This window comes from Reyranella sp. (assembly GCF_004297405.1).
Taxonomy (GTDB): domain Bacteria; phylum Pseudomonadota; class Alphaproteobacteria; order Reyranellales; family Reyranellaceae; genus Reyranella.
This window is the reverse complement of sequence record NZ_SCVC01000043.1, coordinates 1-57428: the sequence shown is the minus strand read 5'-3', so window position 1 is coordinate 57428 and position 57428 is coordinate 1. Positions and strand designations below refer to the sequence as shown.

Sequence of the window (57428 nt, the reverse complement as noted above, 5' to 3'; positions counted from 1 at the left end):
AAGCGTGCATTGAAGCTCACCTGGAATGCCACGGCGATCTGCACCGTGGGTGTCGCAGTTGCGCAGGAGAAGGGTTACTTCCAGCGTCATAATCTCGAAGTCGAGCTCATCAACTTCGGTGGTTCGACCGACCAGCTCCTCGAAGCCATCGCGACGGCCAAGGCCGATGCTGGTGTGGGCATGGCGCTGCGCTGGCTGAAGCCGTTGGAGGGCGGCTTCGACGTCAAGATTGCTGCCGGCATTCACGGTGGCTGCATGCGCCTGTTCGCAACGCCTGCCAGCGGCATCACCAAGATTGCAGATCTGAAAGGCAAGGCGATCGGCGTCACCGATCTCGCCGCGCCTGATCGCAACTTCTTCTCGATCATGCTGCATCAGGCCGGCGTCGATCCCAACAAGGAGGTCGAGTGGAAGGTGTTCCCCGGCGACATCCTTCCCGTGGCGCTGAAGAAGGGCGAAGTCCAGGCCTTCTGCCAGGGCGATCCATTGGGTTGGCTGGCGCGCGAGCGCGATGGGCTCACCGAGGTCGCCAACAATTTGAGCGGCGAGTTCGCCCATCGCACCTGCTGCGTGCTGGGCGTGCGCGGCACCCTGATCCGTCAGGAGAAGCCGGTCGCGGCCGCGTTGGTGCAGTCCCTGCTCGAGGCGCAGGAGTGGGTGGCGGTCAATCCCGACGCGGCCGCGGAAATCTTTGCGCCGCATGCCAAGGCGCCGGTCGACAAGCTCGCCGCCATGCTGAAGAGCCACACACATCACCACACTCCGCTTGCGGCGGATCTGCGCAGCCAGATCGCGGCCTATGGTGAGGAGTTGAAGCAGGTCGCCGTGTTCAAGCAGAGCACCGACATCCAGAAGTACGCCGCGCGGGTGACCGCCGACGTCCTGTCCTGAGGGCGCACCATGACGTCTATCGCTGAAGCAAGTCCGCGCCGACTCCGGGTGTCCGCGCTCGACGAACCTTTGCCGCGTCCCGCGTTGCTGCTTGCAGTCGCGGGCCTCGCCTGGCTGGGGGCGGGCGCGCTCGTCCTTTCCTGGCCTGACGTGCAGGAGCTGGAGCGCACTCGTCTGCTGGGTGCGTTGGCACTCGCCTTCGGTACCTTGCAGCTCGCGGTCTATGCTGGCGGCTGGCTGTTTGCATGGCTGGCGCGGCTCGGCCGTTTCGCCCCCTGGCTGATCGTGCTGGCGATATGGCTGACAGCCTGGGAGATCGTGACGGCCAAGCTCGATCTTCTGCCGCTGCCGTTCTTTCCGTCACCGCAGGCCTTCGTCGAGGTCTACACCGACGACTGGCGGCGGCTGGGCGAATCGCTGCTGGCATCGCTGCTGCTCCTGTTCCGCGGCTTCGCCATCGGTGCGGCGGTAGGTTTCGTAGCGGGCGTCGCCTTGGGGTGGTCGAAGCGCGCGGGTTACTGGATCCACCCGCTGATGCGCCTGGTCGGGCCGTTGCCTGCCACAGCCTGGCTTCCACTCGCCTTCTTCATCTTCCCGACGAGTGCGGCCGCCAGCACGTTCCTGATCGCCCTGGCGACAGCGTTCCCGCTCACCGTTCTCACCTGGTCTGGGGTGGCGGGTGTGCAGAGCGCCTACTACGACGTGGCGCGCACGCTCGGCGCCAACAGCCGCTTCCTGGTGCTGAGGGTCGCGATCCCGGCGGCATTGCCGCACGTCTTCGTCGGCCTGTTCATGGGGCTGGGCTCGTCCTTCGCCGTGCTGGTGGTGGCCGAGATGCTCGGCGTGAAATCGGGGCTCGGTTGGTATCTGCAATGGGCGCAGGGCTGGGCAGCTTACGCCAATATGTACGGCGCGCTGTTGGTGATGGCGCTGATGTGCTCGGCGCTGATCACGCTTCTCTTCCGTGTGCGCGATCGCCTGCTCGCTTGGCAAAAGGGACTCGTCCAATGGTAACGCTTGCTGAACGCTCAATCGTCGCGACTGCACCGCCGATCGTCGGTGCCCGGCTCGATGTCCGCGAAGTCGATCACGGCTTCGTCCTCAACGGCGAGGATCTGCCTGTGCTGGAGGATGTTTCCTTCGGCGTCGCGCCGGGCGAGTTCGTGGCGCTGCTCGGCCCCAGCGGATGCGGCAAGTCCACTCTGCTGCGGCTGGTGGCAGGCCTTGATCAGCCGCGTCACGGTCACCTCGTCGTCGATGGCGAGGAGGTGACGGAGCCCGATCCGTCGCGCGTCGTGGTCTTCCAGGATCCGACGCTCTATCCCTGGCGGACGGTGTGGCGCAACGCGTCGCTGGGGCTGGAGGCGCGCGGCCTCCTGAAGCAACAACGCAGCAGGGTCGACGAGGCACTGGCGTTGGTCGGGCTCGATCGCTTCGCTCATGTCTATCCGCACCAGCTCTCCGGCGGCATGGCGCAACGCGCGTCACTGGCGCGGGCGCTGGTCAACGATCCCAAGCTGCTGATCCTCGACGAACCATTGGGCAAGCTCGACAGCCTGACGCGGCTTGCCATGCAGAGCGAGCTGACACGGCTGTGGCAGACGCGCGGCTTCACGGTGCTGATGGTGACGCACGACGTGGAAGAGGCATTGCTTCTTTCCAACCGAGTCATCGTGTTCAGCGACCGGCCGGCGCGGCTGCGCGCCGATCTCGTGGTGGACCTGCCGTATCCGCGCCACCGCGATCATCCCGAGTTGCTGCGTTTGCGTCGCGAGATCTTGGGCCTGCTGGGCCTGGGCGGCGACTGGTGATTCCTCACTGACCTGTGGAGGCCGTGCCATGATTGCGAGACCGACCGTCGACCAGCTCGCCGTCCGCGTCTGCCATGCCGTGCGCGATGTGCGCGGCGAGCATCAGGCCTGGATCGCACTCGATCGCGTGCAGGACCATCTCGACGGGGAAAGCACGATGGCAATCGACGCCGCGGTTGCGTTCGCCGCGGCGAAGGGCTGGCTAGCGCTGGGCGGTGCGCCGGCGCACAGCGTGCTGCTGACGCCGGTGGCACCTTAGAAACCTAGGACATTTTCTAGGGCTGCCTCGGCGACAACGACCTGATTGATCTCTCTCGTGTGTTGTTGCGGTGTGGAATTTTCCCGCGCCTTATCGTGCGGAGAAGTTTCTGCTCATTCCCCCGCAACCAATGTCGCGGCCTGGGTTGATTCATCGGGTACCGCGTGCGACGCGGCGGGTCGATTGCGAGAGGGAACAATGGCCGGTGATGCTCTGAGTGCCGATGCGGATCTCGACATCGGCGCCGTCGTGGCGGGGCTGAGAGAGTCGCGCGACGTCCTGCACAATGTGCGTTATCGCGGACCCGTGCGGCCGCCGCCGTCGCGTGCGGCGATCGAGGAGATGCTGGGCCAGTTCGCACGCGCTCTGTTTCCCGCCCACTATGGCCAGCTCGAACGCCGCGATCCGGCAATGCCGCCGACGCCGGAGATGATCGATGACTATGTCGGCACGGTGCTGGAGCAAGCGCTGGCGGCGCTGCACGACCACCTGCGCCGCACCTTGCCTTTCACGGATGCCGAGCCGCGACCGCAGGCGGATATCGATCGCCGCGCGCGCTCGATCGTTCGCCACTTCGCCGAGGGCCTTCCCGTCATCCGTGGCCTGTTGGTCAGCGATCTGCGGGCGGCTTATGCCGGTGATCCCGCAGCGACCGGCTATCCGGAGATCCTGCTGGTCTATCCAGGCATGACCGCGGTGATGCACTACCGCTTGGCCCATGCGCTGAACAGGCTGGGTGCGCGTTTCCTGGCGCGGCAGATTTCCGAGATCGCCCATTCGCTGACAGGGATCGATATCCATCCCGGTGCGGAGATCGCCGGCAGCTTCTTCATCGACCATGGCACCGGCGTCGTGATCGGCGAGACGGCCGTGATCGGCGAGCGTGTGCGGCTTTATCAAGCCGTGACCTTGGGCGCGCGCAGCTTTCCCGCCGACGAGACGGGTTCTCTGATCAAGGGCCGGTTGCGCCACCCGATCGTCGAAGACGATGTCGTGATCTATGCCGGCGCTACCATCCTGGGCCGCATCACCATCGGCCGTGGTTCGACGATCGGTGGCAGTGTCTGGTTGACCCAGAGCGTGCCGCCGCAAAGCCAGATCACCCAGGCCCAGACCCGAGAAGAACGTTACGATCGGCAAGGCTGAGCGCCGGCCAGCCATCGTCTTGCCTGCTCCTCCCGACTTGCCTATAAGTTCAATTGCGAATCATTCGCATCTTGTGCCAGCTAGGCACGTGCAGAAGCGTGAGCAGGGTGGTCTACGACCGAAGCGTTCTGGCTCTCTACCTGGCCCATCGCGGCGAGCTGGTGAATTACGCCAGCGCCATCGTCGGCGATCGGGCACGGGCTGAGGATGTCGTGCAGGAGGCGTGGCTGCGCCTCGGCGCGGCGAGCGCTGCGCATCCTCTCGACGAGCCGGTCGGCTTTCTCTACCGCATCGTGCGCAATCTCGCGGTCGATGGCCGCCGCCGCCTGACGCGCGAACGCGCGGTCGTCGTTGGCAGCGAGCCCACGGCTCCCGAATTCGACACGCGGGCCGACGACTATCCTTCGCCGGAATCGGAAACGGCGTCGCGGCAGGAGCTGCGCCTCCTGAACGAAGCGCTGGCCGAGCTGCCGGAACGCACGCGCCGCGCCGTGGAGATGCACCGCTTCGGTGGTTTCAAGCTGCGCGAGATCGCAGCCGAGCTGGGCATTTCCATCACCGTCGCCCACGAGATCGTGGCCCAGGGCATCGCCCATTGCCGCCGTCGCGTGCGGCCCGCCGCCACCCCGTGAGCTGGCGAGCGAAATTTCTCCCAGCCCGAGCGTCTACTGGATATGAAGCCGCCGCCTGAGGAAGAAGATCGCGCCACGCTCGAGGCGGCCCGCTGGCTCGTCGCGTTGGAGGAGGAGCCCGAGGACGCCGGCCTGCGTGCGCGTATCGACGCCTGGCGCGCCGCCAGCCCGACCAACGAGTCGGCCTGGGTGAATACCTCGGACATCTACGGCGTGATGGCGACCGCGGCGCCGGTGCGACAGGCACCCGTGGTGCGCCCGTCTTTTGGCCGACGCCGAGCCTATGCCGGTGCAGTTGGTCTGGCATTGGCGGCCTGTCTTGCCTTCGCTTTTGGTCCCGACGTTCTGGTGCGCCTGCAAGCCGATCAGGTGACGTCGACCGCCGAGGTGCGCTCGCTCGGCCTCGACGATGGCAGCATGGTGCGGCTTGGCCCCGGCAGCGCGATCGAGGTCGCTTATGCCGGAGACAGTCGTCGCGTCCGCCTGCTCAAGGGCGAAGCCTTCTTCGAAGTGACGGCCGATCCGCGGCGTCCATTCAGTGTCGTGGCGCGCGATGTCGAAACGACGGTGCTCGGCACGTCGTTCAATGTGCGCTTCGTCGGCGCGAGTGCCGAAGTCGCGGTGAGGACCGGCCTGGTGCGCGTCGACAATGCCGCGTCGCGTCCGTCGGTCGCACTGCGGCTGGAGCCGGGCGACTGGGCGCAGGTCGGATGGAGCGGCAAGGTCGAGCGCGGTGCCATCCCGCCCGAGGAAGTGGCGCCATGGCTGCATGGTCAGATCGTGGCGCGCGATCGGCCGATGGCCGACGTGGTCGACGAACTGCGCCGCTACACGTCGGGCGCCATCGTCATCGCCGACAGCGCGTTGCGCGGCCGCCGCGTAACCGGCGTCTACAACCTGTCCGATCCTGTCGCGGCGCTGCGCGCCATCGTCGGTGTGCATGGCGGCTCGGTGAGGCAGGTCTCGCCCTGGCTGCTCGTGGCTTTCTGAAAAATCTTCGAGCGGCCCGAAAAAACCAAAAGCCCGGTCGTTGTTTGGGCGAAGGCACGATGTTGAGACGCATTCCGATGACGTCACGTCCTGTCCCGATGAGAGCAGGGGTGGAGTGTGACGATGTGGGGAGTTGGCGGGCCGGCACGTGCGCGCGGCGTTCTTTGTGGCGTGCTGACGATGACGGCGTTCGCTCTTCCGGATCGCGCGGCGGCGCAGGATGATGCGCCGTCGCCACAGATTGCGCAGCAACGTCAGATCGCCTTCACCATTCCGGCGCAGGCGCTGACCGATGCGCTGGCCTCGTTCGGCCGGCAGTCCGGCATGCAGGTCTCCGTCGACGGTGACGTGGCGCGCGGCGTCTCTTCGCCCGGTGTCAGCGGTACGATGACGGCAGAGCAGGCGTTGGCGCGTCTGCTGGCTGGCACCGGCATCACCTTTCGCAAGACGGGCAGTAACACGGCGCTGTTGCAACGCCTGTCGACCGCGCCAGGAGCGCTGCAGCTCGATCCCGTACAGGTCCAGGGTGCTCACGTCCCGCAGCAGGCGATGATCGACAATATCCCGCCCCCTTATGCAGGCGGCCAGGTGGCGACGGGCGGCCAGCTCGGCCTGCTCGGCAATCGCGACGTGATGGATACGCCGTTTAACCAGACGAACTTCACGGCGAAGAAGGTGCAGGACCAGCAGGCCAAGACCATCCGCGAAGTGATGGTCGACAATCCCTCGGTGCGCACCTGGGCGCCCGATGGCGGCGTCGGGCCGGATCAGATCACCATCCGCGGCTTCAATGTGCTCGCCATGTCGACGTCTTATGGCGGCCTGTACGGCATGCTGCCGGTCAATTCGCTGATGCCGGAGTTGGCGGAGCGTATCGAGGTGCTGAACGGGCCGAGTGCCATGCTGAACGGCATGCCGCCGGGCAACAGCATCGGCGGCACCGTCAATGTCGTGCCCAAGCGTGCGCCAGACCAGGATCTGACACAGATCACGGCCAACTACGCATCAGGCACGCAGTTCGGCGGCCATGCCGACATTGCGCGCCGCTTCGGCGACGACAAGCAGTTCGGCGTCCGCTTCAACGGTGTCTTCCGTGGTGGCGAGACGGCCGTCCAGAACAATACCGACCAGCGCGCACTCGCCGTTCTCGGTCTCGACTTTCGCGGCGAGCGCGTGCGGCTCTCGGCCGATCTCGGCTACCAGAACCAATACATCACCGGCCTTGTCCCCTACCTCGGCGTGGCACCCAACGTCCCGCTACCCTGGGCACCGAATGTCCGCACCAACCAGGGCCAGTCGTGGAGCAACACCCTGCGCAAGGACCTCTTTGGCGTCGTTCGCGGTGAGTTCGACATCACGGAGAAGATCACCGCCTATGCCACCTTCGGGGCGCATGACAATCGCACGACCTACCTTGCGCCGGCGAGCGTGGTCATCAACAACTTCAATGGCAGCGCGACGACCACGCCGACGGCCTTCAGCCAGTATTATACCTTCCTGAGCGCCGAGGCCGGTGTCCGTGCGCTCGCCGATACTGGTCCGATTGGCCACGAGATCGCGGTCACGGCGACAACGCTCGACCAGACGTTCGGCACCGGTGCGGTCCTAGGTACGCCGTTCGCCACGAACATCTACAATCCCAATAGCGTGGCGCCGGTCTACGTGCCGATGCCAGCCGCCAACAAGACGGGCGTTACGACGCTGTCGAGCCTGGCCTTCGCCGATACCTTGTCGGCGGCCAACAAGCGTATCCAGCTCACAGTCGGCGCCCGCCTGCAGCAGGTGAAGTCGGCCAACTTCAATGTCACCACCGGCGCACAAACCACGAGCTACGACCAGAGTGCTCTCAGCCCCTCGGTGGCGCTGATCTTCAAGCCTTGGGAAAACGTCACGGTCTACGGCAACTTCATTCAGGGCCTGCAGCCGGGCACCGTCGTCGGCTCGACGTTCGCCAATGCCGGCGATGTCTTTCCGCCCTACAAGTCGACGCAGTTCGAGGCCGGCGTGAAGGTCGATTGGGGCCGCTTCACCACGACGGCGAGCCTCTTCCAGATCACCCAACCTAGCACCATCACCGACGTGGCGACCAACACGCTCACGCTGAATGGCGAGCGGCGCAATCAAGGCCTCGAGATCAACGTGTTCGGCGAGCCGATCGAGGGTGTCCGGCTGCTGGGCGGCGTGATGTTCCTGAATGCGCTGCTGATGAAGACGCAGGGCGGTGCGACGGATGGCTGGACAGCGCCGTTTGCGCCCAACTTTACCCTCAACCTCAGCGGTGAATGGGATCTGCCGATGGTGCGTGGACTGACGTTGAGCGGCCGCGTCGTCTACACCGGTTCGCAGTATATCGACACTACCCTGCCGCGGCGCAGCCTGCCGGACTGGACACGCTTCGACCTCGGCGTCCGTTACACGTTCGACAATGTGCAGAGCCCGACCGGCAAGCCGATCGCATTGCGCTTCAACGTCGATAATGTTCTCGACGCCAACTACTGGTCCGGCGGCGACAACGTCAACACCATGAATCTGGGTGCGCCGCGGACGTTCCGTCTTTCCCTCACGACGGACTTCTGATCATGACGGCTCCGCGCGGCATTGCCGTCGTGTTGCGCCTGATCCTGGCGATCGGCGGCGGCTATGCCGTCGCGGCAGGTGTCGCCGCGCAACTTGCCGTGGTGTTGCCGGTGCTCACGCCGTTGCCGCGTAGTGAGGCAGTGGTGCTGGCGTCGATGCTGGCCTTCGTCATCTATCTCGCCGTCCTGATCTCGGCCTTCGCGGTCCGCCGGCTGTCCCATCTCGCGGGACTGCTGGTCGCGGCCGGCGCCTCCTCGTGGGGTGGTGCCTGGGGGATCGTTCGCCTGGGTGGCGGTGCCTGAGATGGAACCGACCTTCCGCGGTTCGATGAACTGGCTGCACACCTGGGCAGGGGTGGTGCTGGGCGGCCTGTTGTTCGCGATCTTCTGGATGGGCACGCTCTCGGTGTTCGATCGCGAGATCGATCGCTGGATGGCGCCGATGACCCGGCTCGCGCTGCCCGCGAAGCCGATCTCTTTCGACGCGCTACGGCCCACGATCGACGAAGCGGCGGCGGCGCGTTCGGCCTTCTGGGCGGCCCTGTTGCCGACCGAGCGCCAGCCGATGATCCGGGTCACCTGGCGCGATGCGACGGGACCGGTGGTCCGTTATCTCGATCCCGTCAGCGGCCATGCATTGCCCGATCCGGGTACTTGGGCCGGCACACGATTCATCTTCCCCTTCCACTTCAACCTGCATCTCCGCGCCTGGAACATTGGCCTCTGGATCGTCGGTTTCGCAGGCATGGCGATGATGGCGCTCTGCGTCGCCGGCGTGGTGATCCACCGCAAGATCTTCACCGACTTCTTTACGTTCCGCGCTGAGAAGAAGCCGCGGCGGCTGATCCTCGATCTGCACAATGTGACCGGCGTGCTGGGCTTTCCCTTCCACATGGCCATCACGCTGTCGGGCCTGATCATCTTCTACATGACCTATTTTCCGAGCAGCTTGCAGGTTGCTTACGGCGGCAACAATCAGGTCTTCGCCAAGGAAGCCTTCGACCTCTACAACCGGCCCAAGGTCAACAAGCCGGGAGAACTGGCCTCACTGGATGCGATGGTCGCCGAAACGACAAAGCTGTGGGATGGCGACTCGCCGCGCTCGCTGGTCGTGCGCAATCCGGGCGATGCTGCGGCGCTGGTGCAGGCCGTCCGCCCTGGCGAGGACAGGGTGGTCGCCCGGACGGACACGGCCTCCTTCGATGGCGCCACGGGCGCGCTGTTGCATCACCGGACCGCGGGCGCGCCGGTCCTGACCACGCAGCGCTTCATTGCTGGTTTGCACTGGATCCAGTTCCGTCACTGGACCCTGCGCTGGCTCTATTTCGGGTTGGGTCTCGTGGGGTGCGTGCTGATCGCCAGCGGCTATCTCTTCTGGCTGGAATCGCGGCGCAAGAAACATCAGCAACTCGGGCTGCAAGGCGTCCGCCTGGTCGAAGGCCTCACGATCGGCAGCGTGACGGGTATCATCGTCGCCACGCTTTCCTTCTTCGTCGCCAATCGCCTGTTGCCACCCGGCATCGTTTTCCTCGGCGTTGAACGCTTCGCTCTCGAGATCTGGATCTTCTATTTCGTCTGGCTGGCGACCTTCGCCCATGCCTGGTTGCTGCCAGCGCGCGCCTGGCTCGACCAGAGCCGCGCGATCGTCTGTCTCGCGGTCGCCGCCGTGCTGTTGAACTGGCTCACGACCGGCGATCATCTCGGCCGCAGTCTCGCCCAGCGCCACCTCTGGTCGGTCGCTGGCATGGATCTTCTCCTGCTGCTGGGCGCCGGCCTGGCCGCCGTGGCAGCGCGCCGGCTTGGGCCACGCACGGTAATTACACACGACACCAAGGCAATTTCCTCGAGAGGTGCTTCATGAAATACGTGACCGGTCTTGCGACAATCCTGACGGCGGCTTTCGCCTTGTTCGCAGGCAATGCCTCAGCGCATCACATCTGGCTGGAGCCCGAAGGCAAGGGCATACAAGTATGCTTCGGCGAGTTCGGTGAGAACCTGCGCGAAACCTCGCCAGGTCTGCTCGATCGCTTGCAACTGCAGGCAAAGACAGTCTCGGCTGCCGGCGAGCGCACGTTGACGCTCAACAAGACGGCCAAGGGTTTCGTCGGTGCAGGCGAGCCCAAGGCCGGTGACAGCATTGTTGCCGAAGATTCGCGCTATCCGATTTCGGTGCGCACGCGAGACGGCGTCACGACGCGCTCCTTGTGGTGGCCGGCCGCGCGTTTCGTTACGGATCGTGCACCGCAAAAGCCGCTGCTCGCGCTCGACGTGGTGCCGGCAGGCGGCAACAAGTTCCAGGTCTTCTTCAAAGGTCAGCCCCTCGCCAAGGCGAAAGTCGAGATCGTGGCGGCCTTCGGCTGGTCGAAGAGCGAATACACCGATGAAAGCGGCAACTTCGAAATCACCCTGCCATGGCGCGGCGCCTATGCATTCGAGATTCGTCACACCGACAAGACACCGGGCAAGCGCGGCGAGGAGGCCTATGATACGGCGAGCTACGTGACGACCCTGACGCTGGTGCAGGCAAGTGGCGCAGAGATGCCGCCGTTGCCGACGCCGGTAACAGGGAAGTCGAACTGAGGCTCGACCGGAAGGTTGGCCGATGACCGTGGCAACGGACCTCGAGCAGCTCTGCCGCGAGCGCGGCATCAAGCTCACCGGGCAAAGGCGCCTGGTGCTCGATGTGCTGGATGCCGCTGCCGATCATCCCTGCGCACACGAGATCCATCGCCGCGTCGTCGGCCAGGATCGCAAGATTGGCGTGGCAACGGTCTATCGCGTGCTGAACAAGCTGGCAGCGGCGGGCATCGTCACGCGATACACCTTCCGTGATGGCAAGGCGCGGTACGAGCGGATGGGGCGGGCGCCTCATCCGCATCTGATCGACGTGGCGACCGGCGAGATCATCGAAGTCGATGATGCGCGGCTCACGCTGCTGATCGAGGAAGAAGCGAGGCGGCGTGGCTACAAACTCCTCGACTATCGGCTGAAATTGTTCGGAGAGGAAAACGCCGAACCCGCGATGGGCGATAAGGATCGCTGAAGAGGCACTTCCTCAGGTGTGCAGGGCGAGGAGTATCGGGTGATCTGCACCGGGCGTAGGATGGCTGCCGGTTCTGGCTGATTTGTCCGGAGGTTCGGCATGTCGATCCACCGCGCTTTCTCTCGATCTCTGGCATCCATTGCAATTGTTGCTACTTGTCTGGGTGCGCCGGCCGCACAGGCGACCGAAGGGGCCGCGAGCTACTACTTCGCGGGCGGTTTCGGCACCTTCCTGACCGCCGTGCCGCCGGAGCCCGGCTTCACTGCCGCCAGTCAAACCCTGATGTTCGGCGGCCAGGCGCAGAGGGCAGTGCTGCGTGGCCGTGCTACCTTCGGCCTCACGGCCTTCGCGCTCTACGAGTATCTCGCGGGCTCTTACACATTCAGTCAGCCGATCCTCGGCGGCCGCCTGCAAGTCGGCGCGGCTGCGCCGGTGGTCGGTACGGCCACCATGACCACCTCGCTCGACACGCGCCTGTTCGGCGGCTTCTCCAGCTCGGCGTCCGATACCGGCTTCGGCGACATGCTGCTCAATCCGTTTGCCTTCTATTGGAGCTTCGGCGAATTCCATGTGAAGCTGGCGCAGTGGGTGGTGGCGCCGACTGGCCGCTACAACGGCGACTCGCTGATCAATGTCGGGCGCAATTACTGGGCCTTCGATACCCAGCTCGGCGTTACCTGGTTCCACAAGGCGACGCTCACCGAGATCACCGTGCTGTCGGGCGTCATGATCAACACCGTCAATCCGGCGACCGACTACAAGTCGGGCAACGAGTTCCATCTCGACTTCATGATCAACCAGTTCATCGTGCCGACCCTCGCCATCGGTCTGCAGGGCTATTGGTACAAGCAGATCGACGGCGACGGCGGCAGCGGTGCCGTGCTGGGCCCCTTCATGGGAGAGTCGTTCGGCCTGGGGCCGGCGATCCTGTGGACACCGGAAGCGCTGAAGGGGCGTGCCGCCATCGTCCTGAAGTGGCTGCACGACATCAGCAACACCAATAGACTGAACGGCGACTGGGGCCAGGTGGCGATCTCGTACCGGTTCTGACCAGGGAGGAACGTCATGCTCCATCGAGCCCTCGCGATCCTCGCACTGCTCGCCACTGCGGGGGCTGCCTTTGCGCAGCCGCAGAAGTCCGATGACCTTGCCAGTCGCGCTGCCGAGCGCCGCGCGGTCGAGGCGGTGATCTGGGGCATGCCGGTGGTCAACTATGACCTCATGTTCCAGGCCATGATTCGCCTGGGCAAAGGTGGCTTCAACGAGATCGTCTACTGGTCGGGACTTCTCGACTGGAAGAACCAGACGCTGACGCCCAATCCCGACGCGATCTACTTCATGCCCTTCATCAACACGAAGGAAGTCGGACCTGTGGTGATCGAGATCCCGCCTGCCGACACGGGCTTGATCAACGGCACCATCATGAACGTCTGGCAGGTGCCCCTGGAGGATGTCGGGCCGGCCGGTGCGGACAAAGGCAAGGGCGGCAAATATCTCGTCCTGCCGCCGGACTATAAGCAGAAGCCGCCCCCAGGTTACATCGTCCTGCCGTCGGATACCTACCGCGGCTATGCCCTGTTGCGCTCGATCCTCAAGAGCGGCAGCGAGGCCGACATCGCCAAGGCTGTCGACTATGGCAAGCGCATCAAGGTCTATCCGCTGTCGCAGGCCGCCAAGCCATCGTCCACCAAGTTCGCCGATGCCCTGGGTACGATGTTCGAGGCGGCGATCCCCTATAGCGCCCGCTTCTTCGAGGCGCTCGATCGCCAGGTGCAGGCGGAGCCGTGGCTCGTCCGCGACAAGGTGATGATCGACCAGCTCAAGTCGATCGGCATCGAGCGTGGCAAGCCCTTCGTCGTCAACGATGCGATGCGCACGATCCTGAGCAACGCTGCCGAAGAAGCTCATGCCTGGCTCGAGATGAAGTACGAGCAGGCCTTCGCTGCGCCCTTCTTCGAAGGCGGTCGCTGGGCACTGCCAGTCACTTCCGAGTACCTTGCGTCGGCGTCGAAAAACTACAACACGCCCGACAGCTATCCCGTCGACAGCCGCGGCCTCGTCTTCTCCCTTGCCTTCTTCACCGCCAAGAACCTCGGTACCGGCCAGTTCTACCTCATGACGATCAAGGACAAGGAGGGGCAGGATTTCGACGGTGCCCGGACCTACAGCCTGACCGTGCCGGCCAAAGCGCCTGTCACTCAATATTGGTCGGCGACGATCTACGACAGGGCGACGCATACGCTGATCCGCGATATGCCGCGCGCCGGCCGTTCGTCGCAGAGTCCGGACCTCAAAAGGAATGCCGACGGCTCGGTCGATCTGTTCTTCGGCCCTAGCGCGCCGGAGGGCAAGGAGTCCAACTGGATACCGACCAGGCCTGGCGGACGTTTCGAGGTCTTGTTCCGCTTCTATGGGCCTGAGAAGGCCCTGCTCGATGGGACCTGGAAGCTGCCCGATATCGAGGAAATGAAGTAAGGGGAAGGCATGCTCGATCTCTTCGCCTGGCTCGTACTCGCCATTCTCGTCGCGAGCGCGATTGCCACTGTCGCCATCGCGGGCTCTCTGCCCGGCCATATCGCCCGCAAGCGCGGCCACCCCTGGGTCGAGGCGGTCACAGTGGCGGGCTGGGTGACGTTGTTCCTTGGCTTCGTGCTCTGGCCGGTCGTGCTGATCTGGGCCTATGTCGACGTGCCGTCGCCTCGACGGAGCGAGGCGCGCCAATGATCGTCGCGATCTTCAACGTCTATCTGGTTCTTCTGTTCGCGCTGGTGAAGCTCCGCATCGTGCGCTTCACGCTTTTCTGGAAGATCTCGCCGGCCCTGGTTCTGGTGCTGTTGCTGTTCGGCCTGTTCATCCCGATGGGATGGGGCGCGCCGCAGGGCAAAGTGCTCGTGATCCGCCAATCCGTGCCGATCGTGGCCGACGTGGCGGGTGAGGTGATCGAAGTGCCGGTCGAGGCCAACCGGCCGGTCAAAGCGGGCGATGTGCTCTTCCGGATCGATCCTGTACCCTTTCGCGCCCAGGTCGATGCGCTGGCTGCCCAACTCCGCTTCGAGGAGTTGCGGCTCGAACAGATGACGCAGCTTGAACGCACCCAGGCCGGCCGTGCCTTCGATGTGCAGCAACGCGAAGCCAGCGTCGAACAACTCAAGGCTCAGATCGAGGGCGCACAGTGGAACCTCGACAAGACCGTGGTGCGGGCGCCGACGGACGGCTACGTGACCAATCTGGCCCTGCGCAAGGGCGCCCGTGTCGCCAACCTGCCGCTTTCACCTGTGATGGCTTTCATCGACACGTCCGACACCGTGGTTGGCGTCGAGGTGGCGCAGATCGATGGCCGTTTCATCGCGCCGGGCCAGGAGGTCGAACTCACCTTCAAATTCCTGCCGGGCCAGATTCACAAGGGCCGGGTCGTCGCGGTGCTGCAGGCGATCTCGACCGGCCAGGTCCAGGCTTCGGGGCTGGCGGTAACGCCGGCGCCGGTTCAGGCCCTGCCCTTTGCGGTACGAGTGAAGCTCGACGATCCGGCGTTGGCCGAAAGCCTTCCGGCCGGCAGCGTCGGCGATGCGGCGATCTTCACCGAGCACGTCAAGGCCGCTCACATCATCCGCAAGGTCCTGCTGCGCCAGATTGCGATCCTGAACTACGTGCTGCCTTAACCCAGATGCCAATCGCACTCGATGTGCTGCGTCGTCGATGCAGATTCCGGACAATATTTTGCGACTTCCCTTGAAAAGGCGCACACTGGGCTTTCATTGAGAAGACAAACGGCACGACGGGAGATCCTGGCGATCGAACGGAGGACCGATGCGTCGCACGAACGCGGGATTGGCTTTAGCTGGCAGCCTGCTCCTCATGGGAACAGGCGTCGCACGGGCCGATTGTGCGGCCGAGTTCGCCGACATCAACCGCGTCACTCTAACGGCCGGTTCCTACGAGATCGCCACGACAATATCGATTACGCCGCCGCGGACTATGGACCAGAGCGGGCAGGTGGCGCAGTCGATGCACGTTACGCAAATCCTGCCGCCCCGTTCTTTCCGCGTCCGCACGCGGTCCGCCGAGATCATCGTGACTGAAGACGACAGAGGTTGGGTCAACGCCGGAGGGCCCTGGCTCGAGATGTCCAAGGAGAAGCTGGCGGACTTGTTGGAGGAAGCGCCTTTCAACGGCTACTTCGTTACCAAGGACCAACGCGACCTCGAATGCCAAGGCGTGCAAAACGTCGACGGCAAATCCTACCTGACCTTCGTCTATGCCGCCGTGGTGAACGTCAGAACCAAGAGCCCGCAGACGACGCAGATCACAGCCTATTTCGATCCAGCCACCCGCTTGCCCGTTGGCGGGCAGACTCTCGTCGAGGTCCTGGGGGCGCGTATACAAGCCGAGATGATTTACAAGTTCGACTCTTCGATTAGGATCGAACTGCCCAGCCCCTGAAGGACGTTTACCGTCCGGTGAATCGCGCCGGCCGCTTCTCCATGAAGGCAGCAGCGCCTTCGCGTAGATCATCGGTGACGAAAGCGCGGCCTTGGGTCGAGGCTTCGCTGTCGAGTGTGGCGGCAAGTGGCGCTGCCCACGCGGCCTCGAGCTGACCCTTGATCAGGCCGAGGCTGATCGGCGGACCATTCGCCAGCTTCTCGGCAATAGCGATGGCTTCATCGAGCAAAGCCGCGTCGTCGACGGTCTTCCAGATCAGCCCCCATTTCTCGGCCGTCTCGGCTGGCAAGGGTTCGGCGAGGAGGGCGAGGGCGCGCGTTCGCGCCGCACCGATCGACCTCTGGAGGAAGAGTGACGTTCCGGCGTCGAGCACGGCGCCGAGGCGAGCGAAGCTCAGGATGAACCTGGCAGAGCGCGCGGCGATCACGACATCGCCCGCGAGTGCGATCCCGACACCGGCGCCGGCTGCCGCGCCGTTGACGGCGACGACGATGGGGATCGACAGGCTGCGCATCCGGTCGATCACCGGATTGATGCCGTCGCGCATGCGTTCGGTGACGCCGGCGCCCGCGCTGAACGTGTTGCCGCCGAACTGCGCGCCCGAACAGAAACCCTTGCCGGCGCCGGTCAGCACGATGGCACGCGCAGCCGGCGCTTCGAGCGCCGCATCGAGCGCGGCGTTCAGATCGCCGACCAGGCTCATCGCCAGGGCGTTGTACTGAGCGGGATTGTTGAGCGTCAGGATCGCCAGCGATCCGCGCCGTTCAGACAGAACCATCGACATTGTGTTCATTCCTCCAGACTGCCAGCCTAGCAGTACAAACTGGTACGGCAACGTGGGAGGCAGCAACCGATGGAACGGTCCCTCGGCAAGATGGTGGTCGGCAACATTCTGACGGCCGCCGCAATTCGTCATCCTGAGTCTCCTGCCATCTACTGCGCCGCTACTGATCGGCGGTTCAACTATCGTCAGGTCGAGGAGCGCACCAATCGCCTGGCTCAGACGCTTCTGGGCCTTAGCTTCAGGAAGGGAGATGTGGTTGCCTTCCTGACCTCGAACCGTGCCGAGATCGTCGAGATCTATTTCGCACTGGCGCGCACCGGCATTGTTGGCCTGCCGTTGAACTACCGGCTGGCCGCTGCCGAAATACTCGAACTGGTGCGGGCGATGGGCGCGACCGGCCTGATCTACGAAGACCGATTTGCGTCGGTGGCCGAGCAGGCTTCTGCGACGACGAAGCACCTGATCCAGTTCGGTGGCGAAAAGACGGGGCACGCGCTCGACTACGAGGGCCTGCTGGCGGCGGCGCCCGCGACGGCGCCCGAGATCGAGATCGACGAGGCCGATCCCTTCTATTTCAACCTCACCTCGGGCACGACTGGATTGCCCAAGTCCTATCTGCTGACCCAGTACAACAACAGTACTTTGGGCTCGATGTTTCAGGCGCTCGATCTGTCACGCCACGACGTGACGATGACGGTGTTTCCAGCCTTTGGCCGCGTCGGCTTCGCCTGGATCGCCGGGTCGATGCTCTACGGCATCCCGCATGTGCTGGCGAACTTCGAGCCCAACGAGGTGCTACGCCTGATCGCAGCGGAACGCGTCACGATCTTCAATCTCGTGCCGACCATGGCGGCGATGATGCTGCCGGCCCAGACGGCGGCGAAGCATGATCTCGGTTCAGTGCGCGGCATCGTTTTTGCCGGCGCGATGTTGCCCGAAAGTATTCGAGCGCAAACGGCTGCGGAGCTCTGCCCGAACATCTACGAGTATTACGGCATGCAGGAGACTGGCGCGCTGGTCGTCAGCACGCCGGAGGATCGCAAGCGGCGGTCCGATTCGGTGGGGCGGGCGATTACTTTCGCCGAAGTCCGGATCGTCGACGACAACGGCCGGACCCTGGAGCCGGACCAGGTCGGTGAGATCGTCGGGCGCTCTCCCAATGCGGTGACGGCCTACTACCAGAATCCCGCAAAGTCGGCCGAGACGTTTCGCGATGGCTGGATCCACACCGGTGATCTCGGCAGCCTGGATGCGGAGGGCTATCTCACCATCCGCGGGCGCAAGAAGGACATGATCGTGACCGGCGGCCAGAACGTCTACGCCGCCGAAGTCGAGGAGATCCTGCTGAAGTGCCCGGGCGTCGCCGACTGCGCGGTCTTCGGCCTTCCCGACAACCTCTGGGGCGAGAGAGTTACGGCGCTGGTGGTCACTGAACAGGATATGGCGGTCACACCGCAGGACCTCGACGCTTTCTGCCGCCAGCACCTCGCCGGCTTCAAGACACCCAAGGAATTCATCGTCGAAAGCGAGGCTTTGCCGCGTACACCGACAGGCAAGGTGCAGAAATTCCTGCTCGTGGAGCGCTTCACTCGCGGGGAGCCCTAGGCACTGGTCAAACGGGATTCCCAAATCCAGGCGGGATGAGCTATGAAGCCCTTACGTCCCCGTAGCTCAGCCGGATAGAGCAGCGGTTTCCTAAACCGGAGGTCGGAGGTTCGAATCCTCTCGGGGACGCCACACTTCAATCCATCATATTTTACGGGATTTTTTTCATCTGCTGATTTGATCTTTACCCCAAATTACCCCGATTCTAGACTCCTTCCAGGAGGTGCGAACATGAAGGGGTTGATACGGAAGGGGGCGAAGTTCGCGTTTCAGGCAGGTATTCCGAAGGATGTTCGCGAGCAGTTCGACAATAAGAAGAAGTTCCAGAAAATCTTCGACACCGATGATCCTATCCATGCGGAACGTCTCGCCGTGGAGGCGGGTCGAGAGTTCAGATCGACGATCCTTCAATATCGACAAGCCGCACTGAATGGCCATCGACTTGACCCGATCCGACGCGAACAGATCGTCGGCTGGCTATTCGGGAACTACTTCAACAAGGTTCATGACGAACGCTACTTCGACCTGAAGGGAGCGATCAGCGCGATCATCAGCGAAGCCCATCAGGACGACTTTCCCTTGATTCGAGGTCTGGCCACCGAAGGCCTCATTTTCGATGAGATCGTAGAATCTGTCGAACGGTTGCTAGAGTGGGCCGAAGGCACAGGCTACGCGAGAAAGACTAAGCCAGATAGGCCAGGATCGACCTTAGTCGGTGCTTCCGAGATCTGGGCGAAGCGAGCATCACAGAGCCTGAAGACGATCAAAGCCTACAAGAAATCAGTTCGGGACTTTACGCACTGGTTTGAGCTGAGCCATGGCCAGTGCTACGGGGCGCGGATCACCCCCGGCCACGTAAACGAATACGTCACTCACTTGATGATGAAGAATGCGGCAAAAGCCACAATCGGTCGTGAACTGTCTGCACTGAGGCTGATCTACAAGGCTGGTCAATTCTCCCGAGGAGCAAATCCGTTTAGTGGGGTGAACGACCGCATGGTCATCGAAGGTGACCAGTTAAAGGTCCGCAATTTCACTGATGACGAGGTCCGGAAGCTTCTCGATCCCAAGCACTTGGATCATCCGGCAATGATGATCGCGGCTTACTCTGGAATGCGCCTCTCAGAAATCGCTTCGTTGAGAAAGCGGAATGTCGAGAAAGTCGGAGAGATTCGGGTGTTCAACCTGATCACTGCGGGGAAGCGGAAGACCAAGGCCGCATACCGGAAGGTTCCAATCCATCCGACCCTGTACATCAGGGTCCTCAAAAAGCTGTTGGCTAACCGGGAACCCGATGATTGCCTGATCGAAGGTGGGACCACCGATGCCCTTTCCAAACGGATCAACCGGGTGATCGACGAGATAACGACCGATCCTAGCGTTCGCGCGCACAGTTTCAGACACACCTTCATCACTAAACTTGCAGAAGCTGGCGTCCCTAGGGAACTCCGCATGGCCATTGCCGGACACGAGGGTTCGGATGCCCATGACCGATACACGCATGCAAGCTTCATTGCGGAGCTCGGAAAGAAGATCGTTCGAGTACGATACGACTGAAACCTCCTAATGCCTTTGCAGGATGACTTAATAAAGATCCGAGTGTATGCGTGCGGCGCCGATTCCTTTCATGAAGACCGTACTGGCGCGACTGTCCGGCTCCCCGGATTGGCTTCCCGAACCTGAGTTTCGCAACACTCTTGGATCGTTTAGATCCTTCATTCCAGAAGACGAATGGGAGTAGAGGCAGCCAAGCTATGGTATGCCGCCTCTATGATACGGCACTTGAGCAATTCAATGGCCCGAATGATGCCGGGCGCTTCTTCAATTCCACGGATACGTTCGGCTCATAAACTCGCGCAGTGCCGGCTAGGCGATCGGCATTCGCTCACGGAGCTGCTCAGCTACTCTGATGCGATGATCGCAATTGAGATGCCGTTATCGCTCTCTGAGAGTGTCGGCGAACAGTAGAACCTGTCGCTCAGTCGCCTGTCGGCGATGCGGGTATCGCGACCAATGCCGCTAGATTGACCAAAGCAGCAATGGCTGCACGGAAGTGATTCTGAAGTTGCAGTTCATGAGGGGCTGAACCAGTCCTAAGTGGACTTTTCTCGGAATGCCTTGAAGCGCGGGAAAGTAGACCTATCTCTCAAAGCATCGAGCACACCTTATAGCTCGAATCGCACGCTGATCGATCCTATTCGTGGGTTATCGTGGCCTTAGATGGCATTCGGCGTACCAACATCCAATGTGGACGTTGCGCGCGCCCAGACAGCGCGTGAGATTCGATTTCAAGGTGATGAAATGCTTAGTGGATCTAGAACGCGTAAGAGAGTTGCAAAGAGTACGTTGGTGGAATGGCAGTCGGGCCGATTGGAACTTGGGAAGGTCATTCGAGAGGGAAGGAGCTGGTCAGTCGACGACCCGAACAGTCTCTACTGGTATGGCTTCGATGAGGAGGTATTCGTAGTTCGGGACTTCGTTGGCGCCGATCGACTGTTTGATGGCCGAGAGGCTGTAGCGCGACTGGAACGACCGGCCCGCAAGGGATTATTACCCAGATTGGTGTGCTTTGTGGAATTCACGTCCCACTACGTGACCAATGCCGATGAGGAAGAATGCCGTAGCATTCTGAATGGCGCATACAGCGCTTTTGATTCCAGTAAGCCCGTTCTTTGTGGTGGGTGGGACGAAGACAGCATCTCAGTTATGCCGGTCCGCTCAATTGATCCTCACTGGATATCGGCCGTTTACAAGCCGACGGTTGAAGAGGTCGATCTTTCAGCAGACGTCGCAGATCCCGATGTTCGGACTAGAGTGCGCGGCGCGCGTGCTGCTCGGAAAGTGGCCGTCGATCAGTTCGTTCTCGATCCCCTCGAGGGACAGAAAGGCGCCAGCTGCTACGCGCTCGTGTCACAAGATGGAGAATTATCGGAATTCACCAATGGATGGTCGTCGAGCGGCATTGTTGCGACGCCGTCAGCCGAGATCTTGGAAGAGCTCCGAAAGTTGATGATAAGCTCGAAGCCGCCAGCCTGAAATCAGGCGGACCACAGTCACGTCGTTCCAAAACCCGAACTAGAGCGGCTGAACAGTAAAGACTTGAGACGGGCACTAGGCTGCTTGTAGGCAGAAAGCGAGCACGATTGAGGCGATTTGATACTTAATCGTGACCGGGCACTTGCTTGCGGCGCTCCATCGGATTCAGGCGTGGTAGCTACTTGAGTTGGCGGTTCAGGAGCTGTTAGGCGACAAGGACCTCGCGGCGCGGATCCGGCCGAGCGTGCGATCGTCGCGCGTCTCGCTAGGCTGCTGGATGGGAAATATGAACGCTGGTCGATCTATCAGGAGTGGATTTGGCGCGAGGACGTGATCAAGCGGCTTCGCTGTGGTCTGTCCGCTGCAATCGCCGAAATAGATCAGGTGACTAGAGCTTCCCGCCGGCTTGCAGCCAAGCAATGCGTTCTCGCCAAAAGAGCTGCCGCTGGTCATCACTTCTTGGCCCGGCAAACTCGCGCCAATCTAGGCAGATCGTCGACGGTGAGATGCTTCCGGCGCCTCCGCATCTCGCCTCGCGCATAAGTATTTGCGCTTCGGCCGGAAACATCGCGCAAAGCCCAAGGAAGACAACTTCGCCCCGCCAATCCCGCAACGGCGTGAACGCCAGTCGTTCGAGTAAGAGGATTTGCTTGAAAGTCTCGGCCTCATCGAAGCTTGTCCGCCTTAGCCGCCGTCGGAGGTACTCGGTGAGGGGGGTAAACTGACTCATTGAGTGCCCCAACCGGCTCCCCTTGGCGTGCAGAGGCCCACTGTGCCAGCTCATCAATGTACTCCCGGGTGAACCCCCAATGCCGCGCGCTGCTAAGAATGGGAGCGAGCAACGATGCGCTCCCTACGCCAAGTCTTTGGTCCTTGCTGCAATAAAACTCGCTGATGCATAGCACCCCCTCAGCAGTCGTGGCGAACGATCCGTAGCGCTCGTGGAGATGCGGTACTCCTTCGAGGATGTCCAATGCGGCAAGCTCAACCTCACGTACCTTCCAGATTATCCCGAACACTTGATGGCCGCGCCTAGGCACAATGGTGGGTTCCCCACTTTCGTTGATGATCCAACGGCGGCCCTTGTACCGCGCGAGAGTCACAAAGTGAGGTTGAAGCCCGATCGCTCGTAGCTCAGCGATGTCCAGGAATCGGGCATAGGCAAACAAGTGTCGGTAGCCGACGGTCGGCAGTATCAAACGGGACGCCAGTCTAACTAGAGATCCAGGTTCGTTCATGAAAGCCCTCCTACTTATGGAGGTGTCCCTGCAGTTTGGGGGGGCTCGTTGGGCGCTCTGGATGACGAAAGAATGGAGTGTTGGTGGGCGCAGGCCATGCTGCGCCTTTAGTTTGGTTCGCCGAAGGTCGAGCAGGGGGCGAAAGCAAGGTAGTCGCGTCAGCGCAAGCTAAGCCCGAAGGGATCAACCATGCTGAGGTTGAAGTTAGGTGCCGCATGAATAGCCCGCGATTCCCCTATTCACGCAGAATTTGGCTCAGGTCGCCGGTGCAATGATGCGCCACACGACAATCTCTCGAGGAGAGGCTCAAAGCGAGTAGCGCGTGCTGATTGGTCAAAATGGGCCGCGCCACTGCCTTGAACAGGAGGCGGCAGTGACTCATTTACTAGTCAGGTATCAACTGATGAGAGATGACAATGAGTGTAATGGAATCATCTACGGCGGGGCACCAAGCAGGCATGATCCGCAAGACTGAGCCTAGCGCACACCAATCCAGCGAGTTCTTTATCGCCTCGGTGAGTGGCGATGAATTGTTTGAGCTTGGCGAGCATCAAAGTGAACTGATTTACTGTGGAAGGGGAGATCGCTTAGAAATCTTATTCAACAAAGTGCATGTGAGCGCCGGCGAGGAACCGCAATGGGTATTCGGCTGTTGGGCCGAGATCTCTCATGAAGGGGAGCTCATTCTTCTTGATGTGCATTGGCAAGGTGATGCGAAGTACCTGCCGAGTGCGAATCCAATTGTGCTGACGGAGAGCAACGGGAATGCGATCCGATTTGATCGACGCAAACATTCTGGCTGGTGAAGCAGAAAGAAGGTAACGCGAGCACAGTAAGCCGAAGTGTTGTGAAGTCTCTCTGGCCTTCTTCTGCTTAACACTACTGATCCTCACTGCGACTCAACTCGGTCGAACGAGATCGCAGTCATATTCATTCGCCGAGACGAGTGGTTGTGATTCAATCTTTGATTCAATCTTGACTTTTCTGCTCTTCGCCTGTATATTTGTAGTATTCACGTGGAAGGGCGACGTACGAATATGAAGTTCGTCGAAATGACAGCTTAAGCCCTCTGGGCCGTGCCGCGTCGGTCGCCGCCGGTCCTGAACGTGCTCTTCAAAGAAATTCCAATAGACTTCCGGAGAGATGCGGTGCGCCGTTGTCGGTGTACGCAGCCTCGACGAAGGAGAACTGCATGCTGCAGGCCATCGGTACTGGCTCACGGTGCAATGTTGCACGACACGACAATCTCATGAGCCTGCGTCAGATCGATCTAGAAGTGTCGAAGAATTTGGAAGCGATGGTCCAAGCTGCAGGATCGATCCGCGATTCCGCTGCCCACGTAGTCGTCGCAGGTGTCCGCATGGCGTCGATCAGGCGCGCCGATCTCGACGCCTGGGAGAAGTTCGTGGCGCCTCTCGAGATCAAAACGAAAGGGCGCAGCCAAGAGTACCGAGAAGTGGCGCACGTGATCTTCCGGCACTTCGAGACGCAACTCCAGGGGGATGGATCGCTGCGTCGGAAAACCATCAGCCGAGATCAGATTAGCCGCTATGGCGCTGCAATAGCGCTTGCGCATCAATGGTTCGAGGAGGGGTGCCGCGAACCGTCGCAGCTTGCTCTGCGTATCACTAAGACCGGTGGCGTGTGGACTCTGGCACGACTGTGGGCCGAACGAAATGAGATTACTGAAATGCTGTCGAGTAAAGAGAGCAGCACAGACACGAAGGACATTTCGCTAAGGCTGTGCGTGCCAAAGCCAGATATTCCGACATTGTTGCTAGTCCTCCCCAATGGTACCCACCGAACTGTGCCGGCCGATCTCGCGGAGCCCGTTGTTGCGAGGATGCTTCAATGAACAACCCGGTTCGGCGATATAAGGATCGCGGAAGGAACGGCCCGCTCGTGCTTGGCTCGCTGCACCCTGCCGTGGCTGAGGATCGGCCACTCTTTCCGGCCATGGTTCGGTCTGCCGCCAGTGTCGATCGAGTGCTGAAGCCGGGCCGGCATAGCAAGAAGTTGGGCTCACATTTTAGTAAGGGCCTGTGGCGAGGCATGCCAATCTATAGCCTCTCGCTGCCCGAACGCACGACGTGCCCCATGGCCTGCCAAGTGCGGGCTTCATGCTACGGAACAGAATGCAGCTGGCGACACGGTTCATTGTAGATGCGGCCCTTCGTGCCAAACTAACAATTGAGCTAGAGAATCTCGCCTCGGTATTCTCTTCGGGAGTAGCGGTGCGACTGCATTCCCTTGGTGACTTCGCCGATCTGCCTTATGCCAAGTTTTGGCTAAGCGCGGTTCAAGCGATCAGGCCGCTCCATGTGTTTGGCTTCACAGCCCATACGCGCCAGTCGGAGATTGGGGCGGCAATCGAAGAGGCGTCGCTGCGATGGGATCGGTTTCGGATTAGGTTCAGTGGAGGCGAAGGGGAGAGATCCGCAGTCGTGTTGGAAAAGGCCCCATGGGGTCGGCATGCGGCGGGTGTCACGTGTCCAGCGGATCCGGCCCATCCTGAGATTAGCTGCGGTTCGTGCGGTTTGTGCGTGACTAGTCGCGCGCGGATCGCGTTCGGATTACACTGAGGCGGCCACATCGAAGACGTCAAGTCGAAGTCACAAGCGCCAACATTTGAACTGGCACTTCGAGAAGTCAGATGGCGCCAAAGTCCGTCGAGCTCGTGAATCTCCCGAATGTGCTGTCAGCCTAAATAGTACGAGGAGGGCACATGAATGCGACTAACACTCAGAGGAATTCCACAGGAGACGGCAGACTCGATACGCCAGCTCGCTAATGAGGCCGGGTGTACGCTCGGTCAAGTCGTGACACTTTGCGTGGACCTCGGGTTGCACGAAGCCCGACTTCAACTGATACAAGCTAGTACACCTAGACCAGACGCAGAGGACCTCTACAGTCTGGAAATGATCATGGCAGACCTTGGTCAGCCGGCCGTGCCTCGAAAGTAGGTCTGGACAATCGCGCACGCAATGCACGCTCGACTTTGATTGCCAGCGAGCCATCGCGACCATGCGTTGGCAGCTCGCTAGAGCAGCGGCCACTTTCGAGCCGGCCCAGCAGGTCGGCGAACTCGCGCTTAAAGCAGCTGGCTCCCTCGTTTTCTCGAAGGTCCTGCCAAACACTGAGAAGTACACCCGGCAAGCACATTCTAAGATCAGCTCCAGGCACAATGAGCGCCGCGTGTAGACCAATGCAATACCGTCGAAGGACCGCTCGCGTATTTGCAGCTTCGGCTTCTGATCGATCGAGAGGAAGAGCGTGGTCGGTTAGAATGGTGCGTCTGGCCGTTGGGTCAGTGGTCCTATTGGCCGCTCACCCTCGCGGGCCTGTCTGTTCGTTCCGAACGGGATCGTCTGAGGCGAAGCCTGATCGCTCGCCTGTCAGGCTCGTCCATTTGTATGAGCGATGGGACAATTCGGCCTGTCCCATCATAGAAGATATAATCTTCTATTCTTCTCTTAGTTAATTAACTTGATTAGAATCTTAGTAATGATTCTTAGTTAAGTAATAGAGATAAGAAGAATTATTAGTATGTCTTCTATGATGGGACGCGACGCCGATGTCCCATCTCTGGTGTATATAGCGAAGGAGCCAATAGGCGACTGAGCGATCATCCAGAACAGCCAACACCGACGATCCAAACAATATCTGGTCGATGGCTTGAACCGACTCATCGATAGCCCCAGCTTCGATAGAGCATCGATTTCTCTTCCCAGCCCTAAATAAGGGTGATCGCGTCGGCAACACGATCAGTCAGAGATTCTCCAAAGCGAGCCTAGCTCGTCACGAATGGGGCTCCAGTCCGGAAGTTTAGCCGACGCGTGGACTGGAGTCCCTTTTACGTTTGGAGGATCGATATGGAAATCGTCGGCAAGTTCATACATCTGAAGCGCGAGGAGGATCACGACCTCATCAACTGGTACCTAACCGTGAGGACGTTCAAGCCCGACCCCGCAGAGGGCAGCGTCCTCTCGCGAATGAGAACAGTAGTCGATGGAACGGATCGCAATGGCCTGCTGAAGCTGGTGGAGTCCCTTTGGATTTCGTTCAAGGACCGGCATCGCGACATCTGGGCCGACAGGTTCTTCGCTGTTGCGAACCTCCACGACGAGTTCGTTAAGTTCTTCGACTGTGCTCCGCCGCAGTGGATGTGGGACACCGAGGCCCGCAAGCCCGGTCGTGTGCAGTACGCTGATGTACATCATATGCACCGCACGACAATGCAGGCTCAGCTTCGACACGAGGCCGTCGTCAAGATTGCGGCAGAGCGCGGGATCGACCTCGACCTGATCGGTTACATGGCTCCAGAGGTTTTCCTTCCCGACGTGGAACGTCTCGCCGAGAACCGGAGGCAGGCGGAGCGGGAGCGCAAGCAGGCTTATCGTTCGAAGAAGGCAGCCGACAAGGTGAAGGGCCAGCAACAGGTAGCGGCGATCCCGGAAGAAACGTCTGAGGCCGTCCTACGGATCAAGCTCGCCGAGGCTCTTGCGACCAATGAGGGGCAAAAGCGCCAGATCGCTAAATTCCGGAGCCAAGCTCATCTGCAGCCCGCTCGGGAGGAAGCTGCGATGATCGCGGTTGCTGAGGGCGCACCTTGGCTCAAGCAGATGAATCGAATGGAGCACGAGATCGCCGACCTCAAGGAGCAGAACGCCGAACTGAACGAGCAAGTGGCTGCATACGCGCGTGCGAACCAAGAACGTAAGGAGGCCATGGAAGCCGAGATCAAACGCCTAAGAGCTGATCTTGCCCAGAAGAACAAGATCAGTGAGGCGATTTCGGCTCGGATTCGCAATCCTCTTAACCTGACCCGTCAGAGGAACTGAACACCCTGAACCAGAATGAACTCAAGCTCACCGGTGAGATTGCGGTGAGCGACATCTCTATTGGACTTAAACTTTGGCGACGCGACGACCGCGAGGAAGCCCTTTAGTGGGTGCATTGCCTTCAACAAAGAGCTCCGCAATAGGGATTCGAAGTGTCATTGCGAGGTCGTGCAGCTTTGTGATCGTTGCCGAACGCGTTCCGTTCTCGATTTGACTGAGAAAACTTGGGGCTATGCGAGCGTAGTGAGCCAATGCTTCCTGGCTGAGGCCGCGCTCTAGCCGGATCCTCCGCAAGTTTTGACCCACTGTAAGCCTGATGTCCATGACCCAGCAGGGTGGTGGTCGCCATAGAATTGACCATTTGCTATAGTAAAGAATAGATTCGGCGACTCATCGACCTGTTCTGCTTCAAACTTAGGAGAAACAATGAAACGACGGCCCTCTATGAGATTGTTTGCGATGTCACTGCTGCTCTTCGCTAGCGGCATTCATCCAGCCCGAGCTCAGACCGAGGTTTTCAGTGCTGCCAGCATCAGCGAGCAGGGGGGCCAGTACACTCTCGTGATATTTAAGACAGGTAGTCGTCTCAGATTTGAGATTACTGCGATCAGTGCGCAGAGCAGCATGTCGGGGCTACCACGTTGCGACTCTGTCGATCTCCGTCCAGATGGCACCTTTCTGAGCCATTGCAGCGGTTTTCAGCCCCAGGATCCTGGTCGGTATCGCTTGGAAGGGTCACTTACGGCGGCGAGGATCGACACTGTCTTTCGCTTCGGCCGAGCCGAATTCAAGCTTTCCCCAGGCCCCCTCGCAGTTGTGGGTAAGGCGAAGAGATGAGCGCCCCCGCGCTTGGGATTGTCTGGAGGTCCCAATGATTGGGATCGCGCACCACTGGCGTCACTGGGTGAGAGGTCTAGCAGGTGTGCTGTCGGGGCTACTGATTGGCAGTCAAGCCTATGGGCAACCCCTTCCACAGTCTCTTGCCGGATCGTGGATTATCAAGGACGTGCGCTTCGGAAATGGTGCAACGGGATATCAAGTCCCAACGAACGCTCAGAGACGCCAACTCCTCCAACGCATTGGCAAGTTCTATCAGGTCCCTGGAAGCTGCGGCCAGGGTGGTCCAAAGTTGAATGTTGAACGGACCACGATTCCCAAGACGGCTCTCGTTCATCCTGAAACCAGCCAGCATAGGAGGTTGGCTAGCCTTGGCATCCTCGCGTTGGAGCAGCAGGTCGTGCAACTCTCGATGATGTGCGGGAACGCATCGTCCAACATGTACTGGTGGGTGCCTGCTGGGGCTCGCTCCCAACTGTTCGGCGGACACAACATTAACGAAATGGTCGATTACGAGTATCTACTGGAACGGCCAGCCATTCAGTCGCCCCCACCTGCGAACAGAGCGTTACCGAGTTCGGCGCAGGTTCAGTGGGACAAGATGCGAGGCACGTGGATTCCTCAGAAGGATCACAATCCAAGATTCTGCTCGACCAAGTCATCGTTCCCACCTCCACCAACCTATCTTGGCATCGGGCAAACACAGATCACTCGGTTCGAAGAAGGCTGCGACATTGTCGGAATTACGCCACTTCCCGATGCTCAGCTCCGGGTAACCCTGAACTGCGGTGCCTTTAATGATCGTAGTGAACGGCAAACGCAGACGTTCCGGCTGTCCAACAATCGCCTGATCATTGACGGAGTTCCACACGTTCGGTGTTCTCTGCCACAGGGAGCGTCGTCACGGTAAACACCCCTCATCGCGGCCATGCGGACGGTGGCAACGATCGGTCGAACTAGGCGGCTTCCGAGGTGCGGTGCGTGGGGCATGAGAATCGAGATAAGCCATTCTCCCGGCGAGCCATGCGATCGGATCGGACAGCATCAGCTGCTGCATGCGCTTTAGGAATCCCCACGACGAAGCTGCACAAACGCTTTCAACGATCCCCGGCCAAGCGGAGCTTACAGTGAGCCAGTGGGAGAGGTAGTCGTTGTGGGGCGTGTGAGCGCAGCCGTCGATAAGGGGGCCGTTACACGTCATTCGAACTGGCGGGATCACCTCTTTCTTTGGTGCCGCCGGCAGGAACGGCGCCGCTAAAACAGTCACCCGCTGCGGGCCGAGTCGTCGTCGAAAACTGAAGAAGGCGCCAACTCCGTGCGCTGCTTTCTCGATGTTGACGCCGACGTTGTGCTCCCAGATCACAACTCGAATGCACTCCCGCTCAGCTCTTTTGCATTGGCTTGCATGTTGGAACGAGGAATGGAAGATGGCCGTGGCGGCCAAATGCCCGCGATGTCCTGCGCGACAGTGCACACGTGCTCCATCGCCAGAGTGGCTCGTCACCATTGGCCGTCGCCCTTCCCATACCCGAAAGGCCATAAGGACAGCGACTCCCAAACTCCAAGACAGGCCCTGCAGGCCATTGAAAGGATCTGTGAACAACGGAGCAGGGACCGACGAACCGACCGTTTGATCGTCACTTCCGTATTGAAGTCTTCACAAAATATGTATAAACGTAGACACAATCGTCCTCGTGGAGGCTTCTATGACCGTCACGACCCTCACTAGTAGAGAATTTAACCAGGACACGAGCCGGGCAAAGAAGGCCGCGGATAGTGGGCCCGTGTTCATCACTGATCGCGGCCGCCCGGCCCACGTGTTGCTCTCGATCGAGGAATACCGGCGGTTGGCCGGCCAGCGTCGGAGCCTCATCGACGCGCTCGCCTCGGACGACGAGGTAGAGTTCGATCCGCCTCAGAGCAACATCGCCATCACGCCGGCCGATCTCAGCTGATGTTCATCCTGGACACCAACGTCGTATCTGAGCTCCGTAAAGCTCGTGCGGGGAGGGCAGACGCCAATGTCGCGGCCTGGGCATCCTCGGTCGAGCCATCCACGCTCTACATCTCAGTGATCACCGCGAAGGAGCTGGAGCTCGGCGTCCTGCAGGCCGAGCGGCGTGATCCGGTTCAAGGAGCCAGCCTGCGCAGGTGGCTTCACGCCAAGGTGCTTGCGGAGTTTGACGGCCGGATGCTGCCCATCGATCTCCCTGTGGCCCAGCAATGCGCTCGCCTGCACGTTCCAGATCCAAAAAATGATCGGGACGCGCTGATCGCGGCGACCGGCTTGATCCACGGCATGACTGTCGTCTCACGCAATGTCGGCAACTTCGCCGCTACTAGGGTGAACCTGCTTAACCCATGGGAAAGCCCCAAGAACCCTAATTGAGGCCAGGGAGAGTGTCATGGCACATATCGAGCAGGCAGCGGTCGAATGGCTGATCGAGATTGCCTGTGGTCAGGCTGGCCAGAGTCGAAAGCCTGCTGAGTAGGGCCGACACCTCCCATCCGTTCCGATGTTCGAATACTCCAAGCCGGCTTTACAAAGGGCGACCACGTCGCTCGGCCAGGCTCTCGAGAGGGCCGCCTTCGAGGTCGTTCGGCTTGACGAGCAGGTAGCCCGCCTGGGCCGGGTCGGGGAGGGGTATCGCGCCCGAAGCGATTTCCAGGAGGCCTGTGCGCTGCGCGCGATCGCCGGCGAGCTGGTCCCGATAGACGACCTAGTGTTGATCGATGCGGGCTCGCCCATTCGTCTATCAACGATCGAGCTCACCCGCGCCCGAATTGCTCTGCAGGCTCGCCGATCGGCGGCCGCGCATCCGCCGGCATGGGCCTGGAGCGACGACGCCCTGTTCGAGGGCCGAATCAAACTGCCCCGCGACGAGCTGCTGCGCGCGCTCGGTGATGCCGAGTGGGACGAGGACGAGCGTGTTGACCGTTGGCGTGACCTCTTGGCGGGCCTCCCAGCTCTGCCAATCGTGCTTAGGGCCGCCGTTGTGTGGGACGCCTGGCTACAGATCGAGCCTTTACACGCCGGCGCCTGGCGCTCCGCCATCATGGCCGCCGCCGTGATGAGGGCAGGGGGCTGACGCCCTACCATCAGTTCGCGCTCGACATCGGCGCGCGCAAATCCCGGTATCGCTATGGCGATCGCGCGCCGCTAGAGCAGCGCATTGCCGGCTTTCTCGACTGGATGACCTTGGGCGCGGTCGCCGGGCAGGCCGAGCTCAAGCGCCTCAGCCTGGCTCACCACGTCCTCGGTCAGGTGGCGCAATCCAAGCATGTTGACTCGCGTCTGCCGGCGCTCATCGACCTGGTGCTGTCGCGGCCTCTGATCAGCGCTGATATCGCCCAGCGGGACCTAAAACTGACCAGCACAGGGTTTCGTCGGCTCCGCTTGCAGCTGGGCACTTCGGTCAAGAAAGTGACTGGACGGCGGCGTTTCCAGGCGTGGGGGATCCTTTGAGCCTGATAGGCTACGCCCGCGTTTCTACCGACGAACAAACGACGGGCGGCCAGCTCGACGAACTCAAGGCCGCCGGTTGCACCACCCTGTTTACCGAGCACGCCTCCGGCGCCGATCGCGATCGCCCGGAGCTTGCGCGGGCGATCGCTGCCTGTAGGGCAGGGGACGTGCTGCTTGTCGTGCGGCTCGACCGCCTTGCCCGATCGGTGCGTCACCTCCTCGAGGTCATCGAGCAGCTGAAAGAGAATGGAGCGGGCTTTCTCTCGCTGGCAGATCCGATCGACACCACGACCCCGCAGGGCATCTTTGCCCTGCAGGTGCTGGGTGCCGTTGCCGAACTTGAGCGCCAGCTTATCGCCGCCCGCACCCGTGCCGGCATCAAGGCGGCCGTGGCGCGAGGCGCCAGCAATCCAGGGGTGCGTGCGCGGGATCCCAAAGCCATCGCCAAGATTCGAGAGGCGAGGGCGTCTCGTCACGTCCAGCAGCTCGCCGCCTCGGCCAACGATTGGCTGCCCATCGTGTGGCGTCTGAGACCACAGAAGGATTGGGCCACCGTCGTGGCCGCGCTGAACGAGGCGGGAGGCACCTGGACGGTCGAACGTCAGAACCCGCGAGCTGACCTAACAGCGTCATACTCCGACGTTCAATCCATGGCCGAACGCGGTTCTCGACGTTGCTTCGACAAGAGGCGCGCACGTATGGGAATGTCATCCGGCCGCCGAATTGGATCAAACCGCAGCTCGCGCGCCTCGCGGCGCGAACCTTGCGCACATCGAGATCAAGGATATCGCGACGCTGTGAGGTCGCGGACAAGGGATGCTGATGGTTTACAGCCGTAGCACAGTGTTCAAACACGTTTCGCGCACTGAGTTACCGGGGGCGGGCACTCGGAATTTGGGAGTTGTGTCGGCTGACCCGTTCTCTTCCGGATCCGCGAACGGACTGCTGTAACTGAATTGCAATTCTCCTCTAGAATGATTATTCGGCATCCAGAGCAGCGATCTAACCTCCTTCATGAAAACTACTATCCGGCATGGAGCGCGCACGGCTTCTAGAGAGCGAACAGGTTTCGCCGAAAGCAAGCTGGTTAAGCCCGTCGTGAGTGCGATACGAGTGCTCGAGCTACTAAGTCGCTCCAGTCACTCTATGACGCTAACCGAGATCGTGCGAGAACTGGCGATCAATCCCAGTACTGGCTTGGCCATTCTGCGTACTTTGGTTGCAATGCGAATTGTCGGGTTCGAGGCCAAGTCTAAGTCATATCATGTCGGCACTGGAATGGTTGCCCTCGCTGAAGGCGTGCTTGGTCGGCAAGCCAACCTCGAGGTCCTGCGCCCGGCGATGACGAAACTGGCGTCCAAGTTTCGCGTTACCGTTGTCTTCTGGGAAGTCGCCGACGAACACCATCTTCGGCTGGCGGCATTTTCTCTCAGTGACGCAGACATCCAGATTCAAATGCGCATTGGTCAGCGCTTGCCGATCTGGGCGGGCGCCGTGGGTCGCCTCGTGGCCGGTCAATCGGATTTGACGCCGTTCGCGCTACGCCGGAAGTTCTCTAGCGTCCGTTGGCAATCGCCGCCTACGTTCGACGCCTACCGCCGTGAGGTGGCCAGCGCCGCGCGCGAAGGCTTTGCAGTTGATGATGGTAACTTCCTGCGGGGAGTTCTAAGTATTGCCGCTCCGGTTTTCGGGCCGTCAGGCCGGATCGCACTGGCCTTCAATGCAGTCACCTTTTCCGGACAGTTGTCGAGCCGAAGCATAAACGGCATCGCTCAGGAATTGGTCGAACTCGCCAGGCTCGCCGGATCCTCGCGGGCTTACTCATCGCGGCGCACTGTATAGGCTCCTGCCGCATTACTCCGAGCACACATTCGCAATAGAGAATTTGGTGACGGCATTCCCTTGCTACAGCCGTTTCGTCGGATACGGTGCCGACAAAGTAGGCGGTAACGCTATTTGACGTGAGGCCATGTATGCGCGCGCTTGTCGTAGGGGGAACCGGCCCGACCGGCCCATTCATCGTCAATGGACTTCTAGAACGCGGATATCAGGTAACGATCTTTCACAGGGGCACACATGAGAACCCCGAGATCGAGCACCGGGTCTCTCATATTCACGGCGATCCACATTTCAGGGAAACGATCGACGATGCGCTTGTCGGCCGGACGTACGATCTGGTGGTCGCAACATACGGGCGCCTGCGACACCTCGCGGCAGCGCTGCAGGGGCGGACCCCGAGATTCATCGGTGTAGGAGGCGTAGCAATATACCGCGGGTTCAAGGAACCCGAACGCTTGCGTCCGCCGGGCCTGCCCGTGCCGACGCCGGAAACCTGGCCACTCGTGACCGGAGATGATGAACTTCGCTTCTCCCAACTAATGACGCAGACTGAACAAGCGGTTTTTATTGCCCATCCAACCGCTACGATGTTTCGGTATCCTTATGTCTACGGCCCACACCAGCTGATTCCGCGCGAGTGGTGTTTCATTAGGCGCATCCGGGACAAACGGCCATTCATCATTGTTCCTGACGGAGGACTGCTTCTCGCCGCACACGGATACGCCGGCAATCTTGCTCATGCCGTACTACTGGCCGTAGACAAGCCGCGAGAAAGTGCAGGTAAAGCTTACAACTGTGGCGATGAACGGACGCTGACACTGCGCCAGACCATCGAGATGGTGGCAGACACGATGGGTGAGCGCATAGAGCTCGCGAGCTTGCCGAATGAGGCCGCCAAGCCATCCCTGCCCTATACTCTCCATGATCACCCGCATCATTGGGTGATGGACATTTCCAGAATCAAGGACGAGCTCGGTTACCGCGATCCGCTGCCCGTCGAACAGGCGCTTCCCGAAACGGTGCGGTGGTATCTCGAGAATCCGCCGGAGGCAGGCGGCGAGATCGAACAGCGGCTGGCGGACCCGTTCGACTACGAACTCGAGGATCGGCTGGTCGAGATTCAGAGAAGGGCGCACAAGGAGCTCGAAGCCTTGGTCGGGCAAGAAGGTTTCGCACGTCCCCACGCTTATCCTCACCCGAAGGCGCCGGGCGAACGAGACCACCGCGCCCGCTAGGACTCCGAAACACGGTCCCAAATTCTCTATCGAGAATTCTGCCGCGATGCGGCGTTGCCGGCCAAAGGGCGCGTCTTCTAGCTTCCTCCCTGAGGCACCTGGGAGGAAAGACATGAACAACATCACGCGGCGCGCAATCGGCAAGGGGTTGATGTCGCTCCCTTGTCTCAGCGTCTTCCCATCAACAGGCTGGGCACAGATGTTTCCCGCAGGCCCGGTCCGTGTCGTGGTGCCGACCGCACCAGGGGGAGCGTTGGATATCATGTCCCGATTGGTCACCGCCCGGTTGGCCGATGACTGGAAGCAGTCGGTGATCGTCGACAACAAGGCAGGCGGAAGTGGCATCCTCGGCAGCAATATCGTCGCGAATGCTCCTCCGGATGGGCTGACAGTCCTGTTCACAACCAGCACGCACGCGGTCAACCCGGTGCTGCTGAAGTCGATTCCCTACGACACCGAAACCGCCTTCACGCCCATCGCTACGATTGCCGAGACGGCCTACGCACTGGTCGGCTCGGCCAAGAGCAATTTCAGCGATGCCGCAGCGCTCTTCGCCGACATCCGCGCGCAGCCGGGCAAGTACGCGATCGGCAGCAGTGAGAACTCTGCCCGCCTGGTAGGCGACCTCATAAAGAACAAGGGGAAGTTGTCCTTTGAAAGTGTCTTGTACAAAGGCGCAGCACCAATGCTCCAGGAGGTGGTTTCCGGAGTGATTCCTGCCGGCATCACGACACCCGTGTCGGCAATGTCCCATCACAGATCGGGAACGGCGAAGATCCTAGCCATAACGAGCGAGAAGCGCCTGCCGGTGCTGGCCGACGTGCCCACGATCGGCGAGCTTGGCATCCCCGGTGTCGTTTGCAGCGTCTGGTTTGCGGTCTTTGGCCCCAAGGGCCTGCCGCCGACGGTGGCCGACAAGTTCCACGACGGCATCGCCAAGGCGCTACGGGACTCCGCCATCATCGCCAAGATCAGGGATTTCGGCGCCGAACCAAGCGGCGAAGGCCCCGCGGCGCTCGCGGCTCGTTTGAAGACGGACCTGGCGCAATGGCGCCAACTTGCTCAGGCGGCCGGCGTCCAGCCGGAGTAGCCACCAGTCAGGCAGGAGTTTGAAGTACATGTCGCTGCCCTACGAAGGTCTCAAGGTTCTCGATGTGAGCCAGGGTGCTGCGGGACCGTATTGTGCCGAGGTTCTCTGGCAGCAAGGCGCCGACATCGTGAAGGTCGAGCCGCCGGCCGGGGACTGGTCCAGAGGTGTCGGCGCCCTGCGCGACGGCATCAGTTCGCTCACCATTGCCATGAATGGCGGCAAGAGAGGGCTCTGCGTCGACGCCACTACGGCGGCCGGTCGCGGGATCCTGATCGACCTGGCGAAGCAGGCGGACGTCGTGGTCCAGAATTTCAGGCCAGGCGTCGCCACGCGACTGGGCCTGGATCCATTGGCATTGCGCCAGGCAAATCCCGGGCTCATCTACGTTTCGATCTCCGGTTACGGTCTCGCTGGTCCTTACTCGGCGGCGCCGGCAACGGACTCCGTGATGCAAGCAGATGCCGGCCTGATGTTTTCCAATCGCGGCGAGGGTTCACCGCGGAAAATGGGCATCTTTCTCGCCGATCTTAACGCGGGACTGTATGCGGCCCAGGCGGTCGGCGCGGCGCTTTTCCAGCGGACGCGTTCCGGCACGGGAGAGCATATCGAGATCAATCTCTTTGATACATCTGCGGCGGTGCTGGTGGGCAACTATGCCGAGCACGCTCTGGAACCTGAACGGGAAGCAAGGGCGTCAGTGGCCCTTACGGCGCCTAACGGGACATTCCAGGCGAAGGATGGCTCGATCAATGTCGTGACCATGAACGACCAGCAGTTTGCCCGCCTGGCCGAAGCGCTGGGGCATGCCGAATGGGTCGATCGTCCGGAGTTTGCCGGAATGACGGCGCGCGTGGCCAATGTCGGCCTTCTCAACGCCCTGATCGGCGATGTCCTGTCAGGACTGAGTGTCGACCAGTGGTCCAGCAGGCTGTCGGACGCTGACATCCTGCATGCGCCCGTCCGCAACTATTCCCAATGTATGGCGCATCCCCAGGCACAGCATCTCGGGACATTCGAGAGATTCCAGCAGCCCGGACTCGGTGCCATCTCACTTCCAGGTATTCCTGCTCGCAAGCTACGACGCCGACAGGAAGCCGCGCCCTATCTGGGGGAGCACTCGGTGGCAATCCTCGAGGAGGCTGGGTTCTCGAGACAACAGATCAACCAATGGCTCCGGTCCGGTGCCGTGCTCCAAGGGTCCGCTGGCTCGACTGGCGGCAGTTCAAAGGTTTGAAGGAAGAATATGTCGATCCCCAAGAAGGCACTGGGCCATGTCCGCGTGCTGGACATGTCGCAATTCACCCCGGGTCCGCTTTGCGCTCAGATCCTGGGTGACCTCGGCGCAGAGGTCATCAAGATCGAGCGGCCGAACGGCAATGACGACCGGCGCGCAACACCGTTGGTACGGGGCTTCGGCGTGTACTACGCGCTCAACAACCGTGACAAGAAGACGGTGACGCTGAACCTCAAGCAGGCGAAAGGCGCCGACCTCCTCCGGCAACTGGTCGGCAGAGCCGACATCCTAATCGAGAACTATCGCCCCGGTTTCCTTGCGCAGCTGGGTCTTGGCTACGATGACCTGCGCAAGGCCAATCCCAAACTCATCATGATCTCGGTAACGGGATTTGGTCAGACGGGACCCTACAAGGATCGTGGCGGCTTCGACATGATCGCACAGGCCGTCGGCGGGCTGATGAGCCTGAATGGCGATGCCGATGATCCGCCGCTCAAGGCTGGAACATCGACCGCCGCCATGGTGACGGGGCTCAATGCCGCCATCGGTGCGCTCGCGGCTCTTCAGCACCGCGATCGTACGGGCGAAGGACAATGGATCGACGTCGCCCTGCTCGACAGCGCGGTGTCGCAGATCGAAGCGGACCTGCCGTATTTCGGGCTGACCGGCGACGTGCTGCCGCGCGTGGGGAACCGGCGTCTTTACAGTGCGCCGGCAAACGTCTTCAAGGCGACCGACGGCTTTGTCTACATCGCACCCGGCGTGGATGCTATCTGGAAGCGGCTGTGCCGTGTCATCGGGCGAGCGGACCTGGCCGATCATCCCGACTATCTGACCAATGAAGCCAGGATCCGGCGCGTCGAGGATGTCGAGCGTGTCGTGCAAGAATGGGTGACGCCAAGAAACAAAGACGAAGTCGTCGCCCTCTTGGTGGAGGCGGAGGTGCCGTGCGGCGTCGTCAACGATGTCCGGGAGGTGCTGGACGATCCGCAAGTCGGTGCCAGGCAGATGGTGGTCACTGCGAGTCATCCGACGATGGGCGACATGCCTGTACCGGGGCAGCCCCTCAAGATGAGCGGCACGCCGCTGAAGTCGGGTCGAATGGTCTTCGATCCAGGTCAACACAATTCCGAAGTCTACGGTGAGTTGCTGAACCTCACTCTGGACGAACTCCAGTCGCTGCAGAAAGCCGGAGTGATCTGAGAACATGAAAAGCTGGGCTCTCGTAGATCTGCCGTTCTTCGAGCCACGTCACGAGACCGTGGCCGCAACGGCAAAGGCCTGGATCGGTCCTGGACACTTGACGAGGCCCGTCCGCCTTCTTGAGGAAGCACGGCAGATCGTCCGGTCGTTTGCCGGCACCGGCCTCCTCGACATCGTCGTGCCGCACGCCGAGCGCGGTGAAACGGTCTTCGATGTCCGTGCGATCTGCATCGCCCGCGAAGCGCTGGCCTATCAGAATGTGTTGGCCGACGCGATGTTCACTATGCAGGGGCTGGGGACCGCGCTGATCGGTCTGCATGGCACGTCCGAACAGAAGAGCCGCTATCTGCCGCCTGCTCGTGCCGGCGAAAGCATCGCGGCGCTGGCCATCTCGGAACCCGACGCCGGCTCGGACGTTGCCGCCATCGCGACATCCGCCCGGATGGACGACGACGGGTTTGTCCTGGATGGGCACAAGACCTGGATTTCCAATGCGGGAATCGCCGATCATTACATCGTATTGGCGCGTACGGAAGAAGCGCCCGGCGCGCGCGGCCTCTCGGCCTTCATCGTGGACGCCGGGACTCCTGGCCTCTCGACGGCGCCGATCGATCTCATCGTGCCGCACCCGATCGGATCGTTGACCTTCGACGCTTGCCGCGTACCGAAGTCGGCGTTGCTGGGAGAGCGCGGCCAGGGTTTCAAGCTCGCGATGGCGACATTCGACTACTTCCGGCCGTCTGTCGGAGCGGCCGCTGTCGGAGCAGCCCGGCGAGCGCTCGATGAGAGCATTCGTCGAGTGCGCGAACGTCGCATGTTCGGGCGCAGCATGGCGCAACTCGAGGGAGTACAGGCGAAGCTCGCCGACATGACGGTCGATGTCGAAACAGCTGCGCTATCTGTCTATCGCGCGGCGTGGCACAAGGATACGAGAGGCTTGCGCGGCTCCCTCGAAGCGTCGATTGCAAAGCTAGTGGCGACCGAGGCCGCTCAGCGTGTCGTGGATTCTGCTGTTCAGCTTTTTGGAGGGGCAGGCATCGTCGAAGGGGGAATCATCGGACAGCTGTATCGGGAAGTGAGGCCCATGCGCATCTATGAAGGTGCGTCGGAGGTCCAAAAGTTGGTCATTGCTCGTAGCGTACTGGCTGGCGCCTGTCCTTAAGGGACAGGGTTGACCGCTCCTTGGCCGATGTCGGGTACTGCCTAAGTGTGAGACTCTGCCGCGCTGCCGGAGGTGTTACTAGTCAAACTGAGACTGGATGGATCGATTGGTCTCGAAGTAAGCCCTATTTTGGGAAGCAGATTTGGAACGAATTCTCCACTAAGACAGCGTCTCCCGGCTGCAACTTGGCTGTCCGCCTGTCGCCTGAACAAGCTCATGAGGCGCGACGCTTAGGAGATCCTAGAAACATCGTGAGTTGTTGGGTCATCCCAGAGGTATCGTAGATCCTTCGGGGCGACTTTGCCGTCTTAGCTCTTCAGACGAGCGACGAACCGCTTTAATTGTACGCGGTCTTCGGCGAGTAGGTGGAGGGAAGAGACAGAAAGCTTGGTGCCAAGATAGCGGCGCACTCCACGATCCGGGATTTGCGCCGCAATGTGCTCGAATATTGGGTTGAATCGTCGTAGATCCCAGCCTGTTTGCGCTAAGAGCTCTTCACCCCTGACGCTATCCGGCCTCGCCAGTGCAAGCTCAGTGACTGTTACTGTGTCGGCGACCGGGTCACGACCGAATGCCGGTCCGTCGAATGTCAGATAGAGATCGAGCAAAGGCCGGAAGTTCGTCAATCCGCCACCAGAAAAATGCGATATCTCTACGAAACCATCAGTGGCCAACTCGGCTACTGCTTCCTCAAGTTCCACTTCGGAGTTGTCTTTGAATTCCTTGCGCAGCTTGCTGGCATCCACAAAGCCGCGCGAACCGTCGGTGCAATGCTCGGCCACCCAAACGGCCACTTTGCGCGCCAACAGCGATAGCTGAAGGTCGAGCGCCCTAAGGTTTTTAGGATCATCTGGATCTACGGTCGGTTCCTTGATTGTCATGAGCAAAGGCGAATGATTGACGGTAGGTGATGGTGAACCGCAAAGCCAAGCATCGAGCCCGTCGACAACCTTCTGACCAATGGCGGCGAACTGCTGGATGTCTGCACCGACGAGACCTACGGTCTCACCGACCTTGGCATCGTTTGCATGGGTAGCAAACTTGTCATCCACGACGCCGAGATTGTGGCCGATGATGTGGCGCTTTTGGATGTTGAGCAGCAACGCTGCCATCTCGGGATCGGTCAATTCCGCGAAGGGATTGAGATTGAGTTCTGCGAACCGCCTAAGAGCCTTATCTATATTCTGAAAATCGTTTCCAACCTTTGGCGGACTGACATTGGCCTGCGCTTTCCCATAAAAATAGACGGCCTTTAGCGTCGCTTCAAAAGCCGTCAAGACGTCTTCGTGAGCGTTGCCCAACAGGCGATAAGCTAACTCTTCCTTCTCGGTTTCGATTCCTTTAGCTAGCGAGACCTGGTCATCGACCAATTCCGCTTCGCGCGAGAAATGTAGTCGAAGATTGGGGGCGCCACAGTCGGGACAGAAGAGGCCGATGGCGAAGAGTCCATAGTCGCGGCCGCAATGGTCGCAGACCAGCTTACGCATAAGGTCCTGGCGGGAAAAGCGCGGTTTCGGCTTTGGTATGCTGCGCTTTACGTCTGTCGTAACTCTGATGGGTCCTTTTACCGAAGAACTCCCTTTGAACGCGTTTCTGAATATATCCGATACGGCGTCTTGCATGTCCTGCGCTGCGGCGTGCTTTACTATTTCCAGCGCTGCTTTCACATCGTCTGGATGTATGAATGCATCGTCATCGGCGACAATGCCGCTATAGGGGCAAACAGTTTGCTTAGTGTGGGGCTCATGCTTCATTCGAACGCGTAGTTCCTTCGAAAGGCCGACGCTCGCGACGACGTTGCCGATAACAAAGTGGCGTGGGTACGCATTCTCATTCGGCGAAAACCGATAGACCCGGCCATCCGGCGTGCGGGGTAGGGGTATGCCGACCTTCATGTGTTGGCTGGTGCCGCCAGTTCGATACTGGCTGAGGCGAGGGAACTTCATTTGAACGAGCTTGGTGCGCGCCCAGAATTAATCAAGAATATTAGCTCGCGCCTAAGTAGATAGAATTACATCGGCTCTAGGAGTGGTGGCCATGGCACGGGAGTTTGCAGTCGTCGAAATGATCTGCGGGACAGTGCCGCGTTGGTATACGTCGAGGTGAGTAATTCTCGACTGTCAGCGGATGTGGTTTACCTTAATGCGATGGATTTAGCCGTTGTGCAGCCGAGCCGCGGGACGCCGGCCGACCATCACGCAGTGAGCGGGCCGCCGCCCTCGTAACGTTCCAGATGAAGCAGGCGGACCGTTCCACTCGGGAAAAAACCCTCTTAAGATTCGGCCGCCCAAGCCCTCTTTTTGTCCGCTCTGTGTCCTCTGAGGGACTTCTCGCAACTTGCCGTCTGATTGCGCAAATCCAATCACCATACACTCTGGTTAGCGCGCTCCGCTTGTTTCCGTAAGGTCTCTCATCACCGAGCGGTTTTGGCCGCCGTGTCAAAGGGAAAGCATCTTTCAAAACACTCGTGTCTATTCGTACTCAATGCCCGCCCGGCTGACCAAATCGGACCACAGTCGGTCGGCGACCTGTTCGGCCGAATACTTGTCCTCCCGTGAACGGCCAGAAGAGAAATTGGCCAAGGTCAGATAGAGACTGTAGTCGTCTGCTTCCACGCCCACGTGGCCATTGGATATATTGCCGGGCGCATGGCGCTCATAGACGTAGTTGATGTCGCCGAAGAAACCTCCACCACCTTTGGAATTGCGGATGGTTATGTGTGCCTCGGCGGACTTCTTCGCTCGATTGATGACCGTGCAGGTGAAGGTCGTGGCGTTCATCGCTTCGAACTTCGCCTTCAGAGTGCCCTCTCCAACCTCGGTAAGCTCCTTGCACGATGATTCGAAATAGTTGCGGATGATCTCGTATGCCCGGTCGGTGAATTCGGCCTTCTGAATCGAGTCGAAATCCTGCTTGACCCGTACGCGCCGAGGTGCGGCGTTGCCGGGAGCCGTTCTGATCTCAGTTGTCAACGAAGGCGCAGGCGCCGTCAGGAACCTTCGGAGACCTCCCACGACGTCGAGATAGGCTGTGTTCGCGTTGGTCCAATCCGAAACCGGCTTTCCATCTTTGGGCAGTGCCATGAACTGGCCGAAGGGCGAGTTTTGCCAGTCGCACGGTTCTACGATGATCGGCACGATGCGAAGACGCCCGGCTTTCATGAGAGTCAATGCGTGCTGAAACTCCTTCTCATAGCAATAGTTGGAAGCAAGATAGTCAGGGCTGACAAGCGCCAGAAACAATGCGCTGTTTTCGAGGCTGCTCTTGATGACGGCGTCGAAGCGGTCACCTGGAAGGATTTCGTGGTCGGTCCAAGCCTTGATGATCGAGTCGCGACGCAGCATCGCAAGATGCTTATGCAGACGCTCAAGCACCGCGGCATCTGCATGCGAGTACGAAATGAATACTGTCACTGGCATGGCGTCTCTCGGCTCTTGGACCTGATGGTTCTCTTCGTTTCGTGTGTCGCCTCGCGCCGGCCCGACCCTGCGCCCATCAACGGTGCTCGCGAGGCAGCGGCCAGCCCTGGACCTGGAACATGCCTATTAACTGTGAGAGAAGCTCTCTCGCGGACGGAACGTCCATGTGGATCGTGATGCTTGCTGACGGCAGGGACGACAAGTTCGAAATGCCGGAATCGGGAACGACGAACGCCGTCAACTCGACTTCTGGGCCAGGAACGAGGCTGACGCGCACGTCGTTGACGCTCTGTGTGATGCGATGGTGTGAGCCGTAGGCCATTGGCACGTCGATCATGCGTCCGTGTTCCTTTCTGGTCTGAGTGTCATTTGGCCTCCTGACGCTCCTGCCAGGTCGACACGATGAACGAAGCCATCGTGCCAGCAAGATTGACTGCAAGCTCTGCATGCCGCGCTTTTGGTTTCACCGGATTGCGGCCATGGCCGTGGGCGTCGCCAACACGATTCCGTGTTGTACCGAGATTGTTCACCACGGCCTGGCAGTTGCCGAGGATGGCTTTGAAGACAGTTTCCTGATGCTGGTGAGGGGCCAGGTTTAGCTGCTCGGCCACAAGCGCCCATAGTTTCGGCAGGTCGGCGTCGGCGGAGCATGGAATGCTGGCGACATCCAGCACATGCTTGCAGACCGTCTCGAGCAAGGTGTGCGCCGCGGTGATCGCCCCTTCCGGATCCGCCACGCGGCGATCGAGCGCCTTCTGCCAGGCGGCCGCCACGTGTTCGGAGTCGAACCTTTGGAGTGCGGGGCCGATGGCTTCGGAACCCGGCGGCCGGTCATTTGCTTCAAGATGCTCGATTAAGGGCCGAAAGGCGTCCCAGACCAAATCGCGACGTTCAGCATACCTTGCGCGCTCGTACTTTATGAAGCCCCAGAACTGACCGAGGTCGCTGCACCGGCGGACCAGCTTTGCCTTCGTGTCGAGGTGCGACGCGAAATAGTGACGGAGCTGCTTGTAGGCGTCGCCGCCGCCGTCGAATGCACTACCCGTCGCAGATGCGATCAGCCCGCTCTGGAACCGAATCGCCATGTCGACCGGCGTCTCGTCCAATGGATCAGACATTGGCACGCTTATACCAGCGAGGGCCTGCATCACGGATCGCTTCGGCGATACTGGCGATCGCATCCTCGATTAGCGGCCAGTCGCGTTCGTAGTTTGGGTCGCGGTCCAATCGGCTGTATGACGAAGGAGAAAATCCGCCATCGGGGAGCGCATAAAAGTACAGCCTCATCGATTCACCGAGTTCCGCGGTGTGGTTGTCCAGGTCGACCATCCACGGAGCTGCGGGTCCACCGCGGGCCTTTACACGGCGTAGCATGTCGTCGAGCGCCAGATTGTGCTCGCGCAGCAATCTGATCTGCTCGGCCGCATCTGCTTCCGACAAACCGATAAGGCATTCCCGCGGCCGCCAAGGCAATCCTGCGTCCGCCAATCTGGCCCATGCCCGCAAGGCCTGTTCGGCGGGGCCAGGGACTTTCGCTCCACGCTCCATCCATCTTGCTACAGTCTTGGGATCGACCGACAGGAGCCCGGCCGCCTCCTTCGGGGAGAGGCGAAGCTTTCGAAGCACCAGCAGTAATTCGTTACGGTCCATATTCTAACGCCCTTCCAGCTTGTCCATAGTATATGGACAAAATGTCCGGGCGCAAGGGACGGTATGTCTGGCCGACTTGGAGCGCACTCAGATCTTCAATTCTGCCCTTAGCGTCTCAAGTTCGGCCTTGAACTGTGACGCCATCTTGGTGGTGTAGATCCGGGCGATCTGGCCGCCGATTTGCAGCTGTACAAGCTTGCTAAGGTCCGACTCCCGCCGCGTCCAGGTGATGCCGTCGGTCACCAGCATAAATGGCGCGTCAGGGCGCTTGGCATCAATGATCCTGTTCACGTCTCCGACGACGTCCGTCAAATTAAGGGATGGCCGATACCATTTCCGGCACCCTGTCAGTGGATCCATTTGCCTACGCCAAGCCCGCCCTTACCAGGCTGAATTCGCTGCTTGCCGTTTAGCTCGAGGGCCAGCACGGCCGTGGCGCGCCTCGATGAGCAAGTTAGTCGCTTTGGTCGGATAGGGTATCACTCCCGCAGTGTCGTCTTTCGCTTTAGCCAGCTTTACGACAAGCGCAACTTGCCCAGTATGATCGTCTATCAGTACGAGCGAGCTGGCAGCCCTTCTTATCCCTGGGGAGTCGTGATGCCGGTTTCAGGTCAGTTGCGCGCTGCCGTGCGCTCCCTAGTAATGCCCCGCGCTACGGAGGTGTCATGAAGAGGTTAGTCATCTGCTTTGATGGGACGTGGAATCGCCTCGATGCGCCATACCCGACGAACGTTGTTATTACCGCCGAGAGTGTTCTCCCGCAGGCGAGTGACGGTACTGCTCAAGCCATCTTCTATGATGAGGGCATCGGCACGGGAAAATGGGAGAAGTACACCGGAGGCATCTTCGGCGCCGGAATGGTCGAGAACCTGGGGGACGCCTATCGCTTTCTCATTTTCAATCACACGCCGGGAGATCAGATCTATGTCTTCGGCTTCTCACGGGGGGCCTACACCGCACGCTCCTTCGCGGGGATGCTGAGTACCTGCGGCCTCCTGCAACGAAGCGACGCTTCTAAGGTCACCGAAGCTATCGAGCGTTACCAGAATAGGAAAGGGGACTCGACCGCCTTTGCTGCGGAGATGATGGCATTCCGGAGCAACTACTCACCTGCCCTATGTGTGTCTGATGAAGATGAGGCTTGGCGGTGCGCAAACGTGAAGGGCTACACGGCCGGCCAAAGTGGCCGGCTGAAGATCGATTATCTCGGGGTCTGGGACTCGGTCGGAGCACTCGGCATCCCAGCCCGATACAAGTTACTCGCCTTCCTCAACAGGCAGCATCAGTTTCACGACACGCGCCTCTCCCCCTTTATCAAGAGCGCACGACATGCCGTGGCGATCGATGAACACCGGCGTGATTTTCTGCCGACCCTGTGGGACAACGTTGCTGAGCTGAATGTGGGTGTCGGCGCTGACGAGAAAGCTGATGACGCACCCTACCAGCAGCGTTGGTTCCCCGGCGTGCACGGTGCTGTTGGTGGTGGTGGTGAGCGGCGCGGGCTTTCAGATCAGGCGCTGGATTGGGTTCTAGATGGCGCTCGAAAATGCGGCCTGGAGTTCGACGGCGTGCCGCAATCGCGGATCTTCGAGCTTTCCCCCGACTACAAGGATCATCTTCAGAACGCACTCCCGGTGGCACGACCTGGGATCATTTCAAGGATCATGGATCTGCTGCCCAAGGTCGACCGTGTTCCGGGTCCCAAGCTTCTGCACGAAGTCAGCATTAGCGCCCGAAGGCGCTGGCTGGACAAGCCCGAGAACCTCAAGGACAAAACCGCCTACAAACCAAAGACCCTGGCGAACGTCTCAGCCATCCTGAGTGGCCTTGACGCTCAGACTTTGGGCGTTGGCGTCGAACCTCCCACGGAGATCCTGGCAATTCACCGTGTTGTGCCCGGAGACGGCCTGAACGCTATCGCGATGCAATATTACAATGACCACACTAAAGCACCTGACATCTTCAAGGCGAACTTGGACAAGCTAGAACATCCAGATCGCATCTATGTGGGCCAATCGTTACGCATTCCTCGTCTCGGAAGGTAGAAGTGCTTGGGCTGTATTCACAATTGTCGCTGACCAACCTGAGTTTTTGTGCCGATGAGGCGCGCCGCGTCTTCAACGGAGGCCACTCCGACGGTCCTTTGGCCAAGCGTGGCCGTGACCCTTGACGGCCCCACTGTGAAATCTGTGAGCGGTGCCAATTTTAGTGCTAGCGCCTCTAGTCTGGACAAAGAATAGCAATCGTCCGGCCGACTAAAAGGGCACCTAACAGATCAAAGGACTTCGCGAGCAATCGTGAGGTACTCGCGGCCATTTCGATTCAGGCCTTCGAGCGGTGTCCGCGGGCGGGGGAGATGGGGGCGCAGGTTGAGTTGACGGTTCCAGTCGACCAAGTCGTCTCCGTGGCGATCGCCGAGGGGTGGATGCTCGGCGAGTGCGCGCCGCTGCGTGTCGTGCGGGTCGACCCGATAAGTGCGTCACGTCCTTGGGGCATTGATCTACTGACTGAGAAAGCGGCGTCAGCGAGTAAACGTGTCAGGTCTTCGGCCTCGTGGCATTTTGCGTCGGACTAGTGCCTGCACTTCACTGATGCCCTAGTCCCCACGCGCGGTAGGTGTCCGCGCCATAGTGGCTAGCAGCGCCTTTGGGTAAGTTGTTGTGATCGAACTGACCGACCGCATCGGTAACTGGTGCCTGTTTGAATGGTATGTGAATGACACGCGCGGTCTGGTTCGCGATTCGAAGCGCCAGCGCCTTTGGCCAGAGGCCGCGCAATTGTGCCGGTGCTGTGACAGTTACGTAGTCGGTGTAGGCTGCGATGATCGGGATCGTACATTTGTCTACTGCGTAGGCAATCTCGAACGGTATCCAGTCATCGTCCAATTTGGTCGTCTTGCCAATTATTAAAAGCACGTTCCGGGAGTTACTGAGCCGCTGACGGAGGCTCGCTTCCAAGGTTGCACGTTTGCTAGTGTCGCGTACTGCAGCCACCTTGTCGTGACTGTTGACCAGACGGAAGTCGAACTTCTTGTTCTTGTCCCACGCTTGAAGAAGCCGATAGTATTTCATGTCAGATTCCGTCGGATCCGACGTTCCTTCTGCATGGAACGCGACGTATGTGCCGCTGCGATATGCCATGCTATCTCCAATCGTCCCGCACTGCTCGAAGGTCGATCCTGCCAATAAGGCTCTTATGTAGGACGATCTCAATCTGGCTGGTAATTGTCCGGCTCCTGGTCTGAACAAGGAGCGAAAGCAAAGCCAACCGCAAGAGATGGGTGGGCTCTAAATTGATTCTCGCCAGTCCGGCGCCGATTAGTGGCATGCAGACGCGTTCACCGTTCGCTTCGACCCGAACGCAATCCCAAAGTTTGAGCAATGCAGACCACATTTGAGGTACATCCGCGTTCGCTTCGCAAGTCACCGGATCCGTCTTGGTCAACGCAAACAGGAAGTACTTCCGCCGACCCTCATGAAGAATAGCCGTTGTGCCTAGGGGATAGCGACGGGGTCGTCCCTCGGGCCGGTCAACTATGTCCGATGCAGTGCCGTCTAAGCTTCGGTCGACATCAGCGTTAAATCGATTGGCATTGCCGCCAAGAACACGAGTAATGAACTGGCCGTGAACAGAACTAGGGGCGACTGGTCGCCCGATTTCACTGTCGAAGAACTCGTTGACGGCAATGACGACGTGTCCGTCAGCTTCGAATAGATCTCCGAACCTTATCCAGACCTCGGTCGTTGTCGTCTTAATGGGAAAGTGGATCTGTATGGGATCTTTGGTGGCAAGAATTGAATATATGATCGCCACAAGCGACGATCCGCCGACTACCTCCGGTGCGTAGGTTTCGGCCAGCGTTTTTGCAAATGGAAAGAAGAACGCCGACGGCTCGATCAAGAGCCAAGTTAAGCCCCATACAACAAGCATTGACTGGGGGATTGTGGGCCAGTGCCGGGCCAAGCCTGAGCAAAGAGACTTTAGAAACATGGGCGGATTGTCTTCTAGAAAAGCTGAGGCACTTTACTCTACGCCAGGTAGTATAGCCGTGATGCCAAGCGGACAATAGAGCGGGCTGCTGGGCCGTGCGCGCTCGGTTCAGGGCGCTCACCCGACCGGTCGTGCCAGCGCAGCCCGGTCGGACCCGAGATGATGCAAGTGTTGAATCAAGCTGGGCACGAAGTCTTCGCCGCATTTCCATCGTGTCCAGAACCAATCGCGCGTCGAACAGTCTCTTCAATCGGAGCTGTATCAATTACGACCGGGCGCAGCGGGATAATGGCTTATCGCATCAGCACGCTAGGTTATGGCCCGACGATCTAGAGACGTATTGAAGCGGCAATTTCCGGCAGTGCCCGCTCTGTCACGCCGATCAGATACGTGTGATGCGTAAGGAAGATCACTAGGTTAGGCGGGCGAGATCGTCCGGCACTTCAAACCCCGCCGCGCGTTCATCGTCGAAGTTTGCGAACAGATCGTCAACGATGAAGGGAAGCGGAGGTGAGGCCGTCAGATACTCCTCCAGGGCTGCGATCCGCAGCGCCGTGAACAGCTGATCGGCCGTTCCGCGCTTGTGCGTCCGGTCGGCTCGTGGGCGTATAGGGGGCATGCTTCATGGTCGCCCAGCTCGTTCCGCACTCGGGCGCGCGAAGGCCGCGCTAGTAGCTGAGGCCTATACGCGTTGGTCGCGAACGTCTTGCGTGCGGCACTCGCTGTGGTAGATCTGCGCGGCGACGCTATGTGATGCGCTTAGCTGTCGCTATTGCAGCGGAGGTCACGTCAGTCGTGTTGGGATGGGGATCAATGAAAAGAGTGGCTTGGCTGGCCGCGGCAATAATGTGCGTTACGACCGCTGCTTCGGCCCAATCATGGACTGCGGTAGCAACGCTTAAGAGCGGTGGCGGCTCATGCCTCCAGGGAGTGCCGAATTACTCATGGAAGATTGACGTGAAAGATAACGTCCTGGTTGCGACGAGCGAACGTAACACCAAGTGGACGCTGCGGCTTCAGGGTCTTAATCCCGATGGATCCGGGCGGATCAATGCCAAGACCACGACTGGCTATCCCGCAACTTTCGACTTCGCCGTTGGACAAGGCCGCGGACTATTGTTGCCACCTTCGACGTCCGAATCTGGGAGCCGGCTCCTAAGTGGGCATGCGCACACTGGATCGGAGCCGCATGTAGCCGGGTCATGAACGGTATCCACACTTGGATGCTAGAGATTAAGAGACCGCGCTAGGGTCTACCTTAATGCATGCCACTATTATTGACCGCGAGTTGTAAATGCGAAAATTGAGCAGCAGCGTCAAAGTCGGACGCAAGTTACGCAACGCAATCTTAATTGTTCTCACCCTCGGTGTAGCGGGTTGTGGCGGCGCTTACTTTACCATGAATGGTGCCGTCGACGGAGGCCAAGAGTTGTTCACGGGCACCATGATCCGGCGCTTCAATGACGAGGGAGACCTTCAGTTCCGTACCACTAGCGGTCGTACCTGCACAGGCAAGATCCCATTGTTTCGGGGGCGGGTGGCTGGTGCCACGCAAGCACAAGGAACGGTCACTTGCAGCGATGGGCAAACTGGCACATTCGATTTCGCGGGTGAGGATCTGCGGGGCAATGGGCGGGGTACAATCGGTGGCCGCCCATTTGTGTTTACAGTAATGCCAGGACCAGGCGGATTGTAAATGCAACGGCCACATCATGAGGCTTCTGTACTGAGCGACTGCGGGCAGTAGCGGCTACGGACGAGTACTGGTACGTGCAGGTCGACAACAATGGCACCTGGCGGACGGCTACTGTGCTGCCAGCGCAAGACACGCAGAAGCTGCTGATTGAGCTTAAGAGCCAGAAGACAGCGTCCCCCAATAAGCGCGTGAGGGCAGTCGACTCTGCGGGGCGACTAGTAGACCTGCTTCCCTAGACTGCTGCTTTCTCGGTCAAGGCGCGCCTAGTCGCCCACCGACGCATTTCCACCATCGTGCTGCCTACTACGCCCTCAACGACCGAGTCGAGAGGTATCGTCGGCATTGCGTCCGTTCCCGGCTCACTCCAAAGGGTGCATAACGGTATCCTGTTATAACAGCCTTATCGACCGGCTGGATTGCTCCTGCGCTCTAGAGACGTATTGGAGCCGCGATTTCCGGTAGGGACGCCTCTGTCACGCCGATCAGATGCGCATGATGGGTCAGGAAGCTCACCTGGGTGCGACGGGCAAGGTCGCCAAGGACCTCAAATCCCGCCGCCGCGCGCTCGTCATCGAAATTCACGAACAGATCGTCGACGATGAACGGAAGCGGAGGCGAGGAGGTCAGGTACTCCTCCAAGGCCGCGATCCGCAGCGCCAGAAAGAGCTGATCGGCCGTGCCCGTACTTAGCCCCTCCAGGGGCACTTCCTCATCATTGTGCCTTGGGGCCTGGCGCCGCGCGAAGTAACGGCATCTCGCACGGGGTGATCGCAGGCTCACAGGACATGACCGGACTGGCTGATTCCAGCCGGTCCCGTCATGCTCTCTACACGGCGGCGCTGCAATCACGGTGTATGCGCGCATGTTGCCGCGTCCCTATCAGGCGGCGCATTGATTCTGAGACCGGTCAGGCCTATACGAATGAGACCTATTCGCAACTGGGACGGCCTGCATTGGCTTCTGCGAATCCCTCGTTGACTATCTACCTCGCGCATCGGGACGAACTGCTGAACTACGCGCACAACCTGCTGCGCGACCGATCGACGGCGGAGGATCTCGTGCAGGAGGCGTGGCTCCGTTTCTCCTCGAAGGGGCCGGAAGCGGCTCATATTGCCCAGCCCGCGAAATACCTGTTCGCCATCGTGCGCAATTTGGCGTTGGACTGCCTGCGACGCGGCTCGATCCATGCGCCAGAGGCGGTCGCGCCGGAAAGATTGGAGGCGATTCCGAGCGAGGCACCGTCGGTGGAGCGCGTGGTCTATTACCGCGACAAGCTTCGGGCGCTTGAGCAGGCGCTCGGAGCTCTTCCGGAGCGGACTCAGGTTGCCTTTGTGATGTATCGCGTCGAGCGGCGTACGCTGCAGGAGATCGCCAACCACCTCGGCGTGTCGGTCCCGCGCGTTCACAAGATGATCAAGGACGCGATGCTCCACTGCACCTTGAACATGCCAGGCGCTGAGGGACTCATCTTCCGCTAGGATGAGGCAGCCGTTAAGTTTTCCGGTTGCCATTCGTTCTGGTGGAGGGGCAATGCGTACAGTCCCCGCTGGGAGAGGAGCCCGAGGACGTTGAACTCAGTGCCAGGCAGGGGCGAGTCCCTTCAGGGCCAGGCCATCGAATGGCTTATGCGGCTGGAAGGCGAACCCGAAGGTTCGGCACTGCGCGCCGACTTCGAGCGCTGGCTTGCCCTAAGCGATGACCACCGCCGTGCTTATGCTGCCGTCGAGGTGGCCTGGGGTACGTCGAGTCGGCTTGCCTCGCTCACGCCCGAGCGACGTGAGGCGGCGCGGGCTGTGCCGCCCTGGCGACGCCTGTGCTATGGCGGCGCGGCGCTCGCGGTCACGGCGCTGGCAGCCTGTCTTGCCTTTTTCGCGGTGCCGGCGGTGCAATTGCGGCTCCAAGCCGATCACGTCACGACGACGGCGGAGCTTCGCGACCTCATGCTGGAAGATGGCAGCCGCGTCGCGCTCGATGCCGGCAGTGCCGTCGCGGTCGACTACACGGCCTCGCAGCGCGGCGTTCGGCTGCTGACGGGGCAGGCCTTTTTCGAGGTCGTGTCGTCAAGGCAGCGTCCGTTCGTCGTGGCGGCAGGCGGCATCGACGTCGTCGTGACGGGCACGGCCTTCAACGTGGCGACGTCGGAGAGCGGCGTCTCCGTGGCGGTGCAATCCGGCAGCGTGAACGTGTTGCGGCACAATGCGGAAAAGCTCGCCTCGCTCGGCGCTGGCCAACGCGTCAGGGTCGCGGCGAAGAGCGGCGTCGCGCAGGACAACGTCGATCCGCAGGATGTCACGGCGTGGCGCGACCGGCGGATCGTCGTGTACGACGTGCCGGTGCGCGAGATCGTCGAGCAGATCGCTCGGCACATGCCCGGCATGATCGTATTCGCAGACTCGACGATCGCCGACAGTCTCGCCTCGGGCATCATCGACCTCAAGAACCCGGCCGACGCTCTGCGCGCGCTGGTCGACCTGCAGCGCGGGCGGGTGACCGCCATCTCGCCCTACCTGACGGTGATCTCGTCGCGTTGATGGTGCCAGGCTCCTCGGCGCTGCCCCTTGCCGCGCCGCGGATTTTAGTGGGACGGCCGCCGTTAAGTTTTGCGCCGCTTGTTCGTTCCCTCGTTGAGAGCCCTGCGCGCGCCGTCGTGTAGGAAAATGTAATCCGTGATCCCGCCGGCACGGCTGCTTGGGGGATAGTTGTGCGTTCGACGAAGATGAAAGCCGGCCTGATCGCGGCCACCCGCTTCTCGGCCTGCCTGATGGGGACGGTCTCGGCATTGTCGATGACGGCGGGCGCGGCGCTGGCCCAGGAGGCGGCCCAAACTCAGGCGAAACAGGCCCAGACGCAACAGGCACAGGCAGGCATCACGACAACGTTCGACATCCCACCCCAACCTCTAGCGTCGGCACTCACCACCTTCGGGCGGCAAGCCGGCTTGCAGGTCGTGTTCGATTCCGCGGCGACCGTCGGCAAGTCGACGGCCGGCGTCAGTGGCACGATGACGACGGCGCAGGCGATGCAGCAGCTCCTCGCGGGTACCGGCGCGACGTTCCGCTTCTCCTCGCCGACCTCGATCACCGTCACGGCTGCTGGAGTGTCCGGCATAGTGCTCGATCCCGTGCAGGTGCAAGCGAATGTGGCGCCGCCGCAGGCCGAGATCGGCAACCTGCCGCCGCCGTTCGCCGGCGGCCAGGTCGCCACCGGACAGCGCATCGGCATCCTGGGCGAGCGCGACTACATGGACACGCCCTTCAGCACGACCGCCTACACCGAACAGTATCTTCGCAACCAGCAGGCTGTGACGCTGACCGATGCAGTCGCGGGCGACCCGTCGATCCGCGCCATGTACGCGAGCAATGGTCTCGCCGACTGGTTCTACATCCGCGGCTTTCTGTTGCTGCCCGAAGACATGTCCTTCAACGGGCTGTTCGGTCCCACGCCCTATTACAGCGTGAACATGGCGGGCATCGAGCGCGTCGAGGTCTTCCGCGGACCCACTGCCATGCTGAACGGCATGGGACCGCGCGGCATGGTGGGCGGAACGATCAATCTCGTGCCGAAGCGCGCCGGCGACGAGGATCTGACCCGCGCGACGGCCATCTACGGCACGAACTCTCAGGTCGGCGGCCATCTCGACGTCGGGCGCCGGTTCGGGCCCGACAAGGCGCTCGGCCTTCGGGCCAATGCGTTCTTCACCGGCGGCAACACGGCGATCGCGAACCAGAACGACAACCAGCTCGCGCTGAGCCTCGGCTTCGACTATCGCGGCGACCGTACGCGCATCGATGCCGATCTCGGCTATACCAACCGGTGGCAGTATGGCAGCCAGAGCGGCATGTTCGTCGCGGCGAACGTACCCGTGCCTCCGCCTCCGTCGGCTTATTCGAGCTTCTACCAGCCGTGGGGCTACCAGCAGTACGACAGCCTTTACGGCATGATGCGCTTCGAGCACGACATCACGCCCGGGATCACGGCTTTCGCGAAGGTCGGAGCGCGCCGGAGCAAGACGAGCATCCTCGACAATTCGCCGACGCTCACCAGCGCCCTGGGGAATTTCACCGCCACGCCGGTCGCCAGCCACAGCACGCAGGAGACGACGGCGGCCGAGATCGGTGTGCGCGGCAAGTTCTCGACCGGCCCCGTCCGCCATGAGGCGGTGCTCAGCGCCACCTCGCTGCGCAGCCAGTTCTATTTCACGAGCCTCGCGGGCCCCGTGTTCACGTCGAACATTTGGACGCCTCGCTATGTCAATCAGCCGTTCTTCGCGACACCGCTGACCGGGCCGACGCCGCGGTCGGACCAGCTTCTGACCGGTATCTCGCTGGCCGACAACCTCTTCATGTTCGACGATCGCCTGCAGCTGATCCTCGGCGGCCGTGCGCAGAAGGTCGAGCAGTCGAATTTCGTCGCCAACACCGGGACGCCCGCGACGGGCTACAACACGAGTGCGCTGACCCCGGCAGTGGGCTTCGTCGCACGGCCGTGGAAGGAAGTCTCGTTCTACGGCAATTACATCCAGGCCCTGAGCGCGGGCAGCGTCGTCGCGCCGCCCTTCACCAACGCCGGCACGGTGCTGCCGCCCTTCGTGTCGACGCAATTCGAGGTTGGCGCCAAGATCGACCTCGGCAACTTCGGCGCGACCCTCAGCCTGTTCCAGATCACGCGACAGAGTGTGATCACCAATCCGTCGAACAATACGCAGACCGCCGACGGCCAGCAGGTCAACAAGGGGATCGAGCTCACCCTGTTCGGCGAGCCGGTCAAGGGCTTCAGGCCCCTCGGTGGCATCACGCTCCTCGATCCGCGCCAGACCTTGACCTCGAACGGAACCAACGACGGAAAGCTCGCACCCGGCGCTTCGACGGTGCAGCTCAACCTCGGCGCCGACTGGGATGTGCCGTGGGTCGACGGCCTCTCGCTCCTGGGCCGCGTGATCTATACGGGCCAGTCCTACGTCGACGCCGCGAACACGCAGGCCCTCTCGCCCTGGACGCGCTTCGACGTCGGCGCCCGCTATACGTTCGAGCGGCCGGGCGACCACAAGCCGGTGACCTTGCGCGCAAACGTCACGAACCTGTTCGAGATGAACTACTGGATGGCGCCGCTCAGCACCCTCACGCAGGGCGCGCCGCGGACGGTCATGCTGTCGCTCTCGACCGAATTCTAGACCCGATGAGAAGCCTCGCGACGCTCCTGCACCGCTGGGTCGGCCTCGTGATCGCGGGCTTCCTGTTCGTCTCGGGCGTGACGGGTGCCGTGATCTCGTGGGACCACGAGCTCGACGACTTGCTCAACCCACACTTGATGGAAGCAAGGTCGAATGGCCCGGCACTGCCGGTGCTCGACCTCGTGAAGCGCGTCGAGGCGGCCGACCCGCGCGTGCAGGCGGTGTCGATTCCGATGTCCGCCGAGCCGGGCGAGTCGCTTGCGATCTTCGTGCTGCCGCGTGTCGATCCCGCGACCGGCCGGCTTTACGAGCCGGGCTACAACCAGATTTTCCTCGATCCCGCGACGGGTGAGGAGCTGGGACGGCGTCAGTGGGGGCAGGCCTTTCCGCTCTCGACCGAGACGTTCGTCTCGTTCCTCTATAAGTTCCACTTCAGCCTCCACATCCCGGAGTTCTGGGGCATCAACCGCTGGGGCGAATGGCTGCTGGGCGGCATCGCGATCCTGTGGACCATCGACTGCTTCATCGGCTTCTACCTCACGACCCCGGTGCGCCATGCGCCGAATCCTGGCCGTCCCGCCGACGTCGAGCGTGTGCTGCGCCGCGGCTGGGGTGCGCGCTGGAAGCCCGCCTGGATGATCAAGACGACGGGCAGCGCTTATCGGATCAACTTCGACATCCATCGCGCCTTCGGTCTGTGGACATGGGCGCTGCTATTCGTGCTGGCCTTCACGGCCTTCTCGCTCAATCTTTCGCGCGAGGTCTTCCTGCCGCTGCTCTCTACGGTGTCGAACGTTACGCCGTCGCCTTTCGTCACGCGCCCGCGAAACGACCGCGACAAGCCGATCGAGCCGCGCATTGGCTACGCCGAAGCCATCGAGATCGGCCGCGTCGAGGCGGAGCGACGCGGCTGGACCATCCCCGTGGGCCATGTCTTCTACGTACGGCGGCAAGGCTTCTATGGTGTGCGATTCTTCGAAGGTGACGACCATGGTGCGGCGGGCGTGGGCCCGCCGGCGATCTACGTCGACGGCAACGACGGCGGGGTGATCGGCGACCGCCTGCCGTGGAAGGGCACGGTCGCGGACATCTTCATCCAGGCACAGTTCCCGCTGCATTCGGGTCGCATCCTCGGCCTGCCGGGCCGCATTCTGATCTCCGTCATGGGCCTGGTCGTAGCCTCGCTTTCGGTCACCGGCGTCCTGATCTGGTACCGCAAGCGCCGTGCGCGAGTTGCCGTGCGCGCTCAACGGCCAAGGCTCGCCGCCGCGGAGTGAAGCGGAGGAAGAGGGATTATTTTTATGATCTTCACTGGTGGTCCTCTAGATGCGTCGCTTCAATTGGCATCGAGCGGTCCGGCCATTAGCGGCCCCGGCTCCTGGCCGACCAGGCAGAATCGGCGGCGGTATCATTCTTCATGGTCTTGAAGCGTATGGCCTTGGCTGACCAACCCATGCGCTTCATGACGAGGGCGCGGCCGTGGCGCGCTTTCACATGCAAGTTTGATGTCCCTGAAATCGAAGAAGACCAGGCGGATTAGTCCCAGTAAGCTCGCGGATGCTCTGTGCGGCAAGTCGCGCGTTTTTGCGACCAATCGTTGGTTCGCTTTAGCAACGCTCTCCGCACAAGCCCCGTTAACGGGCGGGCTGGCGGCGTTCATTTGAGGGACCTAGATGGTCTGGCTGTCGAGGGATCTTCACTGCAGAAGGGCACATGCAACTTGGCTCGTCATCGGCGCCCTTGTGACCGCATGTTCTACAAACACTTCTCATCAACAAGTGGCAATGCAAGCCTCGCAAGCCGGCGATCAGAAAACGGCAATTAGCCTAGCAAAGAAAGAGGTCGCCCGCTTTTCCACTGCTGATGAATGCTCGCGAACTAAGAAGCTAAACTGCGGAACGCTCGCGTTAGCTTACAGTAGCTTGGCCGAATACCAGATATTGGACGGCGACAAGAGAGGTGGGGAAAGCAGCTTTAAGAGTGCCAAGGAGGCCCTAGGTTTGATGGATCCGAAGCAGAAGCCAAGTGCTACCGCTATGGTGTATCGAGATGTTTCCGAAGCCTTTTGGAAGATTGGCGATCGCGCGCGCGCTGTAGCTGTATTTAACGAAGGTCGTGCCGCAGGCGGAGATGTATGGCTCTTCA

The 57428-nt window shown here is 60.8% G+C and carries 53 protein-coding genes, 1 tRNA gene and 1 pseudogene (1 of these 55 running past the window's edge); 41 read left to right on the top strand and 14 right to left on the bottom strand.

Going from position 1 to position 57428, the window contains the following annotated elements; translation table 11 throughout:
- The 17 genes from EPO50_RS28055 to EPO50_RS27975 all read left to right on the top strand — a co-directional run.
- A protein-coding gene (locus EPO50_RS28055) for an ABC transporter substrate-binding protein (protein WP_296349791.1) crosses the window boundary here: on the top strand, positions 1-891 show its 3' portion. It extends 171 nt beyond the left edge of the window; the window shows 891 of its 1062 coding nt (coding positions 172-1062); its start codon lies beyond the left edge, outside the window; its stop codon occupies positions 889-891.
- A gap of 9 nt (positions 892-900) precedes the next feature.
- Positions 901-1905, top strand: a complete 1005-nt coding sequence (locus tag EPO50_RS28050; RefSeq protein ID WP_296349789.1) for an ABC transporter permease — start codon at positions 901-903, stop codon at positions 1903-1905.
- Positions 1899-2702: an ABC transporter ATP-binding protein gene (locus EPO50_RS28045; protein ID WP_296349787.1), complete on the top strand. Its 804-nt coding sequence runs from the start codon at positions 1899-1901 to the stop codon at positions 2700-2702. Before EPO50_RS28050 ends, EPO50_RS28045 begins: the two co-directional genes overlap by 7 nt.
- Before the next feature lie 28 nt (positions 2703-2730).
- Entirely contained in the window at positions 2731-2961 is a 231-nt protein-coding gene (locus EPO50_RS28040; RefSeq protein ID WP_296349786.1) for a hypothetical protein, read from the top strand.
- 198 nt (positions 2962-3159) lie between these two features.
- The gene (gene epsC / locus EPO50_RS28035) at positions 3160-4107 is read left to right on the top strand and encodes a serine O-acetyltransferase EpsC (RefSeq protein ID WP_296349784.1); all 948 of its coding nucleotides are present in this window, start codon (positions 3160-3162) and stop codon (positions 4105-4107) included.
- 98 nt (positions 4108-4205) lie between these two features.
- Positions 4206-4739, top strand: coding sequence for a sigma-70 family RNA polymerase sigma factor (locus EPO50_RS28030; RefSeq protein ID WP_296349782.1), 534 nt, complete (start codon positions 4206-4208; stop codon positions 4737-4739).
- Between the two features lie 42 nt (positions 4740-4781).
- A complete protein-coding gene (locus EPO50_RS28025; protein WP_296349780.1) occupies positions 4782-5729 on the top strand; it encodes a FecR domain-containing protein in 948 nt (315 codons plus the stop codon).
- 123 nt (positions 5730-5852) lie between these two features.
- Positions 5853-8306, top strand: coding sequence for a TonB-dependent receptor (locus tag EPO50_RS28020; RefSeq protein ID WP_296349778.1), 2454 nt, complete (start codon positions 5853-5855; stop codon positions 8304-8306).
- Positions 8307-8308: 2 nt separating this feature from the next.
- Complete coding sequence (locus EPO50_RS28015; RefSeq protein WP_296349776.1) at positions 8309-8608, top strand: iron transporter; 300 nt, start codon at positions 8309-8311, stop codon at positions 8606-8608.
- Between the two features lies 1 nt (position 8609).
- Positions 8610-10166, top strand: a complete 1557-nt coding sequence (locus tag EPO50_RS28010) for a PepSY domain-containing protein (RefSeq protein ID WP_296349774.1) — start codon at positions 8610-8612, stop codon at positions 10164-10166.
- On the top strand, positions 10163-10885 hold the full coding sequence (locus EPO50_RS28005; RefSeq protein WP_296349771.1) for a DUF4198 domain-containing protein: 723 nt from the start codon (positions 10163-10165) through the stop codon (positions 10883-10885). Before EPO50_RS28010 ends, EPO50_RS28005 begins: the two co-directional genes overlap by 4 nt.
- Positions 10886-10907: 22 nt before the next feature.
- Positions 10908-11348, top strand: coding sequence for a Fur family transcriptional regulator (locus tag EPO50_RS28000; RefSeq protein ID WP_296349769.1), 441 nt, complete (start codon positions 10908-10910; stop codon positions 11346-11348).
- A 99-nt stretch (positions 11349-11447) separates the two neighbouring features.
- The gene (locus tag EPO50_RS27995; protein WP_296349767.1) at positions 11448-12398 is read left to right on the top strand and encodes a transporter; all 951 of its coding nucleotides are present in this window, start codon (positions 11448-11450) and stop codon (positions 12396-12398) included.
- A 15-nt stretch (positions 12399-12413) separates the two neighbouring features.
- Positions 12414-13823 (top strand): DUF1254 domain-containing protein, encoded by a 1410-nt coding sequence (locus tag EPO50_RS27990; RefSeq protein WP_296349765.1) that lies wholly within the window; start codon positions 12414-12416, stop codon positions 13821-13823.
- Positions 13824-13832: 9 nt separating this feature from the next.
- Positions 13833-14072 carry a DUF3302 domain-containing protein gene (locus EPO50_RS27985; protein ID WP_296349764.1) on the top strand — a complete coding sequence of 80 codons (240 nt, stop codon included), beginning with the start codon at positions 13833-13835 and terminating at the stop codon, positions 14070-14072.
- The gene (locus tag EPO50_RS27980; protein WP_296349762.1) at positions 14069-15007 is read left to right on the top strand and encodes an HlyD family secretion protein; all 939 of its coding nucleotides are present in this window, start codon (positions 14069-14071) and stop codon (positions 15005-15007) included. Before EPO50_RS27985 ends, EPO50_RS27980 begins: the two co-directional genes overlap by 4 nt.
- A 148-nt stretch (positions 15008-15155) precedes the next feature.
- Positions 15156-15788, top strand: coding sequence for a hypothetical protein (locus EPO50_RS27975; protein WP_296349760.1), 633 nt, complete (start codon positions 15156-15158; stop codon positions 15786-15788).
- A 7-nt stretch (positions 15789-15795) separates the two neighbouring features.
- On the opposite strand, the gene EPO50_RS27970 is transcribed toward EPO50_RS27975, so the two are convergent.
- Positions 15796-16572, bottom strand: coding sequence for an enoyl-CoA hydratase-related protein (locus tag EPO50_RS27970; protein ID WP_296349758.1), 777 nt, complete (start codon positions 16570-16572; stop codon positions 15796-15798).
- A 69-nt stretch (positions 16573-16641) separates the two neighbouring features.
- On the opposite strand from EPO50_RS27970, the gene EPO50_RS27965 reads away from it, so the two are divergent.
- From EPO50_RS27965 to EPO50_RS27950, 4 genes are all read left to right on the top strand, one after another.
- Entirely contained in the window at positions 16642-18177 is a 1536-nt protein-coding gene (locus tag EPO50_RS27965) for a class I adenylate-forming enzyme family protein (RefSeq protein WP_296349756.1), read from the top strand.
- Positions 18178-18232: 55 nt separating this feature from the next.
- Positions 18233-18309 (top strand) — tRNA-Arg (locus tag EPO50_RS27960).
- 99 nt (positions 18310-18408) lie between these two features.
- A complete protein-coding gene (locus EPO50_RS27955; protein WP_296349754.1) occupies positions 18409-19734 on the top strand; it encodes a tyrosine-type recombinase/integrase in 1326 nt (441 codons plus the stop codon).
- Between the two features lie 663 nt (positions 19735-20397).
- A complete protein-coding gene (locus EPO50_RS27950) occupies positions 20398-21213 on the top strand; it encodes a hypothetical protein (protein WP_296349752.1) in 816 nt (271 codons plus the stop codon).
- A 665-nt stretch (positions 21214-21878) separates the two neighbouring features.
- Here EPO50_RS27950 and EPO50_RS31595 read toward each other — a convergent pair.
- The gene (locus EPO50_RS31595) at positions 21879-22451 is read right to left on the bottom strand and encodes a gamma-glutamylcyclotransferase family protein (RefSeq protein WP_367268068.1); all 573 of its coding nucleotides are present in this window, start codon (positions 22449-22451) and stop codon (positions 21879-21881) included.
- Between the two features lie 458 nt (positions 22452-22909).
- On the opposite strand from EPO50_RS31595, the gene EPO50_RS27945 reads away from it, so the two are divergent.
- The 3 genes from EPO50_RS27945 (at position 22910) to EPO50_RS27935 (ending at position 27292) form a co-directional block, all read left to right on the top strand.
- A complete protein-coding gene (locus EPO50_RS27945; protein ID WP_296349750.1) occupies positions 22910-23257 on the top strand; it encodes a hypothetical protein in 348 nt (115 codons plus the stop codon).
- Between the two features lie 386 nt (positions 23258-23643).
- Positions 23644-24306 carry a hypothetical protein gene (locus EPO50_RS27940; RefSeq protein WP_296349748.1) on the top strand — a complete coding sequence of 221 codons (663 nt, stop codon included), beginning with the start codon at positions 23644-23646 and terminating at the stop codon, positions 24304-24306.
- A gap of 2017 nt (positions 24307-26323) precedes the next feature.
- Positions 26324-27292 carry a hypothetical protein gene (locus EPO50_RS27935; RefSeq protein WP_296349747.1) on the top strand — a complete coding sequence of 323 codons (969 nt, stop codon included), beginning with the start codon at positions 26324-26326 and terminating at the stop codon, positions 27290-27292.
- A 66-nt stretch (positions 27293-27358) separates the two neighbouring features.
- On the opposite strand, the gene EPO50_RS31590 is transcribed toward EPO50_RS27935, so the two are convergent.
- Positions 27359-27616 carry a helix-turn-helix domain-containing protein gene (locus EPO50_RS31590; protein WP_367268067.1) on the bottom strand — a complete coding sequence of 86 codons (258 nt, stop codon included), beginning with the start codon at positions 27614-27616 and terminating at the stop codon, positions 27359-27361.
- A gap of 2219 nt (positions 27617-29835) precedes the next feature.
- Here EPO50_RS31590 and EPO50_RS27930 point away from each other — a divergent pair.
- From EPO50_RS27930 to EPO50_RS27880, 11 genes and pseudogenes are all read left to right on the top strand, one after another.
- A complete protein-coding gene (locus tag EPO50_RS27930; protein WP_296349745.1) occupies positions 29836-30084 on the top strand; it encodes a type II toxin-antitoxin system Phd/YefM family antitoxin in 249 nt (82 codons plus the stop codon).
- Positions 30084-30518: a type II toxin-antitoxin system VapC family toxin gene (locus EPO50_RS27925; RefSeq protein WP_296349742.1), complete on the top strand. Its 435-nt coding sequence runs from the start codon at positions 30084-30086 to the stop codon at positions 30516-30518. The genes EPO50_RS27930 and EPO50_RS27925 overlap by 1 nt, the downstream gene beginning before the upstream one ends.
- Positions 30519-30645: 127 nt before the next feature.
- Positions 30646-31328 (top strand): annotated as a pseudogene (locus EPO50_RS27920) (DUF1612 domain-containing protein); the annotation flags it as partial.
- Positions 31323-31595, top strand: a complete 273-nt coding sequence (locus EPO50_RS31585; protein WP_367268070.1) for a helix-turn-helix domain-containing protein — start codon at positions 31323-31325, stop codon at positions 31593-31595. The pseudogene EPO50_RS27920 and the gene EPO50_RS31585, both read left to right, overlap by 6 nt.
- Positions 31596-31597: 2 nt before the next feature.
- Entirely contained in the window at positions 31598-32434 is an 837-nt protein-coding gene (locus EPO50_RS27910) for a recombinase family protein (RefSeq protein WP_296349950.1), read from the top strand.
- Between the two features lie 175 nt (positions 32435-32609).
- The gene (locus EPO50_RS27905; RefSeq protein WP_296349737.1) at positions 32610-33437 is read left to right on the top strand and encodes an IclR family transcriptional regulator; all 828 of its coding nucleotides are present in this window, start codon (positions 32610-32612) and stop codon (positions 33435-33437) included.
- A 131-nt stretch (positions 33438-33568) separates the two neighbouring features.
- Positions 33569-34669, top strand: coding sequence for a hypothetical protein (locus EPO50_RS27900; protein ID WP_296349735.1), 1101 nt, complete (start codon positions 33569-33571; stop codon positions 34667-34669).
- A gap of 112 nt (positions 34670-34781) precedes the next feature.
- The gene (locus EPO50_RS27895) at positions 34782-35759 is read left to right on the top strand and encodes a tripartite tricarboxylate transporter substrate binding protein (protein WP_296349733.1); all 978 of its coding nucleotides are present in this window, start codon (positions 34782-34784) and stop codon (positions 35757-35759) included.
- A 28-nt stretch (positions 35760-35787) separates the two neighbouring features.
- A complete protein-coding gene (locus EPO50_RS27890) occupies positions 35788-36993 on the top strand; it encodes a CaiB/BaiF CoA-transferase family protein (protein ID WP_296349731.1) in 1206 nt (401 codons plus the stop codon).
- A gap of 9 nt (positions 36994-37002) precedes the next feature.
- The gene (locus EPO50_RS27885; protein WP_296349729.1) at positions 37003-38196 is read left to right on the top strand and encodes a CaiB/BaiF CoA-transferase family protein; all 1194 of its coding nucleotides are present in this window, start codon (positions 37003-37005) and stop codon (positions 38194-38196) included.
- A 4-nt stretch (positions 38197-38200) separates the two neighbouring features.
- Positions 38201-39358 carry an acyl-CoA dehydrogenase family protein gene (locus EPO50_RS27880; RefSeq protein ID WP_296349727.1) on the top strand — a complete coding sequence of 386 codons (1158 nt, stop codon included), beginning with the start codon at positions 38201-38203 and terminating at the stop codon, positions 39356-39358.
- Between the two features lie 308 nt (positions 39359-39666).
- Here EPO50_RS27880 and EPO50_RS27875 read toward each other — a convergent pair whose 3' ends face one another.
- The 6 genes from EPO50_RS27875 to EPO50_RS27850 form a co-directional block, all read right to left on the bottom strand.
- Positions 39667-41304, bottom strand: a complete 1638-nt coding sequence (locus tag EPO50_RS27875) for a hypothetical protein (RefSeq protein WP_296349725.1) — start codon at positions 41302-41304, stop codon at positions 39667-39669.
- A gap of 525 nt (positions 41305-41829) precedes the next feature.
- Entirely contained in the window at positions 41830-42777 is a 948-nt protein-coding gene (locus EPO50_RS27870; protein WP_296349723.1) for a toll/interleukin-1 receptor domain-containing protein, read from the bottom strand.
- Between the two features lie 76 nt (positions 42778-42853).
- Entirely contained in the window at positions 42854-43114 is a 261-nt protein-coding gene (locus EPO50_RS27865) for a hypothetical protein (protein WP_296349721.1), read from the bottom strand.
- A gap of 28 nt (positions 43115-43142) precedes the next feature.
- Positions 43143-43883, bottom strand: coding sequence for an abortive infection family protein (locus tag EPO50_RS27860; protein WP_296349719.1), 741 nt, complete (start codon positions 43881-43883; stop codon positions 43143-43145).
- Between the two features lie 4 nt (positions 43884-43887).
- Entirely contained in the window at positions 43888-44427 is a 540-nt protein-coding gene (locus EPO50_RS27855; RefSeq protein ID WP_296349717.1) for a hypothetical protein, read from the bottom strand.
- Between the two features lie 87 nt (positions 44428-44514).
- A complete protein-coding gene (locus tag EPO50_RS27850; protein WP_296349715.1) occupies positions 44515-44718 on the bottom strand; it encodes a hypothetical protein in 204 nt (67 codons plus the stop codon).
- Between the two features lie 374 nt (positions 44719-45092).
- Here EPO50_RS27850 and EPO50_RS27845 point away from each other — a divergent pair, with 374 nt between their 5' ends.
- Positions 45093-46472 (top strand): DUF2235 domain-containing protein, encoded by a 1380-nt coding sequence (locus EPO50_RS27845; RefSeq protein WP_296349714.1) that lies wholly within the window; start codon positions 45093-45095, stop codon positions 46470-46472.
- 540 nt (positions 46473-47012) lie between these two features.
- On the opposite strand, the gene EPO50_RS27840 is transcribed toward EPO50_RS27845, so the two are convergent.
- The 5 genes from EPO50_RS27840 to EPO50_RS27820 form a co-directional block, all read right to left on the bottom strand.
- On the bottom strand, positions 47013-47567 hold the full coding sequence (locus tag EPO50_RS27840; protein ID WP_296349711.1) for a TIR domain-containing protein: 555 nt from the start codon (positions 47565-47567) through the stop codon (positions 47013-47015).
- Position 47568: 1 nt separating this feature from the next.
- Positions 47569-48327, bottom strand: coding sequence for a macro domain-containing protein (locus EPO50_RS27835; protein ID WP_296349709.1), 759 nt, complete (start codon positions 48325-48327; stop codon positions 47569-47571).
- Positions 48328-48829: 502 nt separating this feature from the next.
- Positions 48830-49036: a hypothetical protein gene (locus tag EPO50_RS27830; RefSeq protein WP_296349708.1), complete on the bottom strand. Its 207-nt coding sequence runs from the start codon at positions 49034-49036 to the stop codon at positions 48830-48832.
- Between the two features lie 729 nt (positions 49037-49765).
- Positions 49766-50131, bottom strand: coding sequence for a hypothetical protein (locus EPO50_RS27825; protein ID WP_296349706.1), 366 nt, complete (start codon positions 50129-50131; stop codon positions 49766-49768).
- Between the two features lie 411 nt (positions 50132-50542).
- Positions 50543-50818 (bottom strand): hypothetical protein, encoded by a 276-nt coding sequence (locus EPO50_RS27820; protein ID WP_296349704.1) that lies wholly within the window; start codon positions 50816-50818, stop codon positions 50543-50545.
- 80 nt (positions 50819-50898) lie between these two features.
- On the opposite strand from EPO50_RS27820, the gene EPO50_RS27815 reads away from it, so the two are divergent.
- The 5 genes from EPO50_RS27815 to EPO50_RS27795 form a co-directional block, all read left to right on the top strand.
- Positions 50899-51591, top strand: coding sequence for a sigma-70 family RNA polymerase sigma factor (locus EPO50_RS27815; protein ID WP_296349702.1), 693 nt, complete (start codon positions 50899-50901; stop codon positions 51589-51591).
- Between the two features lie 99 nt (positions 51592-51690).
- A complete protein-coding gene (locus EPO50_RS27810) occupies positions 51691-52644 on the top strand; it encodes a FecR domain-containing protein (RefSeq protein WP_296349948.1) in 954 nt (317 codons plus the stop codon).
- Positions 52645-52814: 170 nt separating this feature from the next.
- Entirely contained in the window at positions 52815-55283 is a 2469-nt protein-coding gene (locus tag EPO50_RS27805; protein WP_296349700.1) for a TonB-dependent receptor, read from the top strand.
- A 5-nt stretch (positions 55284-55288) separates the two neighbouring features.
- Positions 55289-56560, top strand: coding sequence for a PepSY domain-containing protein (locus tag EPO50_RS27800; RefSeq protein WP_296349698.1), 1272 nt, complete (start codon positions 55289-55291; stop codon positions 56558-56560).
- 396 nt (positions 56561-56956) lie between these two features.
- Positions 56957-57428 (top strand): hypothetical protein (locus EPO50_RS27795; RefSeq protein ID WP_296349695.1); only part of this gene is annotated, 472 nt, incomplete at its 3' end.

What these genes read in the sequence shown, in the direction of transcription:
- EPO50_RS27875 (WP_296349725.1), bottom strand. Translation starts at nt 41,304, where the DNA reads ATGAAGTTCCCTCGCCTCAGCCAGTATCGAACTGGCGGCACCAGCCAA.
- EPO50_RS27955 (WP_296349754.1), top strand. Translation starts at nt 18,409, where the DNA reads ATGAAGGGGTTGATACGGAAGGGGGCGAAGTTCGCGTTTCAGGCAGGT.
- EPO50_RS27990 (WP_296349765.1), top strand. Translation starts at nt 12,414, where the DNA reads ATGCTCCATCGAGCCCTCGCGATCCTCGCACTGCTCGCCACTGCGGGG.
- EPO50_RS27865 (WP_296349721.1), bottom strand. Translation starts at nt 43,114, where the DNA reads ATGATCGACGTGCCAATGGCCTACGGCTCACACCATCGCATCACACAG.
- EPO50_RS28050 (WP_296349789.1), top strand. Translation starts at nt 901, where the DNA reads ATGACGTCTATCGCTGAAGCAAGTCCGCGCCGACTCCGGGTGTCCGCG.
- EPO50_RS27995 (WP_296349767.1), top strand. Translation starts at nt 11,448, where the DNA reads ATGTCGATCCACCGCGCTTTCTCTCGATCTCTGGCATCCATTGCAATT.
- epsC (WP_296349784.1), top strand. Translation starts at nt 3,160, where the DNA reads ATGGCCGGTGATGCTCTGAGTGCCGATGCGGATCTCGACATCGGCGCC.
- EPO50_RS27950 (WP_296349752.1), top strand. Translation starts at nt 20,398, where the DNA reads ATGGCATTCGGCGTACCAACATCCAATGTGGACGTTGCGCGCGCCCAG.
- EPO50_RS27880 (WP_296349727.1), top strand. Translation starts at nt 38,201, where the DNA reads ATGAAAAGCTGGGCTCTCGTAGATCTGCCGTTCTTCGAGCCACGTCAC.
- EPO50_RS27900 (WP_296349735.1), top strand. Translation starts at nt 33,569, where the DNA reads ATGCGCGCGCTTGTCGTAGGGGGAACCGGCCCGACCGGCCCATTCATC.
- EPO50_RS27980 (WP_296349762.1), top strand. Translation starts at nt 14,069, where the DNA reads ATGATCGTCGCGATCTTCAACGTCTATCTGGTTCTTCTGTTCGCGCTG.
- EPO50_RS27845 (WP_296349714.1), top strand. Translation starts at nt 45,093, where the DNA reads ATGAAGAGGTTAGTCATCTGCTTTGATGGGACGTGGAATCGCCTCGAT.
- EPO50_RS27830 (WP_296349708.1), bottom strand. Translation starts at nt 49,036, where the DNA reads ATGCCCCCTATACGCCCACGAGCCGACCGGACGCACAAGCGCGGAACG.
- EPO50_RS31595 (WP_367268068.1), bottom strand. Translation starts at nt 22,451, where the DNA reads ATGAACGAACCTGGATCTCTAGTTAGACTGGCGTCCCGTTTGATACTG.
- EPO50_RS27930 (WP_296349745.1), top strand. Translation starts at nt 29,836, where the DNA reads ATGACCGTCACGACCCTCACTAGTAGAGAATTTAACCAGGACACGAGC.
- EPO50_RS27970 (WP_296349758.1), bottom strand. Translation starts at nt 16,572, where the DNA reads ATGTCGATGGTTCTGTCTGAACGGCGCGGATCGCTGGCGATCCTGACG.
- EPO50_RS27815 (WP_296349702.1), top strand. Translation starts at nt 50,899, where the DNA reads ATGACCGGACTGGCTGATTCCAGCCGGTCCCGTCATGCTCTCTACACG.
- EPO50_RS28015 (WP_296349776.1), top strand. Translation starts at nt 8,309, where the DNA reads ATGACGGCTCCGCGCGGCATTGCCGTCGTGTTGCGCCTGATCCTGGCG.
- EPO50_RS27985 (WP_296349764.1), top strand. Translation starts at nt 13,833, where the DNA reads ATGCTCGATCTCTTCGCCTGGCTCGTACTCGCCATTCTCGTCGCGAGC.
- EPO50_RS27825 (WP_296349706.1), bottom strand. Translation starts at nt 50,131, where the DNA reads ATGATGTGGCCGTTGCATTTACAATCCGCCTGGTCCTGGCATTACTGT.
- EPO50_RS27975 (WP_296349760.1), top strand. Translation starts at nt 15,156, where the DNA reads ATGCGTCGCACGAACGCGGGATTGGCTTTAGCTGGCAGCCTGCTCCTC.
- EPO50_RS27895 (WP_296349733.1), top strand. Translation starts at nt 34,782, where the DNA reads ATGAACAACATCACGCGGCGCGCAATCGGCAAGGGGTTGATGTCGCTC.
- EPO50_RS28045 (WP_296349787.1), top strand. Translation starts at nt 1,899, where the DNA reads ATGGTAACGCTTGCTGAACGCTCAATCGTCGCGACTGCACCGCCGATC.
- EPO50_RS27870 (WP_296349723.1), bottom strand. Translation starts at nt 42,777, where the DNA reads ATGCCAGTGACAGTATTCATTTCGTACTCGCATGCAGATGCCGCGGTG.
- EPO50_RS31585 (WP_367268070.1), top strand. Translation starts at nt 31,323, where the DNA reads ATGACCTTGGGCGCGGTCGCCGGGCAGGCCGAGCTCAAGCGCCTCAGC.
- EPO50_RS27890 (WP_296349731.1), top strand. Translation starts at nt 35,788, where the DNA reads ATGTCGCTGCCCTACGAAGGTCTCAAGGTTCTCGATGTGAGCCAGGGT.
- EPO50_RS28040 (WP_296349786.1), top strand. Translation starts at nt 2,731, where the DNA reads ATGATTGCGAGACCGACCGTCGACCAGCTCGCCGTCCGCGTCTGCCAT.
- EPO50_RS28000 (WP_296349769.1), top strand. Translation starts at nt 10,908, where the DNA reads ATGACCGTGGCAACGGACCTCGAGCAGCTCTGCCGCGAGCGCGGCATC.
- EPO50_RS27885 (WP_296349729.1), top strand. Translation starts at nt 37,003, where the DNA reads ATGTCGATCCCCAAGAAGGCACTGGGCCATGTCCGCGTGCTGGACATG.
- EPO50_RS28010 (WP_296349774.1), top strand. Translation starts at nt 8,610, where the DNA reads ATGGAACCGACCTTCCGCGGTTCGATGAACTGGCTGCACACCTGGGCA.
- EPO50_RS27935 (WP_296349747.1), top strand. Translation starts at nt 26,324, where the DNA reads ATGGAAATCGTCGGCAAGTTCATACATCTGAAGCGCGAGGAGGATCAC.
- EPO50_RS28020 (WP_296349778.1), top strand. Translation starts at nt 5,853, where the DNA reads ATGTGGGGAGTTGGCGGGCCGGCACGTGCGCGCGGCGTTCTTTGTGGC.
- EPO50_RS27905 (WP_296349737.1), top strand. Translation starts at nt 32,610, where the DNA reads ATGAAAACTACTATCCGGCATGGAGCGCGCACGGCTTCTAGAGAGCGA.
- EPO50_RS28005 (WP_296349771.1), top strand. Translation starts at nt 10,163, where the DNA reads ATGAAATACGTGACCGGTCTTGCGACAATCCTGACGGCGGCTTTCGCC.
- EPO50_RS27965 (WP_296349756.1), top strand. Translation starts at nt 16,642, where the DNA reads ATGGAACGGTCCCTCGGCAAGATGGTGGTCGGCAACATTCTGACGGCC.
- EPO50_RS27855 (WP_296349717.1), bottom strand. Translation starts at nt 44,427, where the DNA reads ATGGACCGTAACGAATTACTGCTGGTGCTTCGAAAGCTTCGCCTCTCC.
- EPO50_RS28025 (WP_296349780.1), top strand. Translation starts at nt 4,782, where the DNA reads ATGAAGCCGCCGCCTGAGGAAGAAGATCGCGCCACGCTCGAGGCGGCC.
- EPO50_RS27800 (WP_296349698.1), top strand. Translation starts at nt 55,289, where the DNA reads ATGAGAAGCCTCGCGACGCTCCTGCACCGCTGGGTCGGCCTCGTGATC.
- EPO50_RS27940 (WP_296349748.1), top strand. Translation starts at nt 23,644, where the DNA reads ATGCTGCAGGCCATCGGTACTGGCTCACGGTGCAATGTTGCACGACAC.
- EPO50_RS27945 (WP_296349750.1), top strand. Translation starts at nt 22,910, where the DNA reads ATGATCCGCAAGACTGAGCCTAGCGCACACCAATCCAGCGAGTTCTTT.
- EPO50_RS31590 (WP_367268067.1), bottom strand. Translation starts at nt 27,616, where the DNA reads ATGGACATCAGGCTTACAGTGGGTCAAAACTTGCGGAGGATCCGGCTA.
- EPO50_RS27840 (WP_296349711.1), bottom strand. Translation starts at nt 47,567, where the DNA reads ATGGCATATCGCAGCGGCACATACGTCGCGTTCCATGCAGAAGGAACG.
- EPO50_RS27925 (WP_296349742.1), top strand. Translation starts at nt 30,084, where the DNA reads ATGTTCATCCTGGACACCAACGTCGTATCTGAGCTCCGTAAAGCTCGT.